Source organism: Peribacillus sp. GL_122 (genome assembly GCF_057835005.1).
In genome coordinates this window covers 1,156,819-1,214,489 of record NZ_CM174415.1, presented here as the reverse complement: position 1 = coordinate 1,214,489, position 57,671 = coordinate 1,156,819, and the positions used below count along the sequence as shown (strand labels likewise).

Annotated in this window: 60 protein-coding genes and 2 riboswitches (1 of these 62 running past the window's edge); of the genes, 30 read left to right on the top strand and 30 right to left on the bottom strand. The window is 41.9% G+C overall.

The window, feature by feature from the left end:
- Both AC3ISB_RS05870 and cysK read right to left on the bottom strand, forming a co-directional pair.
- Positions 1-171, bottom strand: the 5' portion of a protein-coding gene (locus AC3ISB_RS05870) for a metallophosphoesterase family protein (protein ID WP_480339952.1). 1,113 nt of this gene lie to the left of the window's left edge; only the first 171 of its 1,284 coding nucleotides appear in the window; it begins with the start codon at positions 169-171; its stop codon lies off the left edge, out of view.
- Between the two features lie 110 nt (positions 172-281).
- The gene (gene cysK, locus AC3ISB_RS05865) at positions 282-1,205 is read right to left on the bottom strand and encodes a cysteine synthase A (RefSeq protein WP_480339951.1); all 924 of its coding nucleotides are present in this window, start codon (positions 1,203-1,205) and stop codon (positions 282-284) included.
- A 333-nt stretch (positions 1,206-1,538) separates the two neighbouring features.
- Here cysK and AC3ISB_RS05860 point away from each other — a divergent pair, with 333 nt between their 5' ends.
- A complete protein-coding gene (locus tag AC3ISB_RS05860; RefSeq protein WP_098371372.1) occupies positions 1,539-1,727 on the top strand; it encodes a YhzD family protein in 189 nt (62 codons plus the stop codon).
- Positions 1,728-1,871: 144 nt separating this feature from the next.
- Here AC3ISB_RS05860 and AC3ISB_RS05855 read toward each other — a convergent pair whose 3' ends face one another.
- The 3 genes from AC3ISB_RS05855 to AC3ISB_RS05845 form a co-directional block, all read right to left on the bottom strand.
- A complete protein-coding gene (locus tag AC3ISB_RS05855; RefSeq protein ID WP_480339950.1) occupies positions 1,872-2,057 on the bottom strand; it encodes a hypothetical protein in 186 nt (61 codons plus the stop codon).
- 93 nt (positions 2,058-2,150) lie between these two features.
- Positions 2,151-2,948 (bottom strand): enoyl-CoA hydratase, encoded by a 798-nt coding sequence (locus AC3ISB_RS05850; RefSeq protein WP_141993102.1) that lies wholly within the window; start codon positions 2,946-2,948, stop codon positions 2,151-2,153.
- Between the two features lie 93 nt (positions 2,949-3,041).
- On the bottom strand, positions 3,042-4,658 hold the full coding sequence (locus tag AC3ISB_RS05845) for a long-chain fatty acid--CoA ligase (protein ID WP_144526900.1): 1,617 nt from the start codon (positions 4,656-4,658) through the stop codon (positions 3,042-3,044).
- Positions 4,659-4,892: 234 nt separating this feature from the next.
- On the opposite strand from AC3ISB_RS05845, the gene AC3ISB_RS05840 reads away from it, so the two are divergent.
- On the top strand, positions 4,893-5,048 hold the full coding sequence (locus tag AC3ISB_RS05840) for a hypothetical protein (protein WP_185151465.1): 156 nt from the start codon (positions 4,893-4,895) through the stop codon (positions 5,046-5,048).
- Between the two features lie 207 nt (positions 5,049-5,255).
- The gene (locus AC3ISB_RS05835) at positions 5,256-6,134 is read left to right on the top strand and encodes a dimethylarginine dimethylaminohydrolase family protein (RefSeq protein ID WP_480339949.1); all 879 of its coding nucleotides are present in this window, start codon (positions 5,256-5,258) and stop codon (positions 6,132-6,134) included.
- 72 nt (positions 6,135-6,206) lie between these two features.
- On the opposite strand, the gene AC3ISB_RS05830 is transcribed toward AC3ISB_RS05835, so the two are convergent.
- Both AC3ISB_RS05830 and AC3ISB_RS05825 read right to left on the bottom strand, forming a co-directional pair.
- Complete coding sequence (locus AC3ISB_RS05830) at positions 6,207-6,692, bottom strand: HIT family protein (protein ID WP_480339948.1); 486 nt, start codon at positions 6,690-6,692, stop codon at positions 6,207-6,209.
- Positions 6,693-6,817: 125 nt separating this feature from the next.
- Entirely contained in the window at positions 6,818-7,216 is a 399-nt protein-coding gene (locus AC3ISB_RS05825) for a hypothetical protein (RefSeq protein ID WP_452451339.1), read from the bottom strand.
- A 374-nt stretch (positions 7,217-7,590) separates the two neighbouring features.
- On the opposite strand from AC3ISB_RS05825, the gene AC3ISB_RS05820 reads away from it, so the two are divergent.
- A complete protein-coding gene (locus tag AC3ISB_RS05820) occupies positions 7,591-8,040 on the top strand; it encodes a DinB family protein (protein ID WP_098372509.1) in 450 nt (149 codons plus the stop codon).
- A 329-nt stretch (positions 8,041-8,369) separates the two neighbouring features.
- Positions 8,370-8,657, top strand: a complete 288-nt coding sequence (locus tag AC3ISB_RS05815; protein WP_489275808.1) for a hypothetical protein — start codon at positions 8,370-8,372, stop codon at positions 8,655-8,657.
- An 8-nt stretch (positions 8,658-8,665) separates the two neighbouring features.
- Here AC3ISB_RS05815 and AC3ISB_RS05810 read toward each other — a convergent pair whose 3' ends face one another.
- From AC3ISB_RS05810 to AC3ISB_RS05795, 4 genes are all read right to left on the bottom strand, one after another.
- Positions 8,666-8,938 (bottom strand): transcriptional regulator SplA domain-containing protein, encoded by a 273-nt coding sequence (locus tag AC3ISB_RS05810; RefSeq protein ID WP_260398022.1) that lies wholly within the window; start codon positions 8,936-8,938, stop codon positions 8,666-8,668.
- 115 nt (positions 8,939-9,053) lie between these two features.
- Complete coding sequence (locus tag AC3ISB_RS05805) at positions 9,054-9,920, bottom strand: Cof-type HAD-IIB family hydrolase (protein ID WP_098372632.1); 867 nt, start codon at positions 9,918-9,920, stop codon at positions 9,054-9,056.
- Between the two features lie 146 nt (positions 9,921-10,066).
- Positions 10,067-10,423 carry a YlbF/YmcA family competence regulator gene (locus AC3ISB_RS05800; RefSeq protein WP_098372510.1) on the bottom strand — a complete coding sequence of 119 codons (357 nt, stop codon included), beginning with the start codon at positions 10,421-10,423 and terminating at the stop codon, positions 10,067-10,069.
- A gap of 376 nt (positions 10,424-10,799) precedes the next feature.
- Positions 10,800-10,937, bottom strand: a complete 138-nt coding sequence (locus AC3ISB_RS05795) for a hypothetical protein (protein WP_480339946.1) — start codon at positions 10,935-10,937, stop codon at positions 10,800-10,802.
- 219 nt (positions 10,938-11,156) lie between these two features.
- On the opposite strand from AC3ISB_RS05795, the gene AC3ISB_RS05790 reads away from it, so the two are divergent.
- The 6 genes from AC3ISB_RS05790 to AC3ISB_RS05765 all read left to right on the top strand — a co-directional run bounded on the left by AC3ISB_RS05790 (position 11,157) and on the right by AC3ISB_RS05765 (position 16,689).
- Positions 11,157-12,518 carry a YheC/YheD family endospore coat-associated protein gene (locus tag AC3ISB_RS05790; RefSeq protein ID WP_489275807.1) on the top strand — a complete coding sequence of 454 codons (1,362 nt, stop codon included), beginning with the start codon at positions 11,157-11,159 and terminating at the stop codon, positions 12,516-12,518.
- 17 nt (positions 12,519-12,535) lie between these two features.
- Positions 12,536-13,606, top strand: coding sequence for a YheC/YheD family endospore coat-associated protein (locus AC3ISB_RS05785; protein WP_098372514.1), 1,071 nt, complete (start codon positions 12,536-12,538; stop codon positions 13,604-13,606).
- Positions 13,607-13,609: 3 nt separating this feature from the next.
- Positions 13,610-14,977, top strand: a complete 1,368-nt coding sequence (locus tag AC3ISB_RS05780; protein WP_430097734.1) for a YheC/YheD family endospore coat-associated protein — start codon at positions 13,610-13,612, stop codon at positions 14,975-14,977.
- Positions 14,974-16,170 (top strand): YheC/YheD family endospore coat-associated protein, encoded by a 1,197-nt coding sequence (locus tag AC3ISB_RS05775; RefSeq protein WP_480339944.1) that lies wholly within the window; start codon positions 14,974-14,976, stop codon positions 16,168-16,170. The genes AC3ISB_RS05780 and AC3ISB_RS05775 overlap by 4 nt, the downstream gene beginning before the upstream one ends.
- A 63-nt stretch (positions 16,171-16,233) precedes the next feature.
- Positions 16,234-16,437 carry a YheE family protein gene (locus AC3ISB_RS05770; protein WP_076367323.1) on the top strand — a complete coding sequence of 68 codons (204 nt, stop codon included), beginning with the start codon at positions 16,234-16,236 and terminating at the stop codon, positions 16,435-16,437.
- Between the two features lie 63 nt (positions 16,438-16,500).
- A complete protein-coding gene (locus AC3ISB_RS05765; protein WP_098372517.1) occupies positions 16,501-16,689 on the top strand; it encodes a hypothetical protein in 189 nt (62 codons plus the stop codon).
- Positions 16,690-16,866: 177 nt separating this feature from the next.
- Here AC3ISB_RS05765 and AC3ISB_RS05760 read toward each other — a convergent pair whose 3' ends face one another.
- Positions 16,867-17,691 carry an MBL fold metallo-hydrolase gene (locus tag AC3ISB_RS05760; protein ID WP_489275805.1) on the bottom strand — a complete coding sequence of 275 codons (825 nt, stop codon included), beginning with the start codon at positions 17,689-17,691 and terminating at the stop codon, positions 16,867-16,869.
- 294 nt (positions 17,692-17,985) lie between these two features.
- Positions 17,986-18,090, top strand: a riboswitch (SAM riboswitch).
- Between the two features lie 69 nt (positions 18,091-18,159).
- Between AC3ISB_RS05760 and AC3ISB_RS05755 the strand changes: the two genes are divergently transcribed.
- Genes AC3ISB_RS05755 through AC3ISB_RS05745 form a run of 3 tightly spaced genes read left to right on the top strand, consistent with a single transcriptional unit; the run spans position 18,160 to position 20,708 of the window.
- On the top strand, positions 18,160-19,176 hold the full coding sequence (locus tag AC3ISB_RS05755; protein WP_098372519.1) for a methionine ABC transporter ATP-binding protein: 1,017 nt from the start codon (positions 18,160-18,162) through the stop codon (positions 19,174-19,176).
- Complete coding sequence (locus tag AC3ISB_RS05750; RefSeq protein WP_098372520.1) at positions 19,163-19,831, top strand: methionine ABC transporter permease; 669 nt, start codon at positions 19,163-19,165, stop codon at positions 19,829-19,831. Before AC3ISB_RS05755 ends, AC3ISB_RS05750 begins: the two co-directional genes overlap by 14 nt.
- 55 nt (positions 19,832-19,886) lie before the next feature.
- Positions 19,887-20,708 carry a MetQ/NlpA family ABC transporter substrate-binding protein gene (locus tag AC3ISB_RS05745; RefSeq protein WP_489275802.1) on the top strand — a complete coding sequence of 274 codons (822 nt, stop codon included), beginning with the start codon at positions 19,887-19,889 and terminating at the stop codon, positions 20,706-20,708.
- Between the two features lie 244 nt (positions 20,709-20,952).
- On the opposite strand, the gene AC3ISB_RS05740 is transcribed toward AC3ISB_RS05745, so the two are convergent.
- A complete protein-coding gene (locus AC3ISB_RS05740; protein WP_489275800.1) occupies positions 20,953-21,990 on the bottom strand; it encodes an NAD-dependent epimerase/dehydratase family protein in 1,038 nt (345 codons plus the stop codon).
- A 181-nt stretch (positions 21,991-22,171) separates the two neighbouring features.
- Between AC3ISB_RS05740 and AC3ISB_RS05735 the strand changes: the two genes are divergently transcribed.
- Both AC3ISB_RS05735 and AC3ISB_RS05730 read left to right on the top strand, forming a co-directional pair.
- Positions 22,172-23,056 (top strand): PucR family transcriptional regulator, encoded by an 885-nt coding sequence (locus AC3ISB_RS05735; RefSeq protein ID WP_185150805.1) that lies wholly within the window; start codon positions 22,172-22,174, stop codon positions 23,054-23,056.
- Positions 23,057-23,180: 124 nt separating this feature from the next.
- Positions 23,181-24,326, top strand: coding sequence for an ABC transporter ATP-binding protein (locus AC3ISB_RS05730; RefSeq protein WP_098372524.1), 1,146 nt, complete (start codon positions 23,181-23,183; stop codon positions 24,324-24,326).
- A 59-nt stretch (positions 24,327-24,385) separates the two neighbouring features.
- Here the strand turns inward: AC3ISB_RS05730 and AC3ISB_RS05725 are convergent, their stop codons facing one another.
- Together AC3ISB_RS05725 and fumC are read right to left on the bottom strand one after the other, a co-directional pair.
- The gene (locus AC3ISB_RS05725) at positions 24,386-24,628 is read right to left on the bottom strand and encodes a hypothetical protein (RefSeq protein WP_098372525.1); all 243 of its coding nucleotides are present in this window, start codon (positions 24,626-24,628) and stop codon (positions 24,386-24,388) included.
- A gap of 108 nt (positions 24,629-24,736) precedes the next feature.
- Positions 24,737-26,119, bottom strand: a complete 1,383-nt coding sequence (fumC, locus tag AC3ISB_RS05720; protein WP_141993089.1) for a class II fumarate hydratase — start codon at positions 26,117-26,119, stop codon at positions 24,737-24,739.
- A gap of 316 nt (positions 26,120-26,435) precedes the next feature.
- Positions 26,436-26,549, top strand: a riboswitch (SAM riboswitch).
- Positions 26,550-26,635: 86 nt separating this feature from the next.
- On the opposite strand from fumC, the gene AC3ISB_RS05715 reads away from it, so the two are divergent.
- Together AC3ISB_RS05715 and metC are read left to right on the top strand one after the other, a co-directional pair.
- A complete protein-coding gene (locus tag AC3ISB_RS05715; protein WP_489275798.1) occupies positions 26,636-27,748 on the top strand; it encodes a methionine biosynthesis PLP-dependent protein in 1,113 nt (370 codons plus the stop codon).
- Complete coding sequence (gene metC, locus AC3ISB_RS05710) at positions 27,745-28,926, top strand: cystathionine beta-lyase (protein WP_489275796.1); 1,182 nt, start codon at positions 27,745-27,747, stop codon at positions 28,924-28,926. Before AC3ISB_RS05715 ends, metC begins: the two co-directional genes overlap by 4 nt.
- Before the next feature lie 112 nt (positions 28,927-29,038).
- Here the strand turns inward: metC and AC3ISB_RS05705 are convergent, their stop codons facing one another.
- The 3 genes from AC3ISB_RS05705 to AC3ISB_RS05695 form a co-directional block, all read right to left on the bottom strand.
- The gene (locus AC3ISB_RS05705; protein WP_098372529.1) at positions 29,039-29,287 is read right to left on the bottom strand and encodes a type B 50S ribosomal protein L31; all 249 of its coding nucleotides are present in this window, start codon (positions 29,285-29,287) and stop codon (positions 29,039-29,041) included.
- A 133-nt stretch (positions 29,288-29,420) separates the two neighbouring features.
- Positions 29,421-31,439: an ABC transporter ATP-binding protein gene (locus tag AC3ISB_RS05700; RefSeq protein WP_489275793.1), complete on the bottom strand. Its 2,019-nt coding sequence runs from the start codon at positions 31,437-31,439 to the stop codon at positions 29,421-29,423.
- Positions 31,436-33,187, bottom strand: coding sequence for an ABC transporter ATP-binding protein (locus tag AC3ISB_RS05695; protein ID WP_098372531.1), 1,752 nt, complete (start codon positions 33,185-33,187; stop codon positions 31,436-31,438). Before AC3ISB_RS05695 ends, AC3ISB_RS05700 begins: the two co-directional genes overlap by 4 nt.
- Positions 33,188-33,700: 513 nt before the next feature.
- On the opposite strand from AC3ISB_RS05695, the gene AC3ISB_RS05690 reads away from it, so the two are divergent.
- The 5 genes from AC3ISB_RS05690 to AC3ISB_RS05670 all read left to right on the top strand — a co-directional run bounded on the left by AC3ISB_RS05690 (position 33,701) and on the right by AC3ISB_RS05670 (position 37,972).
- Positions 33,701-33,871 carry a hypothetical protein gene (locus tag AC3ISB_RS05690; protein ID WP_339201481.1) on the top strand — a complete coding sequence of 57 codons (171 nt, stop codon included), beginning with the start codon at positions 33,701-33,703 and terminating at the stop codon, positions 33,869-33,871.
- Positions 33,872-33,960: 89 nt separating this feature from the next.
- Positions 33,961-34,659, top strand: coding sequence for a DUF2515 family protein (locus AC3ISB_RS05685; RefSeq protein WP_489275791.1), 699 nt, complete (start codon positions 33,961-33,963; stop codon positions 34,657-34,659).
- On the top strand, positions 34,613-35,062 hold the full coding sequence (locus tag AC3ISB_RS05680) for a DUF2515 family protein (RefSeq protein WP_489275789.1): 450 nt from the start codon (positions 34,613-34,615) through the stop codon (positions 35,060-35,062). Before AC3ISB_RS05685 ends, AC3ISB_RS05680 begins: the two co-directional genes overlap by 47 nt.
- A gap of 74 nt (positions 35,063-35,136) precedes the next feature.
- On the top strand, positions 35,137-35,490 hold the full coding sequence (locus AC3ISB_RS05675; protein ID WP_141993084.1) for a hypothetical protein: 354 nt from the start codon (positions 35,137-35,139) through the stop codon (positions 35,488-35,490).
- Positions 35,491-35,860: 370 nt separating this feature from the next.
- Positions 35,861-37,972 (top strand): peptidoglycan D,D-transpeptidase FtsI family protein, encoded by a 2,112-nt coding sequence (locus tag AC3ISB_RS05670; protein WP_141993083.1) that lies wholly within the window; start codon positions 35,861-35,863, stop codon positions 37,970-37,972.
- Positions 37,973-38,026: 54 nt separating this feature from the next.
- On the opposite strand, the gene AC3ISB_RS05665 is transcribed toward AC3ISB_RS05670, so the two are convergent.
- Together AC3ISB_RS05665 and glpK are read right to left on the bottom strand one after the other, a co-directional pair.
- A complete protein-coding gene (locus tag AC3ISB_RS05665; protein ID WP_098372535.1) occupies positions 38,027-38,494 on the bottom strand; it encodes a CBS domain-containing protein in 468 nt (155 codons plus the stop codon).
- A gap of 73 nt (positions 38,495-38,567) precedes the next feature.
- Positions 38,568-40,058, bottom strand: a complete 1,491-nt coding sequence (gene glpK / locus AC3ISB_RS05660; protein WP_098372536.1) for a glycerol kinase GlpK — start codon at positions 40,056-40,058, stop codon at positions 38,568-38,570.
- A 192-nt stretch (positions 40,059-40,250) separates the two neighbouring features.
- On the opposite strand from glpK, the gene AC3ISB_RS05655 reads away from it, so the two are divergent.
- Positions 40,251-41,042, top strand: coding sequence for a TIGR00266 family protein (locus AC3ISB_RS05655; protein ID WP_076367363.1), 792 nt, complete (start codon positions 40,251-40,253; stop codon positions 41,040-41,042).
- Between the two features lie 63 nt (positions 41,043-41,105).
- On the top strand, positions 41,106-41,336 hold the full coding sequence (locus AC3ISB_RS05650) for a hypothetical protein (RefSeq protein ID WP_141993082.1): 231 nt from the start codon (positions 41,106-41,108) through the stop codon (positions 41,334-41,336).
- 1 nt (position 41,337) lies between these two features.
- Here the strand turns inward: AC3ISB_RS05650 and AC3ISB_RS05645 are convergent, their stop codons facing one another.
- Positions 41,338-42,087 carry an SDR family NAD(P)-dependent oxidoreductase gene (locus AC3ISB_RS05645; protein WP_141993081.1) on the bottom strand — a complete coding sequence of 250 codons (750 nt, stop codon included), beginning with the start codon at positions 42,085-42,087 and terminating at the stop codon, positions 41,338-41,340.
- 244 nt (positions 42,088-42,331) lie between these two features.
- Here AC3ISB_RS05645 and AC3ISB_RS05640 point away from each other — a divergent pair, with 244 nt between their 5' ends.
- Positions 42,332-42,634 (top strand): phasin family protein, encoded by a 303-nt coding sequence (locus AC3ISB_RS05640; RefSeq protein ID WP_141993080.1) that lies wholly within the window; start codon positions 42,332-42,334, stop codon positions 42,632-42,634.
- Between the two features lie 15 nt (positions 42,635-42,649).
- Positions 42,650-44,320, top strand: coding sequence for an ABC1 kinase family protein (locus AC3ISB_RS05635; RefSeq protein ID WP_489275787.1), 1,671 nt, complete (start codon positions 42,650-42,652; stop codon positions 44,318-44,320).
- Between the two features lie 281 nt (positions 44,321-44,601).
- Here AC3ISB_RS05635 and AC3ISB_RS05630 read toward each other — a convergent pair whose 3' ends face one another.
- Complete coding sequence (locus AC3ISB_RS05630) at positions 44,602-45,567, bottom strand: catalase family peroxidase (RefSeq protein ID WP_141993078.1); 966 nt, start codon at positions 45,565-45,567, stop codon at positions 44,602-44,604.
- Between the two features lie 116 nt (positions 45,568-45,683).
- Positions 45,684-46,112 carry an Lrp/AsnC family transcriptional regulator gene (locus AC3ISB_RS05625; RefSeq protein ID WP_098372542.1) on the bottom strand — a complete coding sequence of 143 codons (429 nt, stop codon included), beginning with the start codon at positions 46,110-46,112 and terminating at the stop codon, positions 45,684-45,686.
- Between the two features lie 118 nt (positions 46,113-46,230).
- On the opposite strand from AC3ISB_RS05625, the gene AC3ISB_RS05620 reads away from it, so the two are divergent.
- Entirely contained in the window at positions 46,231-46,626 is a 396-nt protein-coding gene (locus AC3ISB_RS05620; RefSeq protein ID WP_489275785.1) for a carboxymuconolactone decarboxylase family protein, read from the top strand.
- Positions 46,627-46,725: 99 nt separating this feature from the next.
- Here AC3ISB_RS05620 and AC3ISB_RS05615 read toward each other — a convergent pair whose 3' ends face one another.
- Positions 46,726-47,193, bottom strand: coding sequence for an Lrp/AsnC family transcriptional regulator (locus AC3ISB_RS05615; RefSeq protein WP_034314805.1), 468 nt, complete (start codon positions 47,191-47,193; stop codon positions 46,726-46,728).
- A gap of 173 nt (positions 47,194-47,366) precedes the next feature.
- Here AC3ISB_RS05615 and hisC point away from each other — a divergent pair, with 173 nt between their 5' ends.
- The gene (hisC, locus tag AC3ISB_RS05610; RefSeq protein ID WP_489275783.1) at positions 47,367-48,479 is read left to right on the top strand and encodes a histidinol-phosphate transaminase; all 1,113 of its coding nucleotides are present in this window, start codon (positions 47,367-47,369) and stop codon (positions 48,477-48,479) included.
- Positions 48,480-48,568: 89 nt separating this feature from the next.
- On the opposite strand, the gene AC3ISB_RS05605 is transcribed toward hisC, so the two are convergent.
- The 6 genes from AC3ISB_RS05605 to iadA form a co-directional block, all read right to left on the bottom strand.
- On the bottom strand, positions 48,569-49,948 hold the full coding sequence (locus tag AC3ISB_RS05605; protein ID WP_098372545.1) for an amino acid permease: 1,380 nt from the start codon (positions 49,946-49,948) through the stop codon (positions 48,569-48,571).
- A gap of 372 nt (positions 49,949-50,320) precedes the next feature.
- Entirely contained in the window at positions 50,321-51,745 is a 1,425-nt protein-coding gene (gene lpdA / locus AC3ISB_RS05600) for a dihydrolipoyl dehydrogenase (RefSeq protein WP_489275781.1), read from the bottom strand.
- Positions 51,746-53,026 carry a dihydrolipoamide acetyltransferase family protein gene (locus tag AC3ISB_RS05595; protein ID WP_489275780.1) on the bottom strand — a complete coding sequence of 427 codons (1,281 nt, stop codon included), beginning with the start codon at positions 53,024-53,026 and terminating at the stop codon, positions 51,746-51,748.
- 29 nt (positions 53,027-53,055) lie between these two features.
- A complete protein-coding gene (locus tag AC3ISB_RS05590) occupies positions 53,056-54,039 on the bottom strand; it encodes an alpha-ketoacid dehydrogenase subunit beta (protein WP_098372634.1) in 984 nt (327 codons plus the stop codon).
- Positions 54,039-55,127: a pyruvate dehydrogenase (acetyl-transferring) E1 component subunit alpha gene (gene pdhA, locus AC3ISB_RS05585; protein WP_098372633.1), complete on the bottom strand. Its 1,089-nt coding sequence runs from the start codon at positions 55,125-55,127 to the stop codon at positions 54,039-54,041. Before pdhA ends, AC3ISB_RS05590 begins: the two co-directional genes overlap by 1 nt.
- 770 nt (positions 55,128-55,897) lie before the next feature.
- Positions 55,898-57,073 carry a beta-aspartyl-peptidase gene (gene iadA / locus AC3ISB_RS05580; RefSeq protein WP_489275779.1) on the bottom strand — a complete coding sequence of 392 codons (1,176 nt, stop codon included), beginning with the start codon at positions 57,071-57,073 and terminating at the stop codon, positions 55,898-55,900.
- Positions 57,074-57,266: 193 nt separating this feature from the next.
- Here iadA and AC3ISB_RS05575 point away from each other — a divergent pair, with 193 nt between their 5' ends.
- The gene (locus AC3ISB_RS05575; protein ID WP_098372549.1) at positions 57,267-57,575 is read left to right on the top strand and encodes a hypothetical protein; all 309 of its coding nucleotides are present in this window, start codon (positions 57,267-57,269) and stop codon (positions 57,573-57,575) included.
- Positions 57,576-57,671 lie beyond the last annotated feature (96 nt).

The following is a 57,671-nucleotide window of genomic DNA, read 5'->3' as shown; positions in this document are numbered from 1 at the left end:
CCTTAATTCCTTTAATATAGATGACGGCATATCCTTCAACCCTGAAAAGGGACTATCCAAATGGAGATCCGCCGCATGAATGAACTTCACACCGCTCAAAGTTATCACCTCGATTTCTTTCAACATTTCACATTTAATTTTAACACGTACAGAACATACTTTCCCATACATTATTATTTTAATCCGGCATTTGGTACCTAGTTATTCCAGTATGGGCAAAATCAATAGGAAAAAGACCGAATGGCGTGAACAAGTTTCATGCACGGCATTCGGTCTTTTCTTCATTTAAAAATATCCATACTTAAATATCGTTCACCATTATCCGGTGCAATGCATAATACTCGTTTGCCACTTCCAAGACGACGGGCTTCCTGCAGGGCAGTCCAGACAGAGGCACCTCCTGAAGGTCCAATCAATATACCTTCCTTCGAAGCCAAATCCTTCATGGTGGAAATCGCATCTTCATCTGCCGCTTGAACGATTTCATCAAATACCTCTGTATTTAAAATGTTGGGGATAAAACCAGGGCTCGTACCCACTAACTTATGAGGACCAGGCTTTCCGCCGGAAAGAACTGGGGAACCCTTAGGCTCGACAACGACAACCTTTAACTCCGGCAGATGTTCTTTTAAGGCTTCACCTGTACCGGTTATCGTTCCTCCCGTTCCAGCAGTAGCGACAAACACATCCAGGTTTCCATCCATCTGATCCAGAATCTCGACTGCTGTCGTCACTCTGTGAATATCAGGATTGGCTTGGTTTTCAAATTGCTGCGGAATAAAACTATTCGGAATCTCTGAAGCAAGTTCCTCAGCTTTACGAATGGCTCCAGGCATCCGCTCTGATGCAGGGGTGAGGACAACTTCCGCTCCGTATGCCTTTAAGATATTGATTCTTTCTTTCGACATATTATCTGGCATGACCATAATGGCACGATACCCCTTTGCCGCGGCATTCATAGCAAGCCCAATTCCTGTATTCCCTGATGTTGGCTCTATGATCGTGGCCCCGGATTGAATGATACCATCCAATTCAGCCTGCCTAATTAAGTTGAAGGCAGCCCGATCTTTTACGCTGCGGCTCGGATTGAAATATTCAAGTTTCACAAATACTTCAGCGTCACCCTCCGCTGTTAAATGATTAATCCTTACAACAGGTGTATCTCCTATCAATTCAGTGATATTATTAACGATTTTTACCGTCATTCAAAAAATCCCCCTTCAATCCATACACTTCCTACCTTTTACTCAGGTTTATTATATCATTTATGATTTTTCATTTTAAAGAGAGAATTCCTCTAGTATAAATAGGTTTTGTTTTCATTCTTTCCAAACTTAAAGGAAGAAACCATGAAATTAGTTCGATTTTGTTATTTTCCATCATTTTTCAAGATATTCAGCTACTTATCAATATTCCCTGTCTTAATACATTCCCCCACATAACAATAGTCAAAATTGACAGATAATGATAAAATTTTTATAACAGTACCTATCTTTAGATAAAAGACAGCATTATTATTGACAAGGGAGTTTTTGAAAATGAGCAAAATATACAAATTAACCGTTTTTGAACCGTCAGGGGAAAAACTATTGGATGAATCATTTACAGCCGAGAATGATGAAAAAGCAAAAGAATTGGGACAAAATCTATTAAAGGAAAAAAACTATCAAGATCAAACACATCGCTGTACATCACCTTCAGGCGCTTTATTGCTTTTTCATCGCTGATTGGAAGTAGAAGCGCAATCGCTAAAAATATGATCAAGTTTCCCGCATCTTCCTTTTACTCTAAATAGAAAGGCCGTCACAATAACGTGATGGCCTCGTGTAGACAAACTCGATGAAAACTCAGTTTTCCTGCAGTTTTTTTATTTAAAAAACGTTGATTCCAGAAATCCGCTCCCTTTCCGCCGACTGTCTGCCAAGCCTCCTCGCCGTAAACGTCTCCGGGGTCTCGTCTAGCCAGTTATTCGGCAGGAGTGTCGCAAATTTCTTCAATCCAATGAGGATTACAGTAAAAAAACCATAAAGACCGGAGCACTTTATTCGACCGTTCATGAATTTTTTACGACCTTCACCTCACTATTTCGGACTTCGAGCCCCTTTTGTCTAAAGCAAAGGCCGTCACTAAAAAATGACGGCCGTTTTCATTCATTTTCCGATGAAGTTCGGTTTTCTTTTTTCCACGAAAGCTTTTATTCCCTCTTGGTGGTCCGCTGTTTGGCGCATTTTCATCTGAGCAGCTTTTTCAATCTCAAGGATCTTAATTAATAGTGGGCGATTTTTTTCACTAAGGATCTTTTTCGTTTTAATCATGGCCTGAACCGGGCTTTGCAGCCATGATTGCACTTTCTTCTCTACAGCATGTTCCAACGTTCCTTCTGCCACTTCATGAATGAGGCCCTTTTCTTTTGCTTCAAGCGCTGTAAGCACTTTACCCTCCCAGATCAATTCTTTCGCACCCACTTCACCAAGACGGCGTTCAAGGAAAAAGTGTCCGCCGCCATCAGGGATTAATCCAATCCCGATAAAATTCATCGCAACCTTACTTTCCGAATCGGCAATAAGGTGATCGGTTGCAAGAGCTATACTCAACCCAAGCCCTGCAGCTGCACCATGAATGGCACTGATGGTCAATTTAGGCATGAAGTATAGAGTGGTCACCAATTCACTGATTCCATCCATCAGTTCATCGAAAGCGTTTTCTTTTCCAGGCGAGAGCATCATCTTAATGTCACCACCTGCGGAAAATGCTTTCCCATTCCCTTTTATAATGACGACGTCCACTTCATCATTCTCACTTACTTCCTTAAGGGCATTAATGAAATCATGCAGCATTTTCGGATTTAAGGCATTCATGGCCTCTGGACGGTTCATTGCAACAGTAGCCGTCCTGTCCGAATATGTGATTAAAACAGTGCCAGAAGGTGATGTCGATTCAATACTCAATTTATTTCCTCCTCTTTCGTTCTATTACTCTATTATATATTTTTCTTCCATTAACAGAATAGGTAGAAAAGTTACAATTAAACAAATATAGCATTATTTATTGATATATTTATCCTGAAGCTGATCACGCAATGCCCTTTTCAAGAACTTCCCAACACCCGTTTTAGGGATTTCATCCAAAAAGACCACTTCATCGGGCAGCCACCATTTTGCAAACTGCGGCTTTAAAAATTCGATGATGTCCTCCTGGGACACTTGACCCTTGTATGCGTCCTTCAAAACAACACAGGCAATCGGCCGTTCTTGCCATTTTTCGTGAGGCACTGCAATTACCGCCGCCTCAAAGATTGCTTCATGGGCCATTAATGCATTCTCTATATCTACGGAAGAAATCCACTCACCGCCGCTTTTTATCAAGTCCTTGGTCCGGTCGACGATTTTCACGAATCCTTCTTCATCAATCGTGACAACATCCCCCGTATACAGCCAGCCATCTTTAAACGTATCCTCTGACCGCTCATCCTTAAAATACTCATTCGCTATCCAAGGACCCCTGATCAGCAATTCGCCCATTTCTTTTCCATCAGGTTTCACTTCGCCATCCTGACCGATCACTTTAATTTCTATCATTGGTGAAACAAGGCCCTGCTTGGCCTTCAACTCATAAAGTTCTTCTTCAGGGAGATCTTCCTGATAGCTTTTTGGTTTAGATACAAATACGAGCGGGCTTGTTTCAGTCATTCCATAGGCATGCAGGAATGGTATCCCATACTTTTGTTCAAAGGTTTTAATCATGCTTTTCGGAGCAGCCGACCCTCCGCATAAAACAGCACGAATGCTGCTCGTATCATGGCTGCCTTCTTCTAGCTCCTTCAATAAGCCCAGCCATATCGTCGGAACCCCTGCTGCGATTGTAACCTTCTCCGTTTCTATAAGCTCAGCCAAAATCTTTGGTGTGAAATAAGGTCCCGGCAAAACCATCTTCGTTCCAAACCAAACACTGGCAAAAGGCATGCCCCAGGCATTCACATGAAACATGGGCACGACAGGAAGTGCCACATCCCGTTCGCTCAATGCTGTAGAATCGGCAAGCCCCAGTGCAATCGCATGCAACAAAATTCCGCGATGTGAATAAACCACACCTTTTGGATTCCCGGTCGTGGCCGAAGTATAACATATGCCGGCAGGTGCATTTTCATCCAAGGTTTGAATGAATGGCTGTTTCGGATTCCCTTCGGCTAATAATTTTTCATAATGATAAATAGGTGAAAGGGTCGTTTCAGGCAGCTCATCTTTATCCGTCATTATGATATAACCTTCCACTGTCGTTAACTCATCTTTAATTGCTTCCAAAAGGGGGATGACATCCGGGTCTATCAATAATAATCGATCCTCCGCACTATTGACGATATAAGAAACATGTTGAGGAGACAGACGCATATTGATTGTATGTAGGACAGCACCATGACAAGGAATCGCAAAATAAGCTTCTAAATGCCGATGATGGTTCCAGGCAAGTGTTCCAATACGGTCACCTGTTTGAATACCGAATTTTTCAAGATTACTGGTCAGCCTTCTTGTACGCTCAGCAATCTCAGCATATGTAAATGTGTGAATTCCACCATCCGTACGCGAAACTACCTCTTTCTTCGGAAAATATTTTTCAGCTCTCTCAATGATTTGAGTCATGATCAATGGAGTATCCATCATTACAATCTCCCCCTTATATTAAAAGCATCCTCATTATATATTCGACCAGAAAAAAAATAATCCTTTTTCCCTAGATGCCATTTACGATTATTTTGAATCAGGCTTTATCTAGATGAAATTTTTAAATCAGTTTGACGACAAAGAGGGGATTCGGAAAGGGAGCGGATTTCTGAAACGACTGGAACGTTTTTTAAATAAAAAACTGCAGGCAATCTCGCTCTTTATGGGTTTTTATTGTTTTATGAAACCCTCATTGGATTGAAGAAATTTGCGACACTCCTGCCGAAAAACTGGCTAGACGAGACCCCGGAGACGTTTACTTTGATGAGGCTTGGCAGGCAGTCGGCGGAAAGGGAGCGGATTTCTGAAATCAACTGGAACGTTTTTTAAATAAAAAACTGTAGGCAATCTCGCTTTCTTCGATTTGAAAGGATCAAACCGGTATATAACGGAATCATTTCTTAGGAGCGTAATCTGAGAAGTTATTTTTAAACCATTCAAATTTAGCGGTGCAGTTCGATGGTATATTTTTTATGTTTCTTTCTAGAAAAAAGAGGAAATAGTAAAGATACAATTATATTTAGAGGGAGCTCATTTATGGTAAACAAAATAAACGAAGAACTGGAAGCTTATTGCGCGAGTGAATATTCAAAGCTATCACGGGTGATCGTCTGTGAACCACGTTATATGGAAATCCGGGAGATCATTAACGAAACACAAAAAGAGTTTCAAGAAGAAAATATCGATCAGAAACTTGCCTTTAAGCAGCATGCCCAATTTATAAAGGCTCTTGAACATGAAGGGATTGAAGTCATAAAACTTCCGCCACAATTTACATATCCAGAACAAGTTTTCACGAGGGATATCGGTTTTACTCTTGGCAATACCGTATACGTTGCTGAATTGGCAACAGGTATCAGGCAGGGTGAAGAACAAATATTGAAATCCTGGCTCGAAACGAATGGTATTTCATATTTCAACCTCCTCAAAAATCATATTGAGGGCGGGGATGTCCTTATTGACGGAAAGACCATCTATATTGGAATCAGTGAAAGAACGGATGAAACATCCGTCAAGCATCTTCAAACCCTATTACCGGAATACGATGTCATCGCGATTCCTTTCATTGAAACATTCCTTCATTTAGATTGTGTTTTCAATATCATATCACCGACAGAGGCGCTTATTTTTCCGGAGTCCTTTACAAAAAAAGAGATGGATATATTAGCTTCACGTTATGACATGATTGAAGTGACTAAAGAAGAACAATTCACATTAGGAACCAACGTGCTTTCAATTGGGAATAAAAAATTATTCAGTCTACCATGTAATAAACAGGTAAATCGTCAGCTTCGTGAACGTGGATACGAAGTCATTGAAGTCGATATAAGCGAAATCATCAAGTCCGGTGGCTCTTTCCGTTGTTGCACCATGCCACTATTGAGGACAACGAATAAGAAGACTGATTCAGCCTGAGCAGATGAAAGAAACCGGACTTGTATGGAAGTCCGGTTTCTTTCTCCTTTTTTAAACATTGAACAGGAAGGATTATCGGTTTAATTCTTTTTTTAATGCCTCGATTCCATCCATTACAGTTTTTAAATTTTCAACATCATTCAAGCTGTTTCTTGCATGCAGCAAAACCGGTCTAACTGATTCCACCGAACGTCCAAACTCGTACATCCATCCATATCGAGGGACCATCCAAGTATGAAAATGGTGGGAAGTATCCTCATTGTAAAAATAATAAACGTGTTTTACCCCCAATACTTCCCTTTGAGCTTTTCTAATCCTGGTTAATAAGTTTATGTAATCAACCTTTTCTCGTTCATTTAATTCATCAAAGCACTTAATATGGCGTTTAGATGCTAAAATCACTAAACCTTCAATGGGGTATGCAACGTCTTGGTGAGCATGAAAATATTCAGATTCGACTATTACACCACCCTCTGCTTCTACTTCCCCACTTGTTAAAGCACAGCTTAAACATTCAACTTCCACCATTTTTCCATTAAATAAAGTAATTTCCCTCATAAGCCCCTCCAAAAGATTACCCCATAAAAAGCTGGCTACTCGGTCACATGTGAATTAAATTCAATAATAAAATGCTTGTCTGGAGGTTTTTGAAAGTACAGGTCTTGCCTTTCTCCTCCTTTTCATTAATGCAGAAGTCTTAATATAGTTTCAGAATCCTTTCTATTTAACTGTGCATACTGGCTATGTTCATCCTTCGTCAATTCTACAATATTTTCATCAGTATTAACCCAAACATAATATACAGCTATTTTACCTTCGCTTTTTTCATCATTAAAATAAAAGATGAAGTCCGCCTTAGGATGATCCTTCTCCAATGCGAATTGTTCCCAATCAGCATTCTTTACTATTTCTTTTGTTTTTTCTGTTTTCCCCATTTCTATCTTTTCTTTATATGCTTCAAATTTGTAGTTTTTACCTTCATATTTTTGGACGGAAATATGTTCTTGCTTTGTTGTACAACCTGAAGCTAACGTTATTGATAATAGGCCAAGTGCAACTAGCAGCTGTTTCCTTTTCATCATATGTCATCTCCTTTATACCCTGATGGATTAATTATCCAATATATTTCATTATACTAGTCCACACAAAAGAGTAATAGGAATGTTTGTCAATTAATTAACAGCAAAAAACCCCTCAAGCTTTTAGCTTAAGAGTTCATGAACCCTGCATCTCTTGGGCATATGTCCGGCATTCAACCAAACCAAACAGAGCTACTCGCTTCAATTGCATTTATTCCGATTATCATCTGACAATTAAAGCCCTTAAAAAGAAATTAAGAATTGATAATCCTTTCCTTTGTGAAAAGACTTACCTAAAATTTGATAATATTGAATTATCCTTGCTATAATTTCATGAGATAGCGTTTAGAAAAACAAGATTGAAAGGGGAATGTAAAATGAATTATGTAAAAAATCAGCTAACGGTCATGCGCAGTAATCTTTTAAAAGAAATCGAGGGAATCAATCCAGAGTTTATGGATGTACAGCCTGAAGGTTTTAATAATACAATCCATTGGCACCTTGGACATGTCCTTACTGCAGCCGAAAATTTTTTATTGAAATCCAACAGTGAATTGCCAGCGAATTACAGCCAACTATTCGGATATGGTTCAAAACCAGCGGACTGGAACGGGGACGTACCTACCGTTGAATTATTAAAGCAACAGCTGCATGAGCAACTTGATCGACTTCTTGAAATTCCGGAAGAAAGATTGACAGAAAAGACAGCACAGCCTTTCAACGGAATGGAAACAGTGGGGGAATTCATTAATTTTGTAGTGCTCCACGAAACCAATCATATTGGACAAATTCACGCAATGAAACTCTTTATACAATCCAATAACTGATTAAGCCATAACTGTCACTCTGTTTTCTTGAAAAAATGTGTGGCAGTTTTTTAATTTACCAGTCAAATATCCTGTTTTAACACTAATGGCTTCTTATATGTAAGTATGGGCGCGTTTACACGTGAGTTTCGAGCGGTTACTCGTGAGTTTCGAGCGGTTACTCGTGAATTTCGAGCGGTTACTCGTGAATTCGAGCGGTTACTCGTGAGTTTCGAGCGGTTACTCGTGAATTTCGAGCTTTTACTCGTGAGTTTCGAGCTTTTACTCGTAAGTTTCGAGCGGTTACTCGTGAGTTTCGAGCGGTTACTCGTGAGTTCGAGCTCTTACTCGTGAGTTTCGAGCAAATACTCGTGAATTTCGAGCTTTTACTCGTGAATTCGAGCGTTACTCGTGAGCTTCGAGCGGTTACTCGTGAGTTTCGACCAAATACTCGTGAGTTTCGACCAAATACTCGTGAGTTTCGACCAAATACTCGTGAGTTTCGACCAAATACTCGTGAGTTTCGACCAAATACTCGTGAATTCCGAGCTTTTACTCGTAAATATAATCAAAAGGAGCCCCCGCTTTTTAAGCGAGGGCTTTCATCTGTTCATTCTCTTTCCGTAAAAGCGAAGTAAACGCCTCTTCATGTCATCTGGTCCTGGTTATACATATAATCACTGTATGCTTTTTCCGCTGCGGCTTCCGAAGTGAACAAAGCATCATCATCCTCAATCGTATGAAATGTATCGTTCAGGAACAAGGCAACTGCATTGGGGTCTTTGGGATGCGGAACAATTTCCGCTGCCCTTATATTCGAAACGGTGGGAACATGGGGATTATTATAAATCACAAACACCTCATCACCGACTTGCACTTCTTTTGCATTAATTACACCCATTGGATTCTTCCTTTCCATTACTGATTTTCCTTTAGTTTATGGAAAGAAGCTTATAATTATTTATGAAATAAAACAGGCCTCTCAAGCAGCATTATCTGATTGGGGCCCCTTCTATATGAAGGAGCCCCGCCATTCACTTAAGCATATTCATCTTTTGTAAAAATTCGATTGGATGCTGTTTCCGGAAAAATTCCCTCAGCATATAGGCAACACCATCTTGATCATTGGAGCGCGTCACCCATTTTGCCACTTTCCTTACTTCCTCATCTGCATTGCCCATGGCAACTCCCAGACCAGAACCGGCAATCATCTCCATATCATCCAATCCATCACCAATCGAGACGATTTCCGTTCTCCTCACCTCTAAATGGTCGGCTAAATACAATACACCACTCCATTTAGAAACCCCCTTCGGAACGATTGTCATTTTATGTCCCGGATGTAATATTACATCCACTTCAGGGAACATTTTCTTTATCAATTTCAACATATCATTTCGATCAATTTTTTCTGAAAATATTACATCCATCTTCGTCGGGGCCATCGGCTGGTCAATAAGCTCTTCACTGATATCGTCGACATAATTTTGAGCATAAATATTTTGATCATTCAAATACATAACCGATTTACCTAGCAAATTCTCCGGAAGGTTCACCCGATTGCCCAGCGAGTACTTTTCATGAATGAGCAATATTTGGCACGTGGTCTTTTCAAGCATTTGCACGAGCTCTACAGTCAGTTCTTCCGATATTCTTTTTACCATTATCGGCTTTTCTATTGAAGCTCCGACAAAGGCTCCTTGCTGAGCAACGATCATTGGATTTATTTTTAGGGCTTTGGCCACTTTTTTTGCTGAGTGATAGTTTCTTGACGTCACAAGTGCAACATGGACACCTTTTTGGTGAACATAATCTATTGCTTCTTTAGTCGATTTATTTAAACGGCCATTCGACTGGAGCAATGTCCCGTCGATATTGACCGCAAGTAGTCGATATACCATGCTGATCTCCCCCATCTGTAATATCCTCTTTCAAATTTATGACTAAAATTTCGGGAATAGAACAAATAGTGGTTCACGACCCTTGCACTGGTGCATTCAGGGAACAAAAAAACCCCCAACCATTATAGAAGGGAGTCTCCAACTGCTTATTGCTGTTGTTCAGGCAAGCCATATAAATCTTCAAGCGGCTTCATGATAATTTTATTGAGGTCTGCAATGACCATGCTCATCCGTTGTTCAGCTTCCATCAATTGTGAAATGGTTGGGTTTTGTTGGACAAGCTGTACCGTCTTTTGTGCTTGCTCAACTTCTTCCGGTGAAATCTCCTGTCCCATCATTTGCTTTTGCTGCAATGACATTTGCAGATTACGGAAGTTTTCAAACATTCCTTTTGTTGCTTCATCAGAATTGACAAGATCATATAAGCGTTGCAAATCGGCATATTCATTACTTGCCCTAATCGCCTTTTCCATTTCATACGCTGCATCATATACGTTACTCATTTATTTCCCCTCCCGGTAATCATTGTATTCATACACCTTTTCCACTATAACAAATCCGATTGAGAATTACACGTCATCCTATTAAAACAGTTACGAAACCTTGAAATAAACCGATGATTCTACCCCCTTTCCTCAAGTCGACACCGTAAATGACGAAACCTGTTCTTCCACGATATCTCCAAATACAGTTTTGTGTGAAAAATTAAGTACTCGGCACCTTTTTCCACGAAGGACGAGACGCCCTTTTCGACAATGGTGTCCGGGAAATTGGCATCAATTCTCGAACCGGCTCTCTTCATTCCCAATTGATCAAGCAATTGTGCAGTACTTTTTTCCATGTACAATGCTTTCTTTACTTCTGCCTTCACGAAAATTTTCATATTCTGTATAGAGGCATCATTAGCAATTTGCCTAATTGTTTGCCTAACTCATCCAGCCCCTTCGGAATCAACCCTGGTGTCAACGGCAGCTGTTTCCCGAAAGAATAGATTGGTTTATAAGGTCTGAACAGCATTCTGATAGCTAATTAATTAGTGAAGCACCTATTACAGTACCTACAAAGACCATAAACAGTATCTTCACCCAATACTCACCCTTGAAATTTCTCCTTTTATTGCTTGAAATAAAGGCTTGATGACACCTTCTAATAAAAAAAACATAGAATGTGTTATCCACATTTGCCCATCATTTACTTATAAAAGGATATCAAACTTAGTGCAAACGGGGAATTATTATGAACCTTAACCATCAGAAAGTTTTCATTACGGTAAATTCCGCAGAGACTAGAAAGAAGGCGCTACTGCTTATCGAAGAAAAACTATTTGAGGAATGGGGCCTTCAATTTGGAGAACCCTTAACGATCATTGCTGGATGCCGTTCCGTCCCGGTACTTGTCCAGCCATTCCCGTCATCCCAGCCTACATTGAAACTTTCATATGATATGAACCAAATTTTATCCTTACCCGTTTTTTCCAATCCAATCTCCGTCTCATACCATGCGGAAGGAAGGTCAATTAAAATAGGCCCATTCTTCGCTTCACTCATGAACCAGACCCCGTTGCAAGACGGGACATTCGGCGAGATGGAAAAATTTTATCAGGAAATGAAATCATATTGTAATCAGCAGGGCATCCCCTTCTATTTAGTAAAACTGCAGTCTCTTCAAGATGGGGTTGTGGAAGGCTACCTGCCTGGACAAAATGGCTGGCAAACCTTTCCCCTCCCCATTCCTGATGTAATTTATAACCGGATACATTCGCGCAAACTTGAGGAATCGCATTCTTTCAACCTGTTTAAAACTGAACTGGGGGAACGGTCGATACCGATGTTCAATGGAAGGTTCCTCTCCAAACATCATGTACATGAGCTGCTAATCTTAGAAGATGAGCTGTTGCCAAATTTGCCAGAGACGATCCTTTTTAACGAAAAGGAATCTTTCTTGACTTTTATAGATAGGCATTCGGTAATCTACTTTAAACCTTCAGCAGGCAGCCAAGGCAGGAATATTTGCAGATTAACGCAAGTAGCTGGAAAATGGAAAATCGAGCAATCCGGACATCTCCAGAATGTACATTTTGCTGATACGGATGAAAAGTTGTATGAAACGTTAAAAAGATTGTCCAGAAAACGATCCTTCATTCTTCAAAAAGGGATTTCCCTATTCGAAATCGATCAGAGAAAAGTTGATTTCCGCATACTTCTTCACCGGAACGATCAGCTTGAATGGAAAGTTTCATCAATGGTTGCCCGGATTGGGGACCCTGGTACAATCGTTTCCAATCTTGCACAAGGCGGATTGATGAAAAATGGGCCGGATTTTCTAAAGGAGGCATTTGACCTTCAGGACGCCAGCCGCATATATCAAAAGCTCGTACGGCTGTCTAAAAATACTGCCCAGGCCTTGGTCGAAAACCATGATGATTCATTCGGTGAGCTAGGGATCGATTTAGCACTGGATACCGATACACATCCATGGATCATCGAAGTGAATTCAAAACCTTCGAAAAAATTTCAAGGCAACTATGAAACCTTTCGTCCATCAGTAAAATCCATCATAGATTTCATGCTTGCCCTTAACCGCGAAAACCATCCATAAAAAGGAGTTGCTAGCTCGTGTTAATAGGATTAATGGCCGCGTCGGATACACATGAAAACAACTACTTCACCGAAATAGCCAAAACCGCGAAATCATTTAATATGAAAGTTTGTAAATTCTCACCTGAAAATATTGATATGAATCTGAAAAAAGTGCGTGGCGAGCGTTTTGATGCCGAGAATGAAACTTGGATTGCCACATCTTTTGATTTACCTGATTTTGTATATGATCGCTGTTTTCACGGATTAGTTCGTGAATCAACGGAAACGCGACACAAAATCGATTGGTTAAAGGATAACTCGAATTTCTTAGGGCTGGGCCTTCCTGGTAAGTGGGAAGTGTACCAAATCCTAAAAAACCATCCACACCTGCAGGCATTTTTTCCTGAGACCGTACAAGTGACGACACCTGAAGATATTACCGGTCATTTGGAACGCCTGGATAAAATCATCATCAAACCTGAATTCGGTGCAGGCGGTACAGGAATCTATCTCCTTTCAAAAACCGAAGACGGCACTTTGGTATCCATGACGAAAAAGGGCACCAAATATGACCGCCCATTCTCCTCCAAATCTCAGCTTAACAAATGGCTGCAGCATTTATTAAATCGATACCGTTACCTTTGCCAGCCATATTTGGAACTTTGCAACCAAAATAACGAGCCATTCGATTTACGGATTTTCCTTCAAAAAAACGAGAAGAATCAATGGATGGAACGGGGCCGCGGAATTCGTACAGGACAAAAAGATGGAATTACTTCAAATCTTGCCACAGGCGGGGAAGCCATTCCATTAGAGACTTTCAACAAAAGAAACCCGGAAACGATTTCGATTGCTGTAGAACAAAAGATTCAGCATATCCTTCGCACCCTGCCCGTAGAAACCGAAGCTGTCTTTGAAAGATTATTCGAATTGGGGATTGATCTAGGCATCGATAAAAAAGGCCAATTATGGATCATGGACATTAACTCGAAGCCCGGAAGGAAAATCATTCAGGCACTACAGCCGGAGACCATGAAAGATATTCATCGCGCACCGTTTCAATATAGCCAGTATTTATCCGAACATCTTCAGAAAGCAGGTGAATAGAAAGTGAGAAAGACTTATCCTGCCGAAATTGCCGCTATCCCTGGCAATGTTCTCTACTACCCTTCAGAGCTTGGAGATTTGGCAGAGATTGAATTAATTTATTTCGGACGGCATTCATGTCCTGCCATCGTCAAACAAAACCCAGCCGTCAATCAGTCAATCGTCCTATCGGAAAGTCTTGCGGAATCCCTAATATTCGATCATACCGATATTCCCCTTCATTTATTCATTTACGGCAAGAGCATCCATATCGGACCGCTTGTCGGAATATTTTCCTCAGGCTTCACTGGCCTTTCAAACAAACCATTAGGGGAGAGATCGGAATTTTTCGCAAAGCTACTTTCGCTTAGCAGGACAACAGGCTGTATCCCCTTTGTTTTTGGAGAGAATGTAATCAATTGGGATGAGGAGACAATCAAAGGCTATGTGTTTGATAACGATTACTGGCATATTGATGAATTTCCTTTTCCTAATGTCATCTATGACCGTCTCCCAAATCGGTTGACGGAAAACCGCGATGGACCTAAAGAAGTGAAGCAAAAATTTCAAAAAAAATATACCATACCATGGTATAATCCAGGATTTTTCAATAAATGGGATGTAAATGAAAGGCTATGCGCAGATGAGCGGGCACTGCCTTATTTGCCGGAAACGTATCCATTTCAATCCATGTCCGTGGTGGAAACCCTTCTTTCCCATTACCGGCAAGTTTATATAAAGCCCATTCACGGCAGCCTCGGTCTAGGGATTCACCAAATTCTTTATGATAAGCACGAGGATGTTTACTATTGTCGCTATACAAATGAAGCAAAAGAAAATAAACTACAAAAATTCCCCACATTGGAATCCATCGTTAAACATATTTTTCACGACCGACCGCTTGAGAATCTTATCGTGCAGCAGGGCATCCCATTAATTCGATTTGAAAAACGTCCAGTGGATTTCCGGGTCCATACGAACAAGGACAGTAATGGAAAATGGCAGGTAACCGCGATCGCCGCAAAAATCGCCGGCGCCGGCAGCGTCACGACCCATATTAAAAGCGGGGGTGTCATCAAAACGGTTGCCGAACTGTTTGGAGATGACGATGAGGCGAAAGAAGTCGAACGAAAGCTATCGGAAGCCGCGCTGATTTTAAGTGACAGTATAGAAAAGAACTTGGACGGCATCATTGCAGAAATAGGATTTGATTTTGGATTGGATAAAAAAGGGCAGGTTTGGATGTTTGAAGCCAATTCCAAACCTGGACGTTCCATATTCGCCCATCCAAAACTCAAGGATTTCGAATTGCTGACCAGAAAGCTAAGCCTTGATTATGCCATTTATCTTACGGAACAAACGATTACGAAATCAATCAGTGTGCCGCGATGAACATTTTTTACGATATCCCCACTGAAAATTGGTACCACAATCATGAGAATGCTGAACTTTTCGCCGGCTCTGCCGAAGAGGAAATCAGCTATAAAAAGGACCATTCAAATCAACCCCTAATTCCAATCACGATATTTCCGGGTAACCGGATGCTTGCCGTCGGAATTTTAACTGTTTCCAATCCCAAAAAGGAATCAGGTTTGGGAGGAAACCTGACCCTTTTTCGGGACCTATCATTATATTTATTAAAACATGGAATATTAGCGTATGTATTCACAGGAAATGCCCTTCATCCCGATTCGTTGAGGGGGTATGTTTTTTCCTCCATTTCAAACAAGTGGATCGAATGTAAAGTACCCTTCCCTGACATCGTCTATAACCGTATCCCCTCGAGGAGCTATGAGGCGTCAGAGGAATTCCAACATCTTATCACACACTTTAAAGATTACCGAATGAATCTATTCAACCCCTGTTTTATAGATAAATATGTGATGTTCGAAGCATTAAATGAAGATGGATTCCTCACAAATCACCTTCCACCCACAACGGTCTTACGGAACAGCGATTGCCTTTATGCTTTCCTGGAGACCTACAGGCATATATACCTTAAACCCTGCAAAGGAAGCCAAGGGAAGGGCATTTATACCATAATCAAAAATGATGATGATACACTATTGTTCAATAGCTTAAAGCATAGTGAGTCCTTCCCGGATTTCGCATCATTCTGGGAAACAAAAAAAGGGGATTTATTAAAAAGGAGCTATCTTGCTCAACAGGCGATCAGACCAAAAAAACTTTTTGGACATCGTTATGATTACCGGATTCTCGTCCATTATGAAAAAGGTTTTTATAAAGTGACCGGTAAAGCGGTAAGGATGTCACAAACTCAGGAAATCACCACCCACACTCCCCGAGGTGGTAAGCTTTTTCCTTATCAAGACCTGCAATCAAGAAGCCTGAATCTAAAATTAGCGAATATCGCCCAAAAATGCGGAGAGATACTATCGAAAAAAATCGGGTTTCTCGGAGAGTTTTCCATTGATATAGGGGAAGACGAATCGGGCTCACTCTTCATATATGAAGTGAACTCAAAGCCCATGCAATTCGATGAGGTGGAAATTGAAACAAACAGGCTTTTGCATTTAAAAAATCTTTTTATTGAATTAACTTTTCCCAACCTGACAATAAAATAACACCTCCAGCTGCCGTTTTCCATTATAATTAAATGAGAAACTGTATATATGGAGGTAATACATATGATCACTCATTTTCAATGGGCACCATTGCATAAGAATCTGCCAGGATGGAGAATTTCCTTTTATTTCAACAAGCAGGCAGTCCAAGCCTTGTATCATAAAGATGGATCCATCGAGTGGACAGCCAACCCGCCTTCCGAAACAGATGAAACCAAACTCAAAAGCATGATACATGATTTAATGATCTTCCATGTATATGAATGAACCTAAACAGAATAAAAAAAACTCCTTTGCCTAAACTAAAGAAAAGGCTAGGAGGGATTAATTTTGGATAAAGAAAAAATGACATTTTTGAAGGATACCGAATATAATGGCAAGGACTCCGTTTACCTGGATATCGACCGTATCATCAATGAAGGAATGGCGGGCGGAAATGTGTATGAAGTCGCAAACCTTCAGAACATCGAAGAAGCACATGATTTTTATGATGAAACAGATCCCAACGAAAATAAATAAATTATGTGGGCTCTCTTATGGAGAGCTCTCCTTTATTACTTATCCCGTTCATCTCCCGCTTGCACTGCATTCCCCCTATAAAAAGTCCGTCTTTTATAAGTAATCACTCAAACAACTTCCTGGATGGAAGTTGTTTGAGTGACAATTAGAAAACCCAGACAGTTAAACGGATAACATTCAAATATTTCCATTATTCCTGGCACTCAAAATATTTTCTTTTAATATCGATGTAACGATATGCTCTGAATCCCATTCATGCCCAGATATCTCGATAAGGGGATAGCGATTCGGTAAAACGACCTGCTGGATTTCATGAACGGTCAGCCCTTGAGAATGCAAGCGTAAAATTTCACCTTGGAGGTTTTCCAAATAATCCAGCTTTTTCCGAAACATATCCTTCCCATCAGGGACATGCCCAGCATGGCAGCAAAACACTTCCCCAAAGTCATATTGAAGTAATCTTTTTATGGAATCGATGATGACCGGGACAGACTCTTCCCGTAAGACAAGCTTTGTTTTTGGTGTTACGAAAAGGTCTCCTGAAAAGAGCATGCCACTATTGTGATTCAAATACACCATATGGTCCTTTGCATGACCAGGGGTAAAAATCGGCTCCCACGTTTGGGTGCGGGAATGAATGGCCTTCCCTACCGGCTCAGCTTTAAAGGCGTCTCTCTTTCCCCAGAAAATTTTACGATATTCAGGATATACAGCATCCTTTGCACAAACCTCAACCGACATCGGGTGAATGAAAAGCGGGACCTTTTTATGTTCCTGTATCCATGCAGCGCCCCCGGTATGGTCTTCATGATAGTGAGTCAGGGCCACTGAGTCGAAGTCTGCGGACTCATAGAATGGAATAAGCTCTTCCAATAAAATCTGTGCGCCAGTATCTATCAATAGACCATCCGTTAAAAAGACATAAACACTCATCCCCGATTTGTTCCCGCCGGGAGTACCGTTCACACAAACCACATCATTTATCGTGTTAATCTCTAACATTCAATTGCCTCCCCATCATTACACAAACATAGTTTCATCTTCCTTTTTTTAACTTTACTATAATAAATGTATTACCACTTCACCTTTTTGACAAGGAAATTTTGGAATAATTAACCTGGACGTAAATGCTGGATTATTGCATAATAGCCCTTTTTTCACGAATCATTTTAACGGACCTTACTAAATTTTAATAACAAAAAATCATCCCAAAATTTCAGAAACGATTGACATTGTCGAATTTTACAAATAATATAGATTATATTAAAAAACTTGAAATATTCTAAAATAATAATTTACTTATCAAGAGTGACGGAGGGATCAGGCCCTGCGATGTCCGGCAACCGCCCTTAAGGAATGGTGCCACTTCCTGCAGAATGATTGCATTCTGAAAGATAAGACGAGATATAATTTCGCTGCCTCTTTCTGAATGATAGAGGCAGTTTTTTAATGTTTAAGGGGGGAAAGCTCATGATTGAAATCCGTTCAGTCCGAAAGGAATACGTCTCGAAGAAAAACCGAGTTATCGGAGTGGATAACGTATCTTTAACCATTCAAACTGGAGAAGTGTATGGAATTGTCGGCTACAGTGGAGCTGGAAAAAGCTCATTACTCCGCTGCTTGAATTTGCTTGAACGTCCGACAGGTGGAAATATCATCATCGACGGCATTGATTTAACCTCTTTATCAAGTAAAGAGCTTCGTAAACAACGCCAAAAAATCGGAATGATATTCCAACACTTTTCACTGGTCAGTTCAAAAACCGTTTATGAAAATGTCGCTTTCGCCTTAAAGGCCGCGCATCGATCGAAGGATGCCATCAGGTTACGTGTATTGGAATTGTTGGAAATCGTAGGGCTCAGCGATAAGAAAGATGTCTATCCGGCGCAGCTTAGCGGTGGACAGAAGCAACGGGTAGGCATAGCCCGTGCCTTAGCAAATGACCCCACTGTACTATTATGTGATGAAGCGACTTCAGCCCTTGATCCAACAACTACAAAAGCGATTTTACAATTATTGAAAAAGATAAGCAGTAAGATTGGCATCACCATCGTGTTGATTACACATGAAATGGAAGTGGTCAAAGAACTATGCCACCGTGTCGCCGTCATGCAGGATGGCCGTGTAATTGAAGAAGGTTCCGTTTATGAAATATTTTCACAGCCTAAGCAGGAGTTAACGAAGCAATTCATTAGCAGTGTTCTGGATTTCGAACTCCCTCCGCACTTGATTGAAGAAAGTAAAGGTACGATCATTAAAATTCAATTCGAAGGGCAAACCGCCGGTGAGTCGATCCTTTCGGATACTCTCCAATCCCATTCAGTAAAGGGTAATATTTTACACGGTAAAATTGAGTATATCCAGGATGTCCCTTTAGGCATTTTAATCATCGAGTTATTAGGCGATGCCGCTCAAATTCATTCGGCATTGCAATATATAAAAAATCGTTCCAGTTCTGTGGAGGTGTTAAAACATGTCACTGCTTGATTCCATCGTCAATATTTTACCTGATCTTAATAAAGCCTTTCTTGAAACGATTTATATGGTCGGCGTTTCCCTTGCAGTAGCCCTGCTGATCGGTTTACCGCTTGGAGTATTGCTGTTTACGACAACAAGGAATTTATTTTTTGAGAATAGCATCGTGAATCGATCTCTAGGATTCGCAGTCAATATTGTACGTTCAATCCCGTTCATCATTCTCTTGGTCGCCCTTCTTCCTTTAACGGATCTTCTAACTGGATCGACGATAGGGCCAAGAGCGGCTTCTGTATCCCTGTCGGTGTCCGCAATACCTTTTTTTGCAAGAATCGTTGAAACGGCATTACGTGAAATAGACAGAGGAGTGATTGAAGCTGCAATTGCCGTAGGTGCCACTCCATGGATGATCATTAAGGATGTACTTCTTCCAGAGGCAAAACCGGGTATCATTCAAGGACTGACATTAACGACCATTTCGCTTATCGGATACTCAGCAATGGCAGGGACAATCGGCGGAGGCGGAATTGGCGACCTGGCCATCCGGTACGGTTATTACCGTTATGACAATACAGTCATGATCACGACGATCGTCGTGCTGATCTGCCTTGTGCAAATCATTCAAATGGTTGGTGACAAGGCCTCATATATAGTTAACAAACGATAGGGATCAGTCATTTTTCAATGATTCAATACATTTCATTACTCAGGAGGAATTTCAAATGAAGAAAATAGCTTCGTTATTATCAGTCTGTGCACTTGCCCTTGGCTTGACAGCATGCGGGAGCGATGATGCATCCCCAAAAACTGAAGACAAAAAAGAATTGAAGATCGGGGCGACTACCGGGCCCTACGCCGATATGGTTAAAGAGGCCATCAAACCAGGTCTGGAAGATCTCGGTTACAAAATAGAGATCGTCGAATTCACCGACTATATCCAGCCGAATAAGTCCCTTGGCAACCATTCGATCGACGCCAACCTCTTCCAGCATAAAGTATACATGGATAACTTCGCTAAAGAAAATGATTTAAAGCTTTCCGACCTTATCATAGTTCCAACAGCACCAATGGGCATATATTCGAACAAGTATAAATCATTGAAAGAAATTAAAGACGGTACATCCCTTGCAGTGCCCAATGATCCGGTTAACCTCGCACGTGCACTTAAAGTGCTGGTGGATGAAGGGCTGATTGAAGTCGATCCAGATGTCGACCCTTTAAAAATATCTGAAAAGGATGTAACTAAAAATCCAAAAAACATCCAACTCAAACCATTGGAATCCGCTCAATTGCCTCGGGCAACAGACAGTGTTGACCTATCAGCGGTCCCTGGCAACTTCGCTCTTGCAGCGAAAATGGACCTCCAGAATGCCCTTGTTTTAGAAAAAATGCCGGATATGTATCGAAACGTTGTTACAGTGAATACAAAAGATGTAGACTCCCAATTTGCCAAGGATATTAAATCAGTAGTGGAATCCGACCAGTTCGAAAAAGTCATCGATGACAAATTTGCCGGATTCGGAAAACCAGACTGGATGAATTGATCAAAATAATCGAGGCCTGCTTCCCATTTATTGGGAGCAGGCCTTTCATTAAGGAAAAAGTGGCGGTTGCCATGGAAAACCTTAAAATCCTTACAAACCACGCAAGCAGATCCACGGACTAAAAAAGCGATGGGGTTTTTAGTACATCGCTTTTTTAATTCCTTCAAGTTGTTCGTTTAAATCATCCTTTTCAGCAAGCACACTTAATGTGCCTTCAGTATTTCAATATAATAAAAAAAAGGTTTCAATCTACTGTCTGTTTCCATAATTCGAGGAGATCACTTTCATGCTGTCTGTGGATGCCTGCTTTTCTATCGGCAGATTCCGGACGGCCCTTTTCCCAATTCCATATATCTTCGAGAGTTTCTGATAGGGGACGGAATGTTAGTCCATTATTGATGGCTTTATTGTTATCGACAGCCAAAAACCCATTCAAAGGTTCCTTAGCTCCCGGTAAAGGGAATTCTTCTGGTATCCATAAAGGCATCTCTCCCCACGGCTCCACTTTATTGTCATCCAAAAATTTTTCAGATACCCATGTAAAGGCAGCATTACTTCCTGTTACCTTTTTGCAGCCTTCAAGTAATTGCCCCATATTTAGTGTGTAATCCGGTCCAACGGCATTATATGTACCTGTCATACTTTTTTCTATCATTTGGATGATCCATTGAGCTAAGTCCCTTGCATCGATGACTTGGATTGGACGTCCAGGGCGTCCCGGAGATAAAATTTCTCCCCCTTCCGCTATTCTTTTAAGCCAGTACGGCAATCGGTCTGTGTAATCATATGGACCTACTATTTGCCCCGCACGAATTGACAAAACTTTCCCCGGCAGTTCTTTTTCAGCTGCTTTTTCGCTTAATGATTTTAACGGTCCATAATATTCACCGTATATCGGTCCAGCAGTTCCGCGGGTGATTTCTTCCGCTTTATCTTCATTTAGTGCATTAACTTCTCCATTTTCATCAATGCCTGGTTCGGTTGGATCACTATAAACTGAGATGCTTGAAATATATGTATAATGTCTAACTTGATTAAGCAATCTGCAAGATTTCGATACAGTTCGAGGGATAAAACCCGATGTGTCAATGACTGCATCCCACTGTCTCCCTTTCAACATTTCAAGATTCCCGTCGCGGTCCCCTCTTAACTGTTCTAGTTCGGGGAAAACATAAGGATCGCTTCCACGATTAAAAAGTGTGACTTCATGCCCTTTCTCTATCGCAGCTTTTGCTAAATACCGGCCTAAAAACCGTGTACCACCCAATATTAAAATGTTCATAAGATTCCCTCCTCTTTAACGATATTCCATAAATCATACGCAATACCCTTTCCTAAAATTAATAATACTTGCAACTTTTCTTTGATTTTCCCTTTTAGGAAAAACTAGCAATATCGTATTCTTTTGAACTTTATTCTTTTTCGCTATAATGATATGGAAAGGGAGAAAGAAGGTGGAAACGATGCTTGAAAATCTTAAACAAAAATTCCCGAACGCCCTTACCAATAAAATGGATACTGATGAAATTTCTGACTATGTTTGGTTCGAAGACTCAAGAAGTTTACTTGGCATTCACCGTTCAGAAATCACAGCCGAAGAAATCCGTTTATTGGAACTGCTTTTTGCTCCTTCCATAAACCCATATAACCTCAATGCACATCCAGACTCATCATGGAAAACCTTTTTATCCGAACCGAATGCACCATTGCCTTTAACGAGCTGGGAGAATGTTCGATTTCTTCATTTCAAGCTGACTCATGCTGATTTTTCCAACTCCGATTTTGAAGAAGCCTTCCTCGCTTTCGTTCCATCTGACGCAACTATTGTCTGGGAAAATGAAACGGCAGGAGTATTAATTGAAACGGACGAGGATGAACCTTTATCAACTAAAGAACTAATCGCCATTTCTTCCACGCTTGAAAGTGACTTTTATGTAAAGACCCGTATGTTTACCGGGCGCTTTCACCCTATAAATCAAGACCTTCATCAGCACTGGACTCAGGAGAAAAAGTGTTTTGATTTGGCACAGGTGCATCTGCCAGATCTAAAGGTGGCTGATTTGGCAGACATCATCCCTCACTCATTAATAAATGATCCATCCGTTAAGGATGCAAAGTGGTATATCAATGAGATTCTTGGCAAGACCAAGCAGGATACTGAACTGATCAAAACGATTAAAACGTATATCGAATGTAATTCAAATGCCACCTATGCCGCCAAACAACTTTATATACATCGGAACAGCTTACAATACCGAATCGATAAATTCTCTGAAAGAACTGGTCTCGATATTAGAAACTTCCGTCATGCGCTTACTGCATACTTGATACTTTTACTAAATGATTAACTTTCAATATAAACAGGTAATATCGCCCTTTTTTGTGCAATGTGCCCATACTTTTTTCAAATCCGATAGCTTAGACTATAGCTAATTGGTACAAGTAATCAGGAGTTTAAAAGGGGGATTTTTCATGGCAGAGTTAGTGTTGGAACATATATTCAAGATTTATGATAAAAAGGTGACCGCTGTTAAAGACTTCAACCTTCGTGTTGCCGATAAGGAATTCATAGTTTTTGTGGGACCTTCGGGTTGCGGCAAATCGACAACATTAAGGATGATTGCCGGACTTGAAGATATTTCCCAAGGGGATTTATATATAGACGGCAAGCGAGTCAATGATGTCCCCCCTAAAGATCGTGATATTGCGATGGTTTTCCAGAACTATGCCTTATATCCTCATATGTCCGTATATGACAATATGGCATTCGGATTAAAACTCAGGAAAACGCCAAAAGCGGAAATCAAGCAAAGAGTCAATGAAGCGGCAAGGATTCTCGGACTTGAAGAGCTGCTAAACAGGAAACCTAAAGCCCTTTCAGGTGGTCAGCGCCAGCGTGTCGCACTTGGCCGGGCAATTGTAAGGGACGCAAAAGTTTTCTTGATGGATGAGCCATTATCCAATCTCGACGCAAAGCTAAGGGTTCAAATGCGTGCGGAAATCGCCAAATTACATAAACGGCTCGACACCACAACGATATATGTCACGCATGACCAAACAGAGGCAATGACCATGGCGACACGTCTTGTTGTAATGAAAGATGGTATCATCCAACAGGTCGGTGCACCAAAGGACGTTTATGAGAAACCGATAAACGTTTTCGTCGGCGGCTTTATCGGATCGCCTGCCATGAACTTCTTTACTGGAACATTAAAAGAAGGCACAATTAAAATAGGCGAACAAACACTTGAAATACCTGAATTGAAGATGAAAATGCTGCGTGATCAAGGATATGTCGGAAAAGATATAATCCTTGGCATCCGTCCGGAGGATTTCCATAATGAAGGTGCTTACTTCACGAAGTCCCCTAACACTGCATTCACAACCCAAATTGATGTGGCCGAACTGATGGGCGCGGAGATCATGCTCTACTCCACATTAGAGGGGCAGGACTTCGTCGCACGCGTCGATGCCAAGAATATTATCCAGGCAGGCGAAAACATCGAACTTGCCCTCGACATGAATAAAGCACACTTTTTTGACAAAGGGACTGAACATCGCATTTTAGTTGAAGAAGATGAACAGATGCAGGAAAGCATGAAGTTATCTGCCAATTAAACGTAAAAAGACCCATTCATAATGGGTCTTTTTACAATTTATTCACATATGGGGTATATTCATTCCTGGACCAATACCACTTCATCATGTCCGCATTCAGAGCATTTCATGAGATGTGGGCATTGTCCTTTTTGAAGGGATTGAGGGTATCCGTCGTTTTCTTTAAGTATGTCGATATCCATATAAGCACTGTAATCATCAGCGTAGTCCATGAATTTCCCTTTATCTTCAAGATCACTGCCGCATTCCGGGCAATTCACATGAATTTTTCTCAGACCGTTGCAAAGCGGGCATAAAGACATTGTTTTTCCTCCTGTTCCCGATACTTATGATCTCAGTATTTGTTGGTTCCATTATTTTAACACATGGAAACACCCTCCCTAATACCAAGGGAGGGAATTTCCATTCAATTATTTATTAACCATGTTAGCAGGATCGACCCATGCTTTGAATTCATCTTCCGTCAGGAACTCCAATTTCAACGCAGCTTCTTTCAATGTTGAGTTGTCCTTGAATGCAGTTTTGGCGATTTTGGCTGCTTTTTCATAACCGATATGCGGGTTCAATGCTGTTACCAACATAAGGGAACGTTCTACATTTTCTTTGATTTTATCTTCATTTGCAGTAATGCCAACCGCACAATTATTGTTGAATGAATGAATGCCTTCCGTCAATAATTTTACCGTTTGCAGGAAGTTATAGATGATTACTGGCTTGAATACATTCAATTCAAAATTACCTTGGCTTGCTGCAAAGCCAATTGTAGCATCGTTACCCACGATTTGTGTTGCAATCATGGTAAGCGCTTCACTTTGTGTTGGATTGACTTTACCTGGCATGATGGAGCTGCCTGGCTCGTTTTCTGGAATGGCTATTTCGCCGATTCCGCTTCTTGGACCACTTGCCAGCCATCTGACATCGTTTGCAATTTTCATTAAATCCGCTGCCAATGCTTTTAAAGCACCGTGTGCGTAGACGATTTCATTATGGCTTGTCAATGCATGGAACTTATTATCAGATGTGACAAAAGGATATCCTGTATCAGCAGCAATTTGTTTGGCGGAAAGTCCCGGGAATTCTTTTTTTGTATTGATTCCGGTTCCTACAGCCGTTCCGCCTAGTGCAAGGTTCAATAATTTTTGGCTGCTTTCCTCAATCATCGCTAGATCTTTGTCGAGCATCGCTTTCCAACCGGAAATTTCTTGTCCCAATGTTAATGGTGTAGCATCTTGAAGATGTGTCCGGCCAATTTTCACGACATCCCAAAACTCTTTTTCTTTTGTATCGAATGTATCACGAAGAGCTTTAATGGCAGGAACCAATTTTTCAGCGACTTCCATAAAGGCAGCAATATGCATGGCTGTCGGGAAAGTATCATTGGAGCTCTGTGCCTTGTTAACATCATCATTCGGATGAAGGGTTTCAGAATCACCATTTTCTTTTAACCATTCATTTCCTTTGTTAGCGACCACTTCATTCACGTTCATATTACTTTGCGTGCCGCTTCCCGTTTGCCAAACTACAAGCGGGAAATGTTCATCTAGCGTACCTTCAAGGATTTCGCCGCAAATCTTGACAATGGCATTCTTTTTAACTTCCGAAAGATCACCAAGATCATAGTTCACTTTTGCCGCAGCTTGTTTAACGTATGCAAATGCACGAACTAATTCAATCGGCATTTTTTCGTTACCGATTTTGAAATTGTTACGGCTTCTCTCAGTTTGTGCTCCCCAATATTTATCAGCAGGAACTTTCACTTCACCCATCGTATCTCGTTCGATTCTGTATTCCATGTGTTCTCCTCCTATGTTTGCACTATTCATTGAAGACCATTTGCATATGAAATGAATAATGTCGTATTATTCTTTCTCTCCATACATTGTACAAACTTTATTATTTTAAAGCAAAAATATCCGCTGACCCTTTCACTTTTTCTGGACCCTTCATGTTTATATGAAAATTCGGATATTCTTTTTTTAGACACCTAAAGTGTAGAGGCACTAAGCTCCAATTGACCTGGTCATGAACATCCAAGCATTATCCATCACAAAATGTTCTTGACAGTATTTTGTATATATAGTAAATTCAAAAGAAATTGAATAATCTAAACTCTTATCGAGAGAGGTAGAGGGAATGGCCCGATGACACCTCAGCAACCTTCATTTGTTTCAAACCAATGAAAAGGTGCTAATTCCACAAGTTTGTGAACTTGGAAGATAAGAAGAATGACTCGTCCTTACTTAATCAAAGTCTTCTTCTTAAAGAAGACTTTTTTTTATTTTATATAACTCAAAGGAGCAGTGAAAACCATGTACAAAACTGAAACATATCTTGCTCAATTAGGAAATCGCAGCGAAACGGCGACAGGAACAGTCAATCCGCCGGTATACTTTTCAACAGCTTTTCGCCATGAAGGAATTGGCCAATCAACGGGATTCGACTACACAAGGACAGGTAATCCTACACGCCAATTATTGGAGCGTTCCATCGCCGATCTGGAAAAAGGCGACCAAGGTTATGCCTGCAGTTCAGGAATGGCCGCCATTTCCACTATCCTTGCCCTTTTTAAATCAGGTGATGCATGGATTGTCAGCGAAGATCTTTATGGCGGTACATATCGTCTGTTAGAACAAGGTTTTAAAAAATGGGGGTTGCAGTGTGACTATGTAAACACTTGTTGTTTGGAGGATATCGAAAAAGCCATCACTCCTCACACGAAAGCCATCTTCATCGAAACTCCCACTAACCCCCTTATGCAGCAAACGGACATTAGCGCTGTTGCCGCATTGGCCAAACAAAATAATTTATTGTTAATCGTTGATAACACTTTTTACACGCCTCTTATTCAACAACCCATCCTGCTTGGAGCGGATATCGTGATTCACAGTGCAACCAAGTATCTCGGTGGTCATAATGATGTGCTCGCAGGACTGATCGTTGCTAGCGGCGCTGAATTATGTGATGCACTTGCCTTCCATCACAATGGAACCGGAGCTGTCTTGAGCCCCTTTGATTCTTGGCTGTTGATGCGTGGAATGAAAACCTTGGCATTGCGGATGGAGCGTCATGAAAAGAATGCCAAGATACTTGTAGATTACTTGTCGGAACATGATTGTGTCACGGACGTATTGTATCCCGGCAGAGGCGGCATGATTTCATTCCGTATCATTGATGAATCGGCAGTCAACCCATTTTTACAATCGCTCTCTTTAATTTCGTTTGCAGAAAGCCTTGGAGGGGTTGAAAGCTTCATCACCTATCCCGCTACACAAACGCATGCCGATATACCGCTTGAAGTCAGAACGGCAAATGGAGTTTGTAATCGCCTGCTCCGCTTCTCCGTTGGCATCGAGGACAGCGATGATTTGATCCAGGACTTACAGCAAGCATTCGCATATGTAAAAAGGGAGGCACTACGATGACAGATCATGATTTTAGCTTTGAGACCAAATTACTTCATAATCAACATAAATTCGATCCTGCAACGGGCGGTGTGAGCGTTCCCATTCAGCACGCATCGACTTTCCATCAATCCGATATCGATCAATTCGGCAAATATGATTACAGTAGAAGCGGGAACCCCACTCGTGAGGCGCTGGAAGATATCATTTCCGAACTTGAGGAAGGCACACACGGATTTGCCTTTTCATCAGGTATGGCTGCCATTTCAACAGCTTTCCTGCTGTTGTCTGCCGGAGACCATATCGTCATTTCCGAAGATGTGTATGGCGGAACGTTCAGGATGGTCACTAGTGTATTGACGCGTTTCAATATTGAGCATACATTCGTTGACATGACGGACCTTGAAAGCGTCAAAGCGGCCGTTCAGCCAAATACCAGGGCCATATACATCGAGACGCCTTCAAATCCGTTACTTAAAGTGACCGATATTCAAGCCGTATGTGATATCGCAAAAAAAGCCGGTGCCTTAAGTTTTGTTGATAACACATTCCTGACTCCAGCATTGCAAAAACCACTTAATCTGGGTGCTGATGTTGTCCTTCATAGCGCGACGAAGTTTTTATCCGGACATAGTGATGTGGTAGCTGGGCTTGCAGTAGTGAAAGATCCGGAATTGGCAACAAGACTCGGTTCCCTCCAAAACTCCTTTGGGGCGGTTCTTGGTGTCCAGGACGCCTGGCTTGTAATGAGAGGTCTGAAAACCTTGTCAGTTAGAATGGCGCACTCCCAAAAAGGGGCGGAAAAGATTGCAGCCTACTTAAAGGAGCAGCCCTTGGTGAAAAAAGTGTATTATCCAGGCCTTTCCGATCATCCACAGCACGCCATCCAGAAAGGCCAGTCACTTGGAGCGGGGGCGGTCCTATCATTTGAATTGGACAGTGAGGAAGTCTTCCGTTCTTTCGTGAACACTGTCGAGCTCCCTGTTTTTGCCGTAAGCCTTGGAGCGGTCGAATCTATATTATCTTACCCGGCCAAAATGTCCCATGCTGCCATGCCTGATGATGAAAGGGAAAAGCGAGGCATCACGAACAGCTTGCTCCGCCTCTCTGTCGGACTTGAAAATCCGGACGATTTAATAAAGGACTTCGATGCAGCCCTTGTTAATATTGCCAAAGGGGAAGCAATTGCTGCAAAATGATTTCAGGATGGGTGCCTCATATATTATGGGCACCCTTTTTCTTAGCATCATTATTAACTCTTTTTCACCCTAGTCATAAAAAAAGACCATCGATCTCCCGATGGCCTGACTCTCATTTCTTCATATTATATTTATCCAGGAAGCGATCCACCCGTCCGCCTTTTTCAGCAAACTTCTGCTTTCCAGTATAAAAGGGGTGCGTATCTGAACTGATTTCCACTTTTAATAATGGATACGTTTGGCCATCTTCCCACTCGATCGTTTCATTTGACGCTTTCGTGGAGCCTGTCAAAAATTTATACCCACTGTTGGTATCCATGAATACCACTTGTCGATAATCTGGATGAATTTCTTGTTTCACTATAATCACCTCATCGTCTGTATAGGTATATCTTAAACGTAATGATTACTATTATCAATATTTTTGCTTGAAGGTGCCGATTACGGCACCCTCATTATAGTTTGATCTTGATTATCCATCCTTATTCGGGTGTTCAGCCAGCCACGCCTTTATGTGGACCAGCCTGCAGTTCATACATTTGATAATACTTCCCTTTTAATTCCATTAATTCTTCATGTGTACCTTGCTCAGCAATCCGCCCTTTATCCAGTACAAGAATTTGGTCGGCATTTTTTATCGTGGATAGTCTATGGGCAATGATGAAGGTCGTTCTCCCTTTTTTCAGCACTTCCATTCCCTCCTGGATAATTGCCTCGGTTTCAGTGTCGATGCTTGCTGTCGCTTCATCCAGAATCAATATCGCCGGATTGAATGCAAGAGCACGTGCAAAAGAGATTAGCTGCCGCTGTCCGGAAGACAACGTTCCTCCTTTTTCGATCACGGGTTCATCCAACCCTAAAGGAAGATGCTTCAGCACTTTGTCACCCCCTACATCTCTTAAAGATTTTTCAACCATTTCCCTTGTGATGCCTTTATGATTCAGACTGATATTGGAAGCAATGGTGCCAGTAAATAAATAGGGATCCTGAAGGACGATTCCCATATGCTCCCTAAGCGTTTGATGGGGGATATCCAATATATTCGTGCCATCGATTTTGATTTGACCTTCACTACTGTCATAAAAACGGAACAATAAATTCATTATGGAACTTTTTCCTGACCCAGTATGGCCAACTAAAGCGACCGTTTCCCCTTGTTTAGCTGAGAAGGAAATGTCCCTTAACACATATTCTTTATCTTTATAACCAAAAGAAACATTTTCGAATTGCACATTTCCTTTGTATCTGGACATGTTTTCATCACTGACTGCCACTCCCTGCTCATCCAATAAACTGAATGCCCGCTCCCCTGCAACAAGTGCCTGTTCAAGGTTAGCGAACTGATTGACGATTCCGTGAAGCGGATGAAGCAGGCGGCTGATCAAATCAACAATTGCATACATCATCCCTAAAGAAATGGCTGAACTCGCTGTAAGGGAAATCCCGCCGAAATACCAGACGAATGCCATTAGTGCCAAAACCTTAATGACACCGATCAAGTTTCCGCCCGTCAACGAATTCAAATGGAGCATTTTATTTTGATAGGAATAATGCTCCCGGTTCAGATTTTCAAAAGATTGCTTCGTCTCCTTTTCACGCCCAAATGCCTGGATGATGCTCATTCCAGAAATGGATTCATTGATCATCCCATTAATATCGCTGACCCGTTCCCGAATGATGTGATTATATTTCGAGGCGAATTTACGGTATACCATCGTCCAGATAAAAATGATTGGAATAAGTAAAAGACCAATGGTACCGACTCGTGGATCCAGAATATACAAAGCAATCAGAACCCCGAAGATATTAATCGTACTCGAGAAGAAGTTGGCGAGCACGGTTACATATAATTCCCGGATCGCTTCCGTATCATTAGTGACCCTGGCTACAACTTTACCCGCTGGCATATTATCGAAATAACGTATCGGCAGACGGGAAATATGCGTAAAAATATCATTTCGCATCTTCTGTATGATTCGGTTCGCCGCTTTCTGTAAATAAAAACTCTGCCCATATTGAAAAATGGAGGAAAGGATGACAAGACTAAAATAAAAAGCCACTAGCTTAATGATCCGCGGGATTTCCGGTTGGTAAAACCGCATCACTTCCTGACTCGACAATTTCACTGCTTGCGCACGCTGCTCTTTCCCGTCTTTCTTGATGATCAACGATTGGTTCTCCAAGGTTCTGCGCCCCTCGATAGGGACAGCTTCATTTACGAAGACAAATTGATTGCCAACCTGCAGAACATGGACTTCCCTGCCTTTCTTCTCACCTTTTGCAAAGTAATCAGCCCGTTTATACCAATTTCCATCATACTTAACAGCATCTTTTCCTTTACCCGCTTCATACCAGGTAGATTCAATGCCAAGTATATGTGAATCGATGATTTTCTTGGCAACGAAAGGACCTGTTAAATCGGCCGCTACCGAAAGTGCCAGCATGATCAGGGCGCCAATGATCAATTTTTTATAAAAGGCAGCATAATTAAAAAGTCTCTTTACGACCCTCATGCCTTCACCTCCGTCCCTTCGTCAACCTGCTGTCGTTCATATTGCGCTCTATACCAGCCATCCTTCTGCAGTAAATCCGCATGAGTCCCCTCTTCGATGATCTCTCCGCTGTCCAACACGATAATTCTGTCCGCGTGCTGAACGGCTGATAAGCGATGGGTTGTGATGATTGTCGTTTTCCCTGCACGTTCATTCTGGATATTTTCGATGATTGTCGTTTCTGTTTTTGCATCCACAGCGGATAAGGAATCATCCAATATAAGGATTTCTGGATTTTTGACCAGTGCCCTGGCAATCGAGATCCTCTGCTTTTGCCCTCCAGATAGAGCGACACCCTTCTCACCGACGAGTGTCTCAAGACGGTTGGGCAGCATCATTAAGTCCTTCTCAAAATCCGCAAGCCGGATAGCTTCAGCCAGTTCCTCTTCCGTTGCATCCATTTTACCGAATAAGATATTTTCCCTAACAGATTTCGAGAATAAAAAATGGTCCTGTGGAACGTAGCCGATCCATTTACGAATATCTTCAAGATTCAGTTGCTCCAGCGGCATGCCTGCAAAAGCGATTTCACCTGTTCCTAAAGGATATTCCCGCAGCAATTGCTTCACGAATGTCGTTTTTCCACTTCCCGTTTTCCCCACTATCCCCAATGTTTGACCGCGCTCAAGCTGAACGGAAATATTGGATAGATTCACAACCGTTGAGGAAGGGTATGTAAAATAAACTGAATTAAATTGGATATTTCCCGGTTTTTGAATACTCTTCAGACCGAATGAATTTTTCACATCCGCTTCATATGAAAGGGTATCCTGAACACGATCTAGCGAAGCATTTCCCCTTTGCATGACATTGATCAGTTCACCCACCGCTATCATCGGCCAAATTAACATGCCTAGGTACACATTGAACGAAACAAGTCCGCCAAGCGTTATGGCCTGTTGAAACACAAGATAAGCCCCGTAGCCCAACCCGATTAAATAACTGATGCCGATGATAATGCTGATTGTCGGATCAAAGAGGGCGTCGATTCTTGCCACGGCTAGATTTTTGCGATATACATCCTCTGTCATTTCATCAAATCGCTTTTCATCTTCCCGTTCCTGGACATAGGCCCGGATAACACGGACACCTGAAATGGATTCCAGGACCTTGTCATTTAAAGTACCAAAGGCTGCTTGTGCATCCGTAAAACGTTTGTAAATTTTCTTCACGTAAATTTGCATCATCACTGCCATGATCGGCAGCGGCAGCACCGCCGCAATCGTTAACTGCCAGCTGATCGTGGCTCCCATCATGACCACAACCGTAATGGTGAACAGCACCGAGTCAACAAGCGTCAATATCCCAAAACCAGCAGTGAGGGATATTGCCTTTAAATCATTGGTTGCCCTTGCCATTAAATCCCCTGTACGGTTTTTTTCATAAAACGTCGGCGTCATTTTCAGCAAATGGCCCATAAATCCGGACCTTAGCTTTCGTTCGACCAGGTTACCGCCGCCGAATAACAGATAACTCCATAAGTAACCAAATAGGTAACTGCCGCTCAGTACCATGAGCAAATAAATAACGTATTTCATGACCCCTTCCTGTGTCATGCTGCCATTGTTCATATCATCGATGGCATTCCCGACGAGTTTTGGCGGGATAACCTCCAGGATATTCACCAGACACAGAAATAAAATCGCCAAGGTATAACGCCGCCACTGTTCTTTAAAGAACCAGGACAGCTTTTTAAAAATCGCAAACATGAATTCCCCTCCCTTTTGTTCAAACCTTTCACTCGCTAACCGCTTTCTGGATCTCCGGGTTGCAATAAGATTTCCAATGTCTTTCGTCTCATTTAAAATTCCTCCTATCTTTTATATGGAAAGGATGCTAATGCACCTGTACCCCAAATACCAAAAAGCCCCCGCCAATTAGCGGAAGCTTTTCTAGATGCGTAATAACACATATAAAAGCGCAGGCCGCGCGCGAAAATTCCACAACCTGCGCTTTAAAATGATCAATGAACACGTCGAATCCTTTGTCTAGAACGACAAGGTTTCAGGGCAGGCGGACGTATGATATTCGGTTGTGACATCACTGTGCTTAACTGATTTAGTCATGACGTTCGCCTCCTTTTCTATTATTTAATGGTAATTTTTAACTTATGTTTAAAGATTACTACGTGTGCCTATCTTTGTCAATTGTGACTTTTCTAGATTATTGCTGGATAATCCTTTATTCTTATAAGAATGACGTAACCTAAGGAGGTTCAGCATATGCAATGGAGAAAATATATACTCCTGGCGGTTCCCTTTTTATTTTCATCCATTTTCATCTTATTTGCCGTACCGGTAAAATATAGAATATTATCCTTCATTCCTGTGTTTCTTTTCTGGATAGTTTATTATATTTTATTGTACCTGGAAAAGAAGAAGAAAAATAACTGATGACAAAGAAATCCGGGGGCGTTGCAAATGCAACGCCCCTTTCTTGACGGCTCTGCATATAATGATCGAAAAACATTCGTGGTGATTGTATGCTTTCCCAATATTTGCAGAAGCTGATGGGCAAACACCCTGTCAAAACAAAACCCATCATCGATGCTGAAAGATATGACACGCTAAAATCCCGTTTACAAAAAGAGCTCTTTCAGCCTTTTGATGAGTCAAAAGCATTTTTTCCTGAGGAAACTGCCCTTATAAAAAGCATTCGAACCGAGACGGCTGTCTTGAACCGGAACAATATCACAAGAACACAAGCATATCTTGCCTTTTACAATCGTAATCCAGAGGTCCATTGGGCCTTTTTAGCACATATGGTTTCGAGGAATGGGGGATACCATATGACTGACTTGAAAAGTTCGACCATGACCCATCTCCTTGACAGAGCCGAACAGCAGAAATTTTTCCTGTTCCTTGAGCGCGCCAATTCAGCCATATTTGCAGATGCCTTCCCCCAGCTTCTTTTATATGAACATGCTAAACAAAAAGAACTTCCGCTAAGAAGGTATTTACCAGTATTCCGCATTTCGAGATTCATGGCCCCGATTTGGGAATCTTTCATCGAAGATCCCCATTCACCCCTTTTGACAACGGCCCTCATCATTAATGAACAAAGAATGCTTCAGGAAAGGATCTTAAAGCGCACCCGTCATGGTGAAATCCTCCGCAGGCTTGATTTTCGGCTTCATGAAAGTGATCTTTCCTTATGCAAACAAGCAAAAAGGACTTCATAACTTGACAGGCCTTACCGTCGAACGCTTTTCCGACCCGAAACAGCGTATTGAAACGGGGAAATTATTATATGGGCTTCTTTTTCAGCATCCGGCGGTTTTTCGCGGTGTTGGCCAATTTACAAAAGAGATTCCCCACACTGGTTCCAGAGAGGATTACTGGGGAAGCATATATACCTCTGATGCATCCACGTCAAAAGATGATAAAGTCTACAGCCCCACTCTGCATGATGCATGGGAAGATCAACTTTTCTTTCCTCCCCATTCCTTTGATTGGTTCACTAATGAAAGCTTCATAGAAGATTTACGAAGCACACCGATCATTAAAAAGACGGACCTGACCAACGAGGTGCTCGAAAATGTCAAGCAGCTGAAAACCCTTAACGGAATGAAATCCATTTTCTAGCATCAAGCCTCTTGCTTTGAATATCCCATCCCCCATTTGGCAAGAATGGTTAGCAAAAAGAATGGGTGAATCAAATGAGAGGCATTGTACTATTGAATCCACATTACAAAATCGGGGATTTACATACGAATGAAAGCTTTGCAATCCAAAAGATTATGACGGACAAGTATATAGAATGGAAGAATATTTCCCCGGTCATACTGAATCCGTATCAAATCCATCCTTATTACACCATCCCGCATGAGCTTCTACTCAATTTACAAAATAAAAAAACGGGTCAAATCGATTGCCTGGTGCTTCACTCTCTAGAAACGATCGAACGCTTCATCTATATATACCCTGAAAAATGGCTTGAGCTTTGCGGATATTTCAAAGAGGTTATCAGCGTCGCGACTCAAACTCCCGTTAAGAAGTATGAAGCAAATTAATGCTTAAAATAAAAAATCATGGTTCTAAAGTCATTGTGAATGATTCCAAAGGTTAAAGTCATTAATTGTTCATTCATTTACTTTGTGAGCTCCCCTTTTTCACAGAAGCGACACATATATACATCTCCCCCCCATGATTGTCGCTGTGCCGTTTCGCCCTCTCTTTATCTATTAAAACCCCTTCGGACTCATCGGCCTTTATACCAATTTTCCCAATTATAAGATTACTAGGAATTATATAACTTCAAAACATTCTTTTGGAAATATAGATAAATTTACGGATAAAGCATAGAAAAATAAGTTAATTTTATATATCATTGGAGATAGGAATTTTCTTATTTTTTACTTTTACTAGAAAGGAATGTTACTGATGGCCAAAGAAAAAAAGAAAAAAACCCCAATTCCTTTCCGACTGAACTTTATGTTCTTTTTAATATTCATTTTGTTTTCAAGCCTAATCATCCGGCTTGGCATCGTCCAAATCGTGTATGGGGATGATTACCTTCGAGAAGTGGACCGAACGGAAAACGATGTGGCCAATACCCCCGTTCCCCGTGGCAAGATGTATGACCGCAACTTGAATCCGGTCGTTGATAATGAGCCACGTAATGCCATCACTTATACGAAATACCCGAATACGAAAACGGCCGATATGGTGAAGACGGCAGAGGTCCTTGCTACCTTGATAGAAAAAGATACCAAAAAGGTGACCCTGCCGGATAAAAAGGATTTTTGGATTTTAAAACATCCGAAAGAAGCCGATGCCTTGATCACCAAGGCCGAGAAGAAGAAAGTAATCGAAAAGAAACTGGAGCAAAAAGATTTATACAAACTTCAAATGGAACGGGTGACCGATGAGAATGTCCAGGAATTTTCCAAGGATGAATTGGAAGTGATCGCCATCTTCCGGGAATTCAATAGTGGCTATGCCCTCGCACCGTCGATCGTGAAGAATAAAGATGTCACCACTAAGGAATTCGCCAGGGTCAGTGAACATTTGGATGAAATGCCAGGCGTGGACGTAACGACGGATTGGGAAAGGACCTATAAGTATGATGAGACCCTCCGCTCGGTTCTTGGCAAGGTCTCTTCTTCCGAAGAAGGCATTCCCAGTGAAAATATTGACTATTATCTGGCACGCGACTATACCAGGAATGACCGGGTCGGAAAAAGTTATATCGAAAAACAATATGAAGATGTCCTGCGCGGTCAAAAGACGCGGGTTGAAAATGTGCTGAGCAAAGGGGAAGTCATCAATACGAATACCCTCACTGAAGGGCAAAGCGGAAAAGACTTGGTCCTGACAATTGATATGGAGCTGCAGCAAAAGGTAGAAGCTATCATCGAGAACGAATTGCGGAGAACTAAGGCTAAAGGAAATACCTACTTATTGGATCGTGCCTTCGTCGTTTTAATGGATCCGAACACAGGCGAGGTGCTAACCATGGCCGGTAGACAATACGGCCGCAACAGTAAAACCGGCTTGACCGAAATGAACGATTTCGCCCTTGGTAACATTACGACATCCTATACGATGGGGTCATCTGTTAAAGGAGCCACTGTCTACACGGGCTTTCAGACAGGAGCCATCGCACCAGGGTCAGCTTTTTTTGACAGAAAACTCCTTTTAGCAGGGGCTAAGAAAGGATCTTATAGTGATTTGGGTTATGTAACAGATGTCTCCGCGTTAAAGAAATCGTCGAATGTCTATATGTTCATGACGGCGATCAAAATAGCGGGCGGGCATTATATACCACATCGACCGTTAGGAATCAACAGGGAAGCTTATGCCATCATGCGGAATCATTATGCCCAATTCGGATTGGGTGTCCGTACAGGCATCGACCTGCCAAATGAATCAGTCGGATTTAAAGGAGTCGATATGTCAACAGACGGATTGCTGCTGGATTTATCGATTGGACAGTATGATACATATACTCCTATGCAATTGGCACAGTACGTATCGACGATTGCAAATGGCGGAAAAAGGCTGGAGCCCCGTATGGTCAGGGAAATAAGGAATCCTTCCAATGAACACAATGAATTGGGGAGCGTTTTTAAAACAATGAGCCCCAAAGTGTTAAATGACTTAAATGGGAAAGACGTTTGGATACAGCGTGTCCAGGAAGGATTCAGGCAGGTTGCCCAGGAGCCAGGCGGGACGGCCTATAAATATTTCGGCGGGAAGTCCTACCGTGCGGCAGCAAAAACGGGTACTGCCGAGGCCTTTTACGACGGACCGCGGAGGAATCAATATAGCGCTCCAGTCCCGACTATCAATCTGACACTTGTAGGATATGCACCTCACAATAATCCGGAAGTGGCATTCTCTGTCGTCGTGCCATGGGTGTATCAAGGCAAGCCCTCTGATGATATTAACAAACGGATCGGGCGGGACGTAATGGACGCCTACTTTAAATTGAAGGAAAAAAGAGCAAAAGGTGAATCTGATGCAGATAAGGCGGTAGAAAGCACTCAATGATAATTACAAAAAAGGCATGCTCGATTACGAGCAGGCCTTTTTTTGATGCTTCATTTATTCCAGCTTTTGAACGAATTCCTTATATAGAGCCCTAAGTGCATCTCCCCTGCTGATGATGCCGACGACTTTATCATTTTTGTCCACGACGGGGATTTTCTTGAAATGATGCTTGGAAAGGACCTTTATCAATTCATCTAACGGATCTTCGGGGGAAAGCTTTGTTATCCTTTTATTTTTAATGATTTGTGAGACTTTATCATTCATTTTGGATGTAACCTTTTCATCCAATTCTTCACCGGGAAGAACCGTAATGTATGTGAAATACCCCATGATGGCTTCTTCTGCAGGTGTCAAATAACGAAGGATATCCCCGTCCGTAACCATTCCCAATAGTTTATCATGTTCATCCACGACCGGTACCCCGCCCACTTTATTTTCGATTAAGATTCGCAGAATTTCCTTTAATGTAAAATTTGGACGGGCTACATAGACTTCTCTTATCATGAAATCCTTAACTAACATATTACCACCCCTTTTTTATGTTTGGACGTTCTGTATTCATCTCTCTACTCTATAAATAATACCCTTACTTACTCTATTTAAAAACCGTTGCCGCCTGAACTGCCTTTTTCCAGCCAGTATATAATTCCTTTCGTTCCTGTTCTTCCATCCTGGGTTCGAATTTCTTATCGACTGCCCATAGCTTTGAAATCTCTTCCTGGCTTTCCCAATACCCAACAGCTAGTCCAGCCAAATACGCTGCACCTAACGCTGTCGTTTCACTAATAACCGGTCTTTCGACGGGGACATTCAGGAGACCGCTTTGAAATTCCATCAAGAAGTTGTTTTTGACGACCCCGCCATCGACCCTCAATGACTTTAGGTTAATCCCTGAATCGACTTCCATGGCGCTAAGGACATCTTTTGTCTGGTAAGCCAACGCTTCCAATGTTGCCCGGACGAAATGCTCCTTCGATGTCCCCCTTGTCAGTCCGAATACAGCTCCCCTGACATCACTATCCCAATAAGGGGTGCCTAATCCAACAAATGCGGGGACTACATAGACTCCATCGGCTGAAGTGACCCGCAAAGCATACTTTTCACTGTCTTTCGGATCATGCAAGAGTTTCAGCCCATCCCTTAACCATTGTATGGCCGAACCTGCGACAAAAATACTGCCTTCCAAGGCATATTCGACTTTTCCATTCAGCCCCCATGCAATCGTGGTCAACAGGCCATGCTCTGATTTCACTGCCTTTTCTCCTGTATTCATCAGCATAAAGCATCCGGTGCCATACGTATTCTTGGCCATTCCTTTTTCAAAGCATTCTTGGCCGAACAAAGCTGCCTGTTGATCTCCAGCTGCTCCGGCAATCGGGATTTCGTGTCCAAAGAAATGGTGTGGCGCTGTTTTCCCGTATATCTCTGATGAAGAGCGAACATCCGGGAGCATCGATTGCGGCACTTGCAAGATTTCCAGCAGCTCTTCGTCCCACTTCAGGTCATGAATGTTATACATCAGCGTCCTTGAAGCATTCGAATAATCGGTTACATGTGCTTTACCACCCGAAAGTTTCCATATCAGCCACGTATCGATCGTACCAAACAATAAGTCTCCGTTTTCAGCCTTTTCCCGTGCCCCATCTACATGGTCGAGAATCCATTTCACCTTTGTACCGGAAAAATAAGCATCAATCAACAAACCGGTTTTCTGCAAAAATAAGTCATCGAGACCCTCATCCTTCAAATGAGTGCAAATTTCGCTTGTCTGCCGGGATTGCCAGACGATGGCATGATGGATAGGCTGACCTGTTTCCTTATCCCATACCACGGTCGTCTCCCGTTGATTCGTTATGCCAATTCCAGCGATCTGTTCCGGTTTTACATTCATTTCCGATAGACAGGAAGCGATTACCGATAGGATGGAACCCCAAATTTCATTGGCGTTATGCTCCACCCAGCCAGGATTGGGGAAATATTGGGTGAATTCCTTTTGCGCAATATGCAAGACTTCCCCGCTTTTATTAAATAAAATGGCCCGCGAACTTGTCGTTCCCTGGTCCAATGATAATATGTAAGTCTCCATGGTTGTCTCCCCCTACACTTAAGATTACGTTTCATTTCAGCTTAAGTGTCATGCTGTTTTTTCTTTCTTCATTTTACTAGATATACCCTTGAAAACAAAAAATATATAAATCACGGCGAAAAACTGAAAAATATTGGCAGGTTAAGAGTTTATCTTTTACAATGAAAATAAGGCGGATAGGAGGAATGGAAAATGAATAACCATGAAATAGATTTTAAAATATATGGAGATGACATGCAGTTTGTTGAAGTGGAATTGGACCCTCAGGAAACGGTGATTGCCGAAGCTGGAAGTTTAATGATGATGGAAGATCGAATCAAGATGGAAACCATCTTTGGCGATGGGTCTTCGAATGGTGACAGCGGAATGATGGGTAAGCTATTCGGTGCCGGGAAACGGCTCCTTACTGGTGAGAGTCTTTTCATGACGGCTTTTACGAATGAAGGACGAGATAAAAAACACGTTTCATTCGCCTCGCCTTATCCAGGTAAAATCATCCCGATGGATTTAAGCGAGCTCGGCGGGAAAATCATATGTCAAAAAGACGCTTTCCTGGCGGCAGCAAAAGGCGTTTCGGTCGGAATTGAGTTTCAGAGAAAAATAGGGGCAGGCTTCTTTGGCGGTGAAGGCTTCATCATGCAAAAACTTGAAGGAGATGGAATGACCTTCGTTCATGCCGGCGGTACGATCCATAAAAAGGAATTGGCAGCAGGAGAGATTCTACGTGTCGATACAGGATGTTTAGTGGCAATGACTAGCGGGGTAGATTATAATATTGAAACTGTAAAAGGCGTGAAAACCGCTTTATTCGGAGGCGAAGGTTTATTCTTTGCAACATTAAAAGGGCCCGGAACCGTGTGGGTGCAATCATTGCCATTCAGCCGGCTTGCCAGCCGTGTATTTGCTGCAGCGCCGCAAAATGGAGGATCATCCGAAGAAGGCAGCGTAGCTAGAGGCTTATTCAATTTATTCAACGATAAATAAGAACCGACCAATGGCTGCCATCCTGGCAGTCATTGATCACTTTTGAAAAGGATGGGTAGCTACATGCAGCTTGTTAAGTGGTCCTACATGAGACGCTATAATATCAGGGCAATTTTTGATCAATTCCCAAATTCGCCTGTTATTTTCCGAAAAATAAGAGATTACTATTTTGTTTATACCAGTCACTGGACAGCTGCCGATGCCCCTATCGGCATAAAAGAGCTTGAAGAAATGGAACAGCTGCTCAACCGTGAGCTCGGAACTGAACTGCAATATCTCTATCGGAAAAAATGAGTTACTCCTCGTACATCATTTTTCTTGTCATGCCTCCATCGACGATAAGATCCGCACCCGTAACGAAATCATTTTCCGTTGCCGTCATATAAAGACAGGCCCTTGCAATGTCTTCCGGTTTGCCAACCCGATTGGAAAAATGCTGCTGATGATCTTTATCCCTCAGAGAGTCATAATCTCCCGTTTCAATCCAGCCCGGAGAAATCGAATTGACCGTAATTTTCTCTTTGCCTAAAGAAGCGGCAAGTGCATGTGTCAGTGCTTTGATCCCTCCTTTTGTCGCTGCATAGGACTCCGAATCCGGCTCAGACATTATCGCTCTGGTTGATGCTATATTGATGATTGCACCTCCCTTTTCATTTTTCCGCATCGATTCCGCGGCTGCCCGGGAACAAAGGAAAACACTGCGCAAATTCGTATTCATCATATCGTCCCATTCCTCAATCGTCAGATCATAAAGCGATTTGAATAATGCCTTTCCTGCATTATTGATTAATATATCAATGGTTTTATATGTTTTTAAAGTTACATCCATCAAATGTTGGATGTCAGCTTCCTTTCGTACATCCGTTTTAACGAACATTGCTTCATGACCGTTACTTTTGAGCTCTTCCACATACAGAACACCTTCCCGCTCGTCCAAATCTGCGAGAACGACTGAAGCGCCGCTTTCTGCATATCCCTTGGCCACGCCTTTACCTATACCATTCGAAGCGCCTGTTACAATCACCGTTTTATTTGTGAATCCCATTATTCCATCCCCTCTTTCACAGATTTGTCCCTATCATAATATCCAATTCGCTTCACTTCAAACATTTCCACGATTGATCAACTAATCCTTTTCCTTATCATCAAAAATCTGCAGAACCCTTATATTTTTGTAGCGGCCCTAAAGTGATGTATGATAGATAGTAATAACAAGAATGAACCACGGTGAAAGGCATTCGCCATTATCTTTCTTACAGTGTGAAAATTTATATTGGAGGAATGTAAAAATGGACTTATTAAAAAATGTGTTTTCTTTAGGATTAGGTGCTGCCGCTGCTACAAAAGAGCAAATTGAAAAAGCAGTGGACTCTCTTGTGAAAAAAGGCGATATCTCAAAAGAAGATTCCAAGGTTCTTATTAAGCAATGGGTCGAAAAAGGGGAACAAGCCCAAAAGCAGCTGGATGATTCCGTCAAGGCTAAAGTCACCCAAGCGCTCAATGGCCTAAACTTGGCAACTAAAGAAGAAGTTCAGGAATTGGAGCGCCGTATCGTGATTTTGGAAAAACAGAACCAAAACATACAATCCTGATCAGGAGGTACTTGAATGTTTCGCAAGCGACTGAAACACGCACATCGTTACCAAGAAATCATTAATGCCTTCTTGAAAAATGGTTTTGGTTACTTCATCTATCGTCTGGGATTATCCGAGAGCAAAGCTGCATCGAAACTCCAACCCGATGAAAACCTGAACCTCCGCTCAATCGGAGAGCGGCTGCATACGATATTACAAAACTTGGGACCTACATTCATTAAACTTGGACAGATTGCAAGTACGAGGCGTGATTTCGTTCCTGACGAAATCGTCCGCGAACTTGAAAAGCTACAGGACCAGGTCACCCCCTTTCCATTTGAGAGGGTTCGCAAAATTGTCGAAGCCGAATTGGGTAATTCTTTGGAAAACCTTTTTCTTGAATTTCATGAAACCCCACTGGCAACCGCTTCGATTGGGCAGGTCCACACGGCACGGCTTCCATCACAGGAAGTCGTAGCAATCAAAGTGCAGCGGCCCGATATCCTGCCGACTGTGGAAACGGATTTGGAAATTCTCGATGATTTGGCAAGACTAATGGAAGCACGCATATCTTGGGCAAGACGCTACCAAATCAGAAAAATGATTGATGAATTCGCTAAATCACTCCGTGCAGAACTCGATTATAACTCCGAGGGCCGAAACGGGGAAAGAATAGCCAAGCAATTCATCGATGATCAAGGGTTTAAGGTACCAAGGATTTATTGGGAGTTTTCCACAAAAAGGGTCCTGACGATGGATTTCATACAAGGAATTAAGATCAATCATTTTAAACAGCTTGATGAAGAAGGTTATGATCGCCGGCAAATTGCGGAAAGATTAGCGAATTCCATGCTTCAGCAAATATTGATCGATGGCTTTTACCACGGCGATCCCCACCCTGGCAATATCATCATTTTGCCAGGGAATGTCGTCGCACTCATGGATTTCGGAATGGTGGGACGGTTGGAGGAAGAAACGAAGTTTCAGTTCGCCTCGCTTGTCATTAATCTGAAACGCGGCAGCACCAATGGATTGATCAAGACGCTTTCAGAGATGGGCCTCCTGACGGATGAAATCGACATGGCCCCATTAAGAGGGGATATCGATGAACTGCGAAATAAATATTATGATATCCCATTGAGCCAAATCAGCTTAGGCGGAGCTGTCAATGACCTGTTCACGGTTGCCAATCGGCATCAAGTCCAAATCCCTCCCGAATTCACGATGCTCGGCAAGGCTTTGCTTACCATGGAGGCAATTGTCGAAGGATTAGATCCGAATTTCAGCATTATGAAGGCAGCTGAACCTTTTGGCGAAAGGCTTTTTAAGGAACGCTACAATCCCAAAAACATTGCGAAGAACGCCTGGAATCAATTCATCGAGTCTGCTGAAGCCATTGCCGAATTGCCCAAGGATATCAGGGAAGTGACAGGTATCATTAAAAAAGGGAAATTGCGGCTCGATATCAACATTCCCGAACTCCAAGTTTTTTTACATAAGCTTGATCAAATCTCGAACCGGCTGTCTTTCAGTATTATCCTGCTAGCATTCAGCATAATCATGGTCGGTCTCATTATCGGCTCTGCAATAGGCGGGGAAACCTTGATCCTATGGAAGATACCGGTTATCGAGATTGGATTTGTCGTTGCAACCCTGATGTTCTTACTTATGCTCTACACCATATTCAGATCCGGAAAAATGTAAACTTACGAAAAAGGGGTTCGAATTGATCTCCGGACCATGATTTTAAAACATACTAGGTTATCCTTCATGTTTTTTTACTGTTATATAAATGAGACCCTTGTAAAATTGAAGAAATTTGCGACACTCCTGCCGAATAACTGGCTAGCAAAGTCCCTACAGGCCTTTGCTTTGAAGAGGCTCGGCTCAGTCCGAGGAAAGGAAGCTGATTTCTTAAAGTAAGTTTGCCAACATTCTGAAGGGAACCCCTATAGTAAGGGAATTCCCTTTTTTCTTGATTTCATTCATTTGTTATTTATCCGACGTTCATAAGAGACGGCATATGCACTATGGCGAAAATGCAAGATTCGGTCTTCCGAGCATTCGATTCCTTCAGGAATATTGGTTGGATCGAACATTAATGTATCTTTTGACACTGCCGATTTTCTGGAAATCATTAAATGCCCTATCGTGATTACCTGTTTATCTTCCGACCAAGCTGTGGTTGGATCGTCAGTCGGGTCATTTTCCCCTCCTATTTGGATGTTCAATTTAAAGCCCACCGGACATTGCTTGAGCCTCTCTTCCATTTCTTCATCCAGATACTCCGGCGCCTGCTTGGCCACCTCCTTTTTTTCTAGCATACTAAGGCCGGCATCAGGTACCCACTCGTACTTGATGGCCTGCCGCCTTCCTTCCGCGTTAATGAAATAGAATGCATGAATGGAGTAATATTGACACATTGAGAAACTGGCTGGAGAACGCATTTCTTTAAGCATTTGCAGGCTTGCCTTGCTTTCAGGGTATTTCCACATGATTTTTGCAAGCTCTTTCAGATTGGGGAAACCTTCTTTGGCAGCCTTGAAAAAGTCAGCAATATCAACAAACGCTTCCGGTGTTTTCGCAAAGAATAACGGAATGGTCACAGTAATAAGATCTGATTCCTCTCCATTCGGCAATTGAAACTTGACGGCCATGCCCTTTACAGGGGAAATGGCATCAGGATGGCTTGGAATCGGCGAGCTATTTGAAAAACGAATGATCACCGGCACAGCTTCATCCTGAAGATGCGGAGCCACCGTTAATGGGGACGCTTTTCCGTTTGGGGTAAAAACCCCCTCATAAACATATCCCCTTGCATGCGCACGCCGATAACCAGGATATGTTCCAGCTACATTTTCAATCACATTAACTGCTTCTCTGGCTAGTTCAGGTTTAAAGTCGTCCATTCCCTCCAATACCTCACCCCACCTTTTCAGATTCGAATCCATTATTACATGTACCCCTTATTCCAATACTTATTCTTATTGAATCACCGAAAGCATTAATCGCCAAAAAAACACCTGGAAATATCCAGGCGCTGCACACATCATGTTAGAAAAATTACTCATTCCAGTTCCCGCTCCACCTTTGAAAGGATCACATGGGTAACAGTTGCCGCAAACGGAATGGTCCGATTGATGAATTCCTCAACTTCTTCAAGGCTCTCACTGTGGATTTTCAGCATAAAGCAAGCCTGCCCGGCAATTCGATAACAAAAGTCAACATTCGGCACCTTGGAGATATACTTTTTGAATTTCTCATATTCCCCATTTTTTATCGTTGCTTCCACGATACACTCAATTGGAAAACCAATCTTTTTATGATCAATCTCGGCAACATACCCTTTAATGATCCCGAACGACTCCATTTGCCGTACCCGTTCGGCAACGGTGGGAGCGGAGAGGTTTACTTTCTTTGCCAATTCCCTCATGGAAATTCGGCTATTCAACGTTAATTCAGCAAGGATGCTCTGGTCTTTTTCATCAATTTTCATTCTATAAATATTCCCCTTCTTTTCTTTACATTTATTCATTATTAAACCGAAATGCTTTACAAATGGAATTAAAATTCCTGGATTTTTATATTAGGATTATCTCAAAGGAGAGATGTACATGACAAGAATAAAAGAATCATCGCGGGGATCCAGTCCATTTCAAAGATTATTTCATTCTGAAGAGATTTCGCATAAATGGTCGGATCTCTCAGATTGCATATCTGCAGATGGGAAACTTTCAAAGAAGTTAAAGGAAAACGTCAGAAGGGTTCTGGCATACGGTAATGGCTGCTCATATTGTCAGGCAAAAGGGATTCCACTAAAGCCGGAAGATATGAAAGAAAGCTATGCAATCGCCTTTGCGGAAGTATTCCTCTTGCAACGTGAAAAAACGGAGGAATACTTCTTCCTAGTATTGAAGGAGGCATTCAGTGATGAAGAGATTTCTGAACTATTGGCATTCATTTGTTTTACAACGGCCCAGCAATATTTCGGGGCTTTGATGGATTTATAATAACACCAAAAAAGGAACAGGCACTGCGCCTCGTTCCTTTCTGTAAATCTTCATTAGTTTCCGTGCAAACCCATTTACAAGGATCGGTTGAAATTCCACTTAGGATTTCGCACCATGATCCTCCATTTCATTGATCCTAGGAAGGATGGAGCGGGAAGGTACCGGGGATGTCAAAACCACGGATGTATTCAGATGTCCATATGGTATTAATCGATCTATCAGTAATCTCATGCTGTCCATATCAGCCAAAGCCGCTTTCAAAAAATATCCAACAGTTCCTGTTACACGATGGCACTCGATAATGTCTAAATCATTTTTCACCAATTGCTCAAAATCGGAAACTGGAACCTTAAGTTCACTCACCTGAATGAACACAAGTACACCCCTTCCTATTGCCAGAGGTGAAACCCTTGCGCTGAACCCCTCAATGATCCCTTTTTCTTGCAGGCGATACATACGTTCAGAGATGCTAGGTCGACTGAGAGCCAATTTCTTCGATAGTTCACTAATCGTAATGCGTCCATCCTTTTGTAAAAGTTCCAGTAAACTGACATCTATTTCATCCATGAAGCAACCGCCTTTCATAATGAAGGAATATAAGCTTATATTTCTTTAAAATGTTGTATGGATAGTGAAAAATACATTCTTTTTTGTATGTAATTTTATCAGTTAATATTCTATCATTAAAATAATCCAATAGAAAAAGAAAATTCAGAATTTACCAAAGGGAGGAACCTGCATTGACCTTTACGAAAATCCCGGTTCGACAAAACATCGAAAGCATTAGTCCATATGTTTCGGGCAAGCCAATTGAAGAAGTGCAACGTGAACTTGGTCTTGAAACGATTGTTAAATTGGCATCCAATGAGAATCCATTCGGCTGCTCAACTCTAGCAAAAGAAGCCATGATTACCGAAATGGAGCAAACCTCCTTTTATCCTGAAGGTATGGCACCTGCATTAGCTGAAAAGTTGGCAAGGAAATTGAATATCAATAAAGATCATATCATTTTAGGCAATGGATCTGATGAAGTGATTCGTTTATTAACACGAACCTATATCCAACAAAATGATGAAGTCATCATGGCTGATGTGACATTTCCACGATATGAAACGAATGTATTGATTGACGGCGGCACACCTGTAAAGATACCTCTTATTAATGGTGTACATGACCTAAAGGGGATGTATGATGCCATAACAGAAAAAACAAGAATGATATTTGTCTGTAATCCCAATAATCCGACAGGAACAATCGTTCAAAAAGAAAAGTTACGCTCTTTTATCGAGAAGGTGCCGAAACATATTTTACTGATTGTTGATGAAGCATACTATGAATATGTCGATGATGCAGAATATTTAGAAACCTTGCCGCTTTTAAATATGCATTCAAATCTGGTCATCTTACGCACTTTTTCAAAGATTTATGGACTGGCTGCATTAAGGATTGGATACGGTTTAATGGATGCTTCCATCATACAAGAGCTAGTTAAAGTGAAGGAACCCTTCAATACCAATCGTTTAGCACAGGCTGCGGCATTCGCTTCCCTCGACGACCATCGATTTGTTGAGGAATGTGTTCGTAAGAATGGGGAAGGAAGAAGATATTTAGAAAACGAACTAAGCAAGATGGGATTAACATTCTTCCCTTCACATGCCAACTTCTTGATGGTTAAATTGACTCAGCCTGGCAGGGACATTTTTGAGAAGTTATTAATTCAAGGTGTCATCATCCGTTCCGGTCATTTGCTAGGCTATGAAAATACTATCCGCGTGACCATCGGCACTCCACTTGAAAACGAGAGGTTCATATCCTCCTTAAAACATATAATTAATGAAACGTCAGGTACATGAACGATCGAAATGAATTTGCAGTATATCGATGATTATTAATGAAAGATACGACATGGACGCCTTTGCCCATGTCGTATCTTTTCCGTGATTTATTTAGCAATATCCTTTTCTATTATCGTTGTTTCCTGTTCATCCCCACTTTTAAATTTAAAAATGGAAATCGAGATTAATGCAGCCAACACAATCAGGCAAGCAATGATACTGATCCGATTCTGTTCACTGAAAACGAACGATACACAAATGATGCTTAAGGTGATTATGGCAAACAAGGTTACATATGGAAATCCCCACAATTTAAAACTCGGGGCTTTGGGATATGAATTGCGAAGTTTTAGCTGCGCTAAACAGATGCTGATCCATACAAGGGATACTACAAAACCTGGAAACGCCATTAATAAAGTAAATGCCTTGTCCTGTGCAACGAAAGTAATCATGGAGCCGACGACCAATACAAAAGCACTTAATATCAAACTATACAAAGGAACGCCATTTTTTGATACATAAGAGAACGACTTGGGAGCTTCCCCTTCTGCAGCCAAAGAATGCAGCATGCGGGTACACCCATATATTCCAGAGTTAGCGGCAGATAAGACGGCCGTAATCAAAATGAAATTCATGATATGTGCAGATCCCTGAAAACCGGACATTGACAAAACTTGTACAAACGGACTTGCCTGGTCGCTAATTTCGTTCCAAGGAATCAAACCGCAGATTACAAGTATCGGTAAGGTGAAAAATAATACGACTCTCCAAATATAGTTTTTAATGACCTTCGGTAAAATGCGTTCCGCATCCTTTGCTTCGGTTACCGTCACCCCGATTAACTCTGAACCGCCATAGGAGAACATGACGATCAGTAATGCCGAAAAGATGGACATCCACCCATTTGGGAAAAACCCACCATGCCCGGTGAAGTTTTGAAGATAATTAGATCCGCCGCTTGGGATGACTCCAAATAAAATACAGGCTCCCAATATGATGAATACGATGATCATTGTAATTTTAATGCCAGCAAACCAAAATTCGAATTCACCATAATTTTTGACATTCATCATGTTAATCCCAATGATGAAAGCCGCACACCCCAAACTTAATATCCATAGCGGGATTGCTGGGAGCCAATACTGCAAGAAACTTCCTGCCACTACTACCTCAATGACACATACGGATAGCCACATGAAACAATACATCCAGCCTATGATGAATGAAAAGCGGTTACCGAATGCTTTCTGAACGAAACCTTTCATATTCGTATTTGGATAGACAATTGCCATTTCCGCTATAGCACCCATGACTACAAGCAGTAATAATCCTGCAAAAATATAAGTGAATATGACTCCGGGCCCTGCTAACGATATGGTTTCGGCACTTCCTTTAAAAATGCCAGTACCTATTGCCCCTCCCATTGCCATCATGCTAATATGCCGCGGCAATAATTTCTTTTGCAGTGACCCACCATTTGATTCCATTACATCTGCCTCCTTCTTTCCATAATTTTTTCATATAAAAAATTAAACCCATTTCAATCGTTGAATGGCGAATAGATAAGTTATCTCATCAACCGTTTTGGTTTAGGAGTGGAAGGATGCAAAGCCTTCTTGAAAAATCTTTTCATACTTCACCAAAGTAAAAATGATATCAATATGTTGTTAGTTTTACAAGAGGAATCATCGCAGGCTATTACGGATCCTATCTGGTCAAACGCCGGGTAAAATTTTGGAAATGGCGTGAATTTGCTGATAGCCTTGCCTTTCGAGGACCAGTGACAGGTTTCTGACTCCATTAAAATAAAACACTCTAATCGGGGACTACTTTGGTAATCCCCATGACTTTACCTTTTCCTATTTATTTACGATGTGAATCGCATGTCCCAAAACTGCCTCAGCCGCTTCCATCCACCCCTCAGTCAAAGTTGGATGTGGATGCATGATGAGGGCTATATCTTCGACCCTAGCCGCCAGCTCAAGGGCAAGGACCCCTTCACCTATAAGGTTGGAAGCATCAGCACCTACCATATGCATTCCGAGCAATATGTGGCTATCAGCATCCACGATCACTTCAGCAAATCCTTCTGTTTCATTCGTTGCAAGCGCCCTTCCATTGGCACTGAACGGAAATTTGCCGATTTTGACGCTGTATCCCTGTTGTTCAGCTTCTTCACGGCTTAAACCAACACCAGCTATTTGTGGGTCCGAGAAGATTACATAGGGAACATTAGGTGAGTCAACGGCACTTGGCAGCCCCCCTATCACTTCAGCTGCCACTATACCCTGTTTGGACGCTCGATGCGCAAGAGCTGGACCAGGTGTAATATCACCGATGGCAAAGATGTGCGGCACATTTGTACGACATTCCATATCCACTGCTATATGGCCTTTTTCACCAACTGTAACTCCAACCCGATTCAGGCCAATTTCTTCAGAGTTAGGTACCCTCCCAATTGTAACCAGGGTCTTTTCACTCACGACCACTTCCATCCCCTGTTCCTCTGAGGATACATGAAGGTGTACATGGCCATCCACTACACTCGCCTTTTCTACCCTCGTGGATGTTTTAATATTCACCCCAAGCTTCTTGGCATTCCGGTTGACTTCCTTTACAAGGTTTTCAGCAATTTGGGGGAGTATGCGATTGGCCATTTCAATGATGGTCACTTTAGTACCTAGCTTTGCAAATGCCATACCCAATTCGATTCCGATATATCCACCGCCAATGATCGACAAGCTTGCTGGAACTTCCTGCAGCTGCAAAGATGATGTTGAATCCAATATATATTCTCCATCGACTTTAATGAAGGATGGAATGAATGGTCTGGACCCCGTCGCAATAATTGCCTGTTCAAACTTGTAGGTTTCAAAATCTCCATCGGTTTCAACTCCAATACGGTCATCAGATAAAAAGGCTGCTTGACCTTTAACCACCGTCACTCCATTTTCCTTACACAAATGGGCAATACCTTGCCTCAACTGAGATGTGATGCCCGCTTTCCAATCCTGCCAAACTCCCAAGTCCATAGTGGTACTTTCCTGGGATAGCCGGATTCCCATTTTCCCTAAATCGTTAAGCCTTTGGTATTGATCAGCTGTGTGAATTAATGCCTTTGAAGGTATACAGCCCCGATTAAGGCAAACCCCGCCCAGCTTTTCCTTTTCAACCAGCACGACCGATTTTCCTAACTGGCCGAGACGGATAGCCGCAGCATATCCTCCCGGACCTCCTCCAATGATGATAACATCCGTCTCTACAGCAACTTCCCCTACTACCATTTATCTCATCTCCACAACTAATCGAATTGGATTTTCCAGCAATTCCTTGATTCTATTGGTAAAATGCACCGCTGTTACCCCATCAATCAAACGATGATCGAAAGAAAGAGACATATTCATCATTAAACGGATAACACCTTCCAAATCGCGAACGACCATGCGATGTTCCATTTTATGCAAAGCTAGTATGGCCGCTTCCGGATAGTTAATGATCGGGGTCGCGTGCATCCCTCCGATCGGTCCTACATTGCTGATGGTAAATGTACTGCCTGTTATTTGATCAATGCTCAACTTCCCTTCACGGGCTTGGGCTGCCAATTGTTTGATTTCATCAGCAAGTTGGAAAATGGTCTTTTGATCGGCATGTTTTATGACAGGAACTATGAGACCCTCTTTTGTATTCGTCGCAATCCCAATATGATAATAATTCTTCAGGATGATTTCATTGGTCTTTTCATCAATTGAAGCGTTTAATGTTTTGAACTCCTTTAAGGCGATGACAATGGCTTTAACGAAAAATGGCAAAAAAGTCAACTTAATATCCTTATCATCGGAGTACTCTTTTAATTGATTTTTAAATTCCTTCAATCGGTCCATTTCCAATTCATCTACATGGGTTACATGAGGAATGGTCGAAACCGACTTTACCATATGTTCAGCGATTTTTTTTCGAATGCCTTTAAGCGGGATCCGCTCTTCCCACTCATTTTCCACTCCTTTTGCCTGGATGGCATCATTCACCTGGTCCATCTCTTGAACAATCTTGTTATCATGATGTTTGGCATCTTCCAGTGTAATCGAGTTATTTTCTTTAAACTGCTTCAGGTCACTTTCGGTAATTCGCCCAGCCGGACCGGAGCCTTTAACCTTCTCGATATCAACCTTCATTTCCCTCGCCATTTGACGAACGAATGGCGTTGCCAACGCACGCGCTACCTCATGATGCTGTTTAGTCGTAATATGCTCTGCATTTACTTTTACATCACCAGATTGCACGACTTGGATTTCTTCTTCAATCATGCCTTTATCCGGAACTGACACATCGTTCTCTTCCTGAATTGTGAATATGGTGGTTCCCACTTCCACGATATCCCCTTCGGAAAAAAATATTTTCTTGACCACTCCCGCTGCAGGAGCCGTCAGTTCTGCATTGACTTTATCCGTTTGCACCTCAACAATGGGTTGGTCCTGTTTTACCGCCTCCCCTTCTTTGATGAGCCATTGGATAATTTCCCCTTCATGCATCCCTTCCCCTACATCAGGAAGTTTAAATTCCATCATGCGTCATCCTCCTTCTCCCTTAATCACAATTAAAATGATAATGTTTCGACAATTCCTTGTTTGACACGGTCAACAGTCGGTAAATAATGATCTTCTATTGTAAACGGCGGAACCGGTACATCAAATCCTGTTACACGCTTAATCGGCGCTTTCAGGTAAATAAGAGCTTCATCATTAATGATGGAGATAATCTCCGCACCTAATCCGGCAGTCTTATGGGCTTCATGGACGATTAATGCACGACCTGTCTTTTTAATGGATTGCACGATCGTATCCCTATCTAAAGGGTATAATGTTCGAAGATCGACCACTTCACACTTCCAGCCTTTTTCTGCTTCAATCTTTTTCGCGGCATTCAATGCCTCCCTTAGCATGGCACCCCATGCATAAATGGTCAGATCGCTTCCCTCCTGAACCACTTTTGCTTGCCCGATTGGTATTCGGTACATTTCTTCGGGAACTTCTTCCTTAAAAGCCCGATACAATTTAGTCGGTTCCAAAAAAATCACAGGATCTGGATCTTCGAGGGCTGAAATGAGCAGCCCTTTTGCGTCATATGGATTACTGGGTGCAACCACCTTTAAACCCGGGGTATGGGCAAAGAAGGTTTCGACACTTTCGGAATGAAGTTCAGGGCCCCTGATTCCGGCACCATATGGCGTACGGATTAAAAGGGGCACCCCAAATTGCCCACGGGTACGATACCTCATACGGGCAGCATGGGAAACGAGTTGTTCGAATCCCGGATAAATAAAGGCGAGAAACTGTATCTCTACTATGGGCAGCATTCCGTTAAGGGCTAAACCAATGGCAGAGCCGATGATTCCGGATTCAGCTAATGGCGTATCGACGACTCGATCTTTTCCATACTTCTCATAAAGTCCTTCCGTCGATCGAAAAACCCCGCCATTCACTCCAATATCCTCACCCAAGATCATCACGCGATCATCATGACCCAGCATTTGGTCCATCGCTTCCGTAATAGCCTGGAGCATCGTTAAATTTTTGCCCATTATTTCTTCCCGCCTTTCCTTAGGATTTGGTTCAATTCCTGCTTCTGTTCCTTTAAATGCCATGACTCCTCGGCATATACATGGTTAAACATTTCGAGCGGGTCGGATTTTGGATACCCTTCGGCTTTTTGAAGGTGAGCATCAATCAGTTCGTTGAATTGTTTTACCGCCAATTCCTCCTGCTTTTCATTCCAGTGACCTTCTTTATTCAAATACTTTCTAAGACGTGTAATCGGATCCCGGTTTTCCCTCCAGAACGTTGAAATTTCGTCCTGATCGCGATATATGTTCGGATTGTCTGCAGTAGTATGGGCGCCATAACGAAAGGTAATGGCTTCGATTAATGTAGGTCCTTCCCCTTTAAGCGCTCTTTCGACAGCTTGCTTTACAGTCAGCCATACTGCGAAAATATCATTTCCATCCACTCGCACCCCATGGATGTCATAAGCGGCAGCCCGCTGGGATATTGTTTTGGATGCCGATTGCTTTTCAAAAGGGACACTGATCGCGTAGCCATTATTTTGGCAGAAAAAGATTGTTGGGGTTTTATAAACTCCAGCAAAATTCAGTGCCTCATGAAAGTCCCCTTCAGAAGTGGCTCCATCACCAAAATAGGCAATGCTAACATTCTTTTCGCCTCTAATCTTACTTGCCCAAGCCGTTCCAACTGCATGAACCATTTGAGTGGCAATTGGAACACTTGGAGGCAATATCCTTTTTCCTTCTGGACAAATTGAGCCATCAAAATGCGCCATCCAGTATAGGAAAACACGGTATAATTCCTGCCCATGAATGATTGCCGCTCCATGATCACGGTATGTGGGAAACATCCAATCCCCTGCCGACAACGCTAAAGCGCTTCCTACCTGGGATGCTTCCTGTCCTTCGAAAGGTGCATAAGTTCCAATCCTGCCTTGGCGCTGGAGATTAATGGATTTTCGGTCAAATGTTCTGAGCAGGAGCATGCTCTCATACATCTTTAACATAAGTGATTTATCGATTTTCCCATCAATCGTTTCAATGATTTCCCCATCAGGAGTCAATACACGAAACATTTCCGGTTCAACTTCATTTGAATACGCTTTCATTATTGGGTTTCCCGTCTTTTCCATTTCATTTCTCCCCTTAAGATAGATTTGTTTCGCAAACTTACCAAGGTTTTGAACAGTCATGAAATAACAGCCCAAAATGTATTTATTGGTCTTTATGTCTGTGATTAAATGCTGTTTCATAAACTAATTTCCTTATATAAAAGGATAATACATCCATGTTTTTAATAATATGTTAAATAGAATGAATTTTTCGCAATTTACCTTTATTTAGAATATGTTTTCTGATACCTCACCTTCATTTTGAAAACGAGAACCTTTAATGGGGAAATATCATATTGATTACCTACAAATTGTTGATATGCTTGATCGATTCAAGACCTATCCAAAAAGTATCCAGCACAAAAAAAGACCCATTATATAATAAATGCGTCTTAGACTAGTTGCCTGCCGTTTTTTTCTTTAAAAATGTTGCAGTTGATTTCGGAAATCCGCTCCCTTTCCGCCGACTGTCTGCCAAGCCTCATCAAAGCGAGCTCTGTGGGGTCTCGGCTAGCCAGTTATTTGGCAGGAGTGTCGTAAATTTCTTCAATCCAATGAAGGTTTCATTCATATCCAAGTTTACTTTTAAAATAATGGTTTGGGATTAGATCAATCGAACCCCTTTTTGTCGACAAACTGAGACCCATTATATAATTATGGGTCTTTTTGTATTTCATGATTGATGGGGGTATTACAAGCATCGGAATTCGCTCCTGCCATAACCGAGATCCATTCGCGGAATACCCTACCAACAAAATTAGAAAGATCTACCTTTCAAATGTTCCTTTCACGACTGCTTGACCATCTTTGACCATTATCTGCCCCATCGCGATAACACTATTCATTTCTAAAGTTTTTTTCTTCATCATGATGATATCGGCGTCCTTACCTACCGCAAGCTGCCCCTTTGTAGAAAGTTTTAAAATGTTTGCCGGATTTTCCGTCACAACTCTTATGGCATCGGCAATTGTCACTCCATCCTCGAGGATCGCATCGACAACACAATCATATAAGGACATGCATGTACCAATGTTCAAACCGCGCAGGTTACCGCCGCCATCGAAGTCAGGCAGGCTGGCTTGTCCATCTGAAGTTATGGTGATCTGCCCGATTTCAACGCCTTTTTCCAGTGCCATTTTTATTGCTGTACTTGCTTTGACCTCGCCTTCTTCAAGGAACTTCTGGATCGTACTTGTCGTAAAATCGATATACCCCCCTTTTTTTGCATATTCCACACCTGCATTGAATAAATGCGGATTTCGGTTTATATGTGTAGGGTAGAACTGAGTGATCGGTATTTCCGTTGTCTCGACAACTTCTTCAATTACATGCAAATGATCTAGACTGTCGCCTACATGAATGTTGACGATACCGCTTTTCCCGGACAACAGACCTCCATTACGCGCCTGAGAGGCCAGTTTAGCCAGTTCAGCTGCAGTCGGCTGTGAAGAACGATGATCGGCAATGGCTATTTCGCCAACACCGATAATTTTATCCACAAGAATCAAATCATCTTCGATTTTATCGGTTAACGTCTTGACTGGAACTTGATAGGAACCAGTTTGAACGAAGCAGCTAATTCCTTCTTCTTCAAGCGCTCTCGCTTTAGCAAGCAGTGCTGGCATGGTCCTTGTCGTTCCATCTGTTCCGATGACCCCTACCAATGTCGTTATACCCGCTAAAGTGGCATCTGTTAATTGGATTTCTGGTGTCCTCGTTTTAAAGCCCCCTTCCCCACCTCCGCCGATAATATGTACGTGAGCATCTATAAAACCCGGAACCACAATTTGATCACTCGCATCAATCACTTTCATTTCAACGAAATTGGCAGGTACATCAATCTTGTCCTCAATGAAGCCAATTTGCTTTCCAACCAAGAGGATATCTTTTTGGCCCATATATTCTGGACCATAAAGCTCCCCATTTTTAATAAGTGTGAGCATTGTTCGTTCCCCCTCCAAAAATTGAAATTTTCAAATAGGTTTCAAAATCTTTCACACGGGTAAATATACAACATGACCCGCTAACAATTACATAAAAAAGACCAAACATACTTGTTCATTTTAAAAAGTTGTAGCTGAATTGACATCTTGATTATGCTTTTCCAAAAGTATAAAAACAAAAGGAGTAAACGACATGAATAAAGTGATTTCTTCTGACATTAAAACAAATAAAAGATTATCCATGCGACAAATCATGAACCTATATCAAGTTACAAAAGAATTTAAAGGGAATATATATTTTATCTGCAACCATAAATTGGTCGATGCCAAGAAACTTTCGACTTTCGTATCCTTTGTGCTCATTCTTCAAGAGTGTGCAACCATGAAAGTCATACTTGAAGGCGAGAATGTACATGCCATGCTAGAAAAAGTACAGGCTATATGTAAAGAAAATGATGAAAGTTCATTTGGATTCCAATCGAACCAAACCGTTAATATTTAAATGATTCCAACTACGTCATGAAGAGGGTGTATAGAAGTGAGAACCATTTTAATGGTGATAGGCGCAATCGTCGTAATCGGCATAATAGCAAATCTC

Coding starts and splice junctions, on each gene's coding strand:
- AC3ISB_RS05860 (WP_098371372.1), top strand. CDS start 1,539: ATGAGCAAAATATACAAATTAACCGTTTTTGAACCGTCAGGGGAAAAA.
- AC3ISB_RS05735 (WP_185150805.1), top strand. CDS start 22,172: ATGCTTGAAAATCTTAAACAAAAATTCCCGAACGCCCTTACCAATAAA.
- AC3ISB_RS05685 (WP_489275791.1), top strand. CDS start 33,961: ATGCTTTCCCAATATTTGCAGAAGCTGATGGGCAAACACCCTGTCAAA.
- AC3ISB_RS05670 (WP_141993083.1), top strand. CDS start 35,861: ATGGCCAAAGAAAAAAAGAAAAAAACCCCAATTCCTTTCCGACTGAAC.
- AC3ISB_RS05740 (WP_489275800.1), bottom strand. CDS start 21,990: ATGAACATTTTAATATTGGGTGGTACACGGTTTTTAGGCCGGTATTTA.
- AC3ISB_RS05745 (WP_489275802.1), top strand. CDS start 19,887: ATGAAGAAAATAGCTTCGTTATTATCAGTCTGTGCACTTGCCCTTGGC.
- AC3ISB_RS05795 (WP_480339946.1), bottom strand. CDS start 10,937: ATGCTGTTCAGACCTTATAAACCAATCTATTCTTTCGGGAAACAGCTG.
- AC3ISB_RS05575 (WP_098372549.1), top strand. CDS start 57,267: ATGAATAAAGTGATTTCTTCTGACATTAAAACAAATAAAAGATTATCC.
- fumC (WP_141993089.1), bottom strand. CDS start 26,119: ATGGAATACAGAATCGAACGAGATACGATGGGTGAAGTGAAAGTTCCT.
- AC3ISB_RS05695 (WP_098372531.1), bottom strand. CDS start 33,187: ATGTTTGCGATTTTTAAAAAGCTGTCCTGGTTCTTTAAAGAACAGTGG.
- glpK (WP_098372536.1), bottom strand. CDS start 40,058: ATGGAGACTTACATATTATCATTGGACCAGGGAACGACAAGTTCGCGG.
- AC3ISB_RS05615 (WP_034314805.1), bottom strand. CDS start 47,193: ATGGATGAAATAGATGTCAGTTTACTGGAACTTTTACAAAAGGATGGA.
- AC3ISB_RS05680 (WP_489275789.1), top strand. CDS start 34,613: ATGAAAGTGATCTTTCCTTATGCAAACAAGCAAAAAGGACTTCATAAC.
- AC3ISB_RS05640 (WP_141993080.1), top strand. CDS start 42,332: ATGGACTTATTAAAAAATGTGTTTTCTTTAGGATTAGGTGCTGCCGCT.
- pdhA (WP_098372633.1), bottom strand. CDS start 55,127: ATGAAAGCGTATTCAAATGAAGTTGAACCGGAAATGTTTCGTGTATTG.
- AC3ISB_RS05690 (WP_339201481.1), top strand. CDS start 33,701: ATGCAATGGAGAAAATATATACTCCTGGCGGTTCCCTTTTTATTTTCA.
- iadA (WP_489275779.1), bottom strand. CDS start 57,073: ATGCTCACACTTATTAAAAATGGGGAGCTTTATGGTCCAGAATATATG.
- AC3ISB_RS05590 (WP_098372634.1), bottom strand. CDS start 54,039: ATGGGCAAAAATTTAACGATGCTCCAGGCTATTACGGAAGCGATGGAC.
- AC3ISB_RS05625 (WP_098372542.1), bottom strand. CDS start 46,112: ATGAAAATTGATGAAAAAGACCAGAGCATCCTTGCTGAATTAACGTTG.
- AC3ISB_RS05715 (WP_489275798.1), top strand. CDS start 26,636: ATGTACAAAACTGAAACATATCTTGCTCAATTAGGAAATCGCAGCGAA.
- AC3ISB_RS05820 (WP_098372509.1), top strand. CDS start 7,591: ATGAATTATGTAAAAAATCAGCTAACGGTCATGCGCAGTAATCTTTTA.
- AC3ISB_RS05750 (WP_098372520.1), top strand. CDS start 19,163: ATGTCACTGCTTGATTCCATCGTCAATATTTTACCTGATCTTAATAAA.
- AC3ISB_RS05830 (WP_480339948.1), bottom strand. CDS start 6,692: ATGAGGGAAATTACTTTATTTAATGGAAAAATGGTGGAAGTTGAATGT.
- metC (WP_489275796.1), top strand. CDS start 27,745: ATGACAGATCATGATTTTAGCTTTGAGACCAAATTACTTCATAATCAA.
- AC3ISB_RS05755 (WP_098372519.1), top strand. CDS start 18,160: ATGATTGAAATCCGTTCAGTCCGAAAGGAATACGTCTCGAAGAAAAAC.
- AC3ISB_RS05775 (WP_480339944.1), top strand. CDS start 14,974: ATGAACATTTTTTACGATATCCCCACTGAAAATTGGTACCACAATCAT.
- AC3ISB_RS05665 (WP_098372535.1), bottom strand. CDS start 38,494: ATGTTAGTTAAGGATTTCATGATAAGAGAAGTCTATGTAGCCCGTCCA.
- AC3ISB_RS05730 (WP_098372524.1), top strand. CDS start 23,181: ATGGCAGAGTTAGTGTTGGAACATATATTCAAGATTTATGATAAAAAG.
- AC3ISB_RS05630 (WP_141993078.1), bottom strand. CDS start 45,567: ATGGATTCGAATCTGAAAAGGTGGGGTGAGGTATTGGAGGGAATGGAC.
- AC3ISB_RS05835 (WP_480339949.1), top strand. CDS start 5,256: ATGGTAAACAAAATAAACGAAGAACTGGAAGCTTATTGCGCGAGTGAA.
- AC3ISB_RS05620 (WP_489275785.1), top strand. CDS start 46,231: ATGACAAGAATAAAAGAATCATCGCGGGGATCCAGTCCATTTCAAAGA.
- AC3ISB_RS05650 (WP_141993082.1), top strand. CDS start 41,106: ATGCAGCTTGTTAAGTGGTCCTACATGAGACGCTATAATATCAGGGCA.
- AC3ISB_RS05800 (WP_098372510.1), bottom strand. CDS start 10,423: ATGAGTAACGTATATGATGCAGCGTATGAAATGGAAAAGGCGATTAGG.
- AC3ISB_RS05645 (WP_141993081.1), bottom strand. CDS start 42,087: ATGGGATTCACAAATAAAACGGTGATTGTAACAGGCGCTTCGAATGGT.
- AC3ISB_RS05770 (WP_076367323.1), top strand. CDS start 16,234: ATGATCACTCATTTTCAATGGGCACCATTGCATAAGAATCTGCCAGGA.
- cysK (WP_480339951.1), bottom strand. CDS start 1,205: ATGACGGTAAAAATCGTTAATAATATCACTGAATTGATAGGAGATACA.
- AC3ISB_RS05725 (WP_098372525.1), bottom strand. CDS start 24,628: ATGTCTTTATGCCCGCTTTGCAACGGTCTGAGAAAAATTCATGTGAAT.
- AC3ISB_RS05810 (WP_260398022.1), bottom strand. CDS start 8,938: ATGGAAAGGAAGAATCCAATGGGTGTAATTAATGCAAAAGAAGTGCAA.
- AC3ISB_RS05855 (WP_480339950.1), bottom strand. CDS start 2,057: ATGAACGGTCGAATAAAGTGCTCCGGTCTTTATGGTTTTTTTACTGTA.
- AC3ISB_RS05675 (WP_141993084.1), top strand. CDS start 35,137: ATGAGAGGCATTGTACTATTGAATCCACATTACAAAATCGGGGATTTA.
- AC3ISB_RS05700 (WP_489275793.1), bottom strand. CDS start 31,439: ATGAGGGTCGTAAAGAGACTTTTTAATTATGCTGCCTTTTATAAAAAA.
- AC3ISB_RS05845 (WP_144526900.1), bottom strand. CDS start 4,658: ATGATGGATACTCCATTGATCATGACTCAAATCATTGAGAGAGCTGAA.
- AC3ISB_RS05805 (WP_098372632.1), bottom strand. CDS start 9,920: ATGGTATATCGACTACTTGCGGTCAATATCGACGGGACATTGCTCCAG.
- AC3ISB_RS05635 (WP_489275787.1), top strand. CDS start 42,650: ATGTTTCGCAAGCGACTGAAACACGCACATCGTTACCAAGAAATCATT.
- AC3ISB_RS05790 (WP_489275807.1), top strand. CDS start 11,157: ATGAACCTTAACCATCAGAAAGTTTTCATTACGGTAAATTCCGCAGAG.
- AC3ISB_RS05595 (WP_489275780.1), bottom strand. CDS start 53,026: ATGATGGAATTTAAACTTCCTGATGTAGGGGAAGGGATGCATGAAGGG.
- AC3ISB_RS05760 (WP_489275805.1), bottom strand. CDS start 17,691: ATGTTAGAGATTAACACGATAAATGATGTGGTTTGTGTGAACGGTACT.
- AC3ISB_RS05825 (WP_452451339.1), bottom strand. CDS start 7,216: ATGATGAAAAGGAAACAGCTGCTAGTTGCACTTGGCCTATTATCAATA.
- lpdA (WP_489275781.1), bottom strand. CDS start 51,745: ATGGTAGTAGGGGAAGTTGCTGTAGAGACGGATGTTATCATCATTGGA.
- AC3ISB_RS05655 (WP_076367363.1), top strand. CDS start 40,251: ATGAATAACCATGAAATAGATTTTAAAATATATGGAGATGACATGCAG.
- AC3ISB_RS05605 (WP_098372545.1), bottom strand. CDS start 49,948: ATGGAATCAAATGGTGGGTCACTGCAAAAGAAATTATTGCCGCGGCAT.